The organism is Streptomyces sp. NPDC090127, assembly GCF_044746945.1.
In the GTDB taxonomy this organism is placed as follows: Bacteria; Actinomycetota; Actinomycetes; order Streptomycetales; family Streptomycetaceae; genus Streptomyces.
On sequence record NZ_JBIVDE010000014.1, the window covers coordinates 1 to 56,858 of the forward strand.

At 72.7% G+C, this 56,858-nt stretch carries 46 protein-coding genes and 2 pseudogenes (1 of these 48 running past the window's edge); 21 read left to right on the forward strand and 27 right to left on the reverse strand.

Going from position 1 to position 56,858, the window contains the following annotated elements; all coding sequences use genetic code 11:
* The 11 genes from ACIPPS_RS32145 to ACIPPS_RS32195 all read right to left on the reverse strand — a co-directional run.
* Positions 1-357, reverse strand: a 357-nt coding sequence (locus tag ACIPPS_RS32145; protein WP_401439579.1) for an ABC transporter substrate-binding protein, incomplete at its 3' end; no start/stop codon positions are given.
* A 203-nt stretch (positions 358-560) separates the two neighbouring features.
* Positions 561-1,910 (reverse strand): sulfate adenylyltransferase subunit 1, encoded by a 1,350-nt coding sequence (locus ACIPPS_RS32150; RefSeq protein WP_401439581.1) that lies wholly within the window; start codon positions 1,908-1,910, stop codon positions 561-563.
* Between the two features lie 2 nt (positions 1,911-1,912).
* On the reverse strand, positions 1,913-2,851 hold the full coding sequence (cysD, locus tag ACIPPS_RS32155) for a sulfate adenylyltransferase subunit CysD (protein WP_401439584.1): 939 nt from the start codon (positions 2,849-2,851) through the stop codon (positions 1,913-1,915).
* Entirely contained in the window at positions 2,848-3,429 is a 582-nt protein-coding gene (cysC, locus tag ACIPPS_RS32160) for an adenylyl-sulfate kinase (protein WP_401439587.1), read from the reverse strand. The genes cysD and cysC overlap by 4 nt, the downstream gene beginning before the upstream one ends.
* Positions 3,411-4,121 (reverse strand): phosphoadenylyl-sulfate reductase, encoded by a 711-nt coding sequence (locus ACIPPS_RS32165; RefSeq protein ID WP_401439589.1) that lies wholly within the window; start codon positions 4,119-4,121, stop codon positions 3,411-3,413. Before ACIPPS_RS32165 ends, cysC begins: the two co-directional genes overlap by 19 nt.
* On the reverse strand, positions 4,118-4,297 hold the full coding sequence (locus tag ACIPPS_RS32170; RefSeq protein ID WP_401439591.1) for a hypothetical protein: 180 nt from the start codon (positions 4,295-4,297) through the stop codon (positions 4,118-4,120). Before ACIPPS_RS32170 ends, ACIPPS_RS32165 begins: the two co-directional genes overlap by 4 nt.
* Positions 4,298-4,328: 31 nt before the next feature.
* Entirely contained in the window at positions 4,329-6,026 is a 1,698-nt protein-coding gene (locus ACIPPS_RS32175) for a nitrite/sulfite reductase (protein ID WP_401439593.1), read from the reverse strand.
* 126 nt (positions 6,027-6,152) lie between these two features.
* Positions 6,153-6,236, reverse strand: coding sequence for a putative leader peptide (locus ACIPPS_RS32180; RefSeq protein WP_352077884.1), 84 nt, complete (start codon positions 6,234-6,236; stop codon positions 6,153-6,155).
* A 151-nt stretch (positions 6,237-6,387) separates the two neighbouring features.
* The gene (locus tag ACIPPS_RS32185) at positions 6,388-6,957 is read right to left on the reverse strand and encodes a GNAT family N-acetyltransferase (RefSeq protein WP_401439595.1); all 570 of its coding nucleotides are present in this window, start codon (positions 6,955-6,957) and stop codon (positions 6,388-6,390) included.
* A gap of 321 nt (positions 6,958-7,278) precedes the next feature.
* The gene (locus tag ACIPPS_RS32190) at positions 7,279-8,685 is read right to left on the reverse strand and encodes a GAF domain-containing protein (protein WP_401439597.1); all 1,407 of its coding nucleotides are present in this window, start codon (positions 8,683-8,685) and stop codon (positions 7,279-7,281) included.
* Between the two features lie 256 nt (positions 8,686-8,941).
* Entirely contained in the window at positions 8,942-10,618 is a 1,677-nt protein-coding gene (locus ACIPPS_RS32195) for an acyl-CoA dehydrogenase family protein (RefSeq protein WP_401439600.1), read from the reverse strand.
* Positions 10,619-10,635: 17 nt separating this feature from the next.
* Here ACIPPS_RS32195 and ACIPPS_RS32200 point away from each other — a divergent pair, with 17 nt between their 5' ends.
* Positions 10,636-11,751 carry a YihY/virulence factor BrkB family protein gene (locus tag ACIPPS_RS32200; RefSeq protein WP_401439602.1) on the forward strand — a complete coding sequence of 372 codons (1,116 nt, stop codon included), beginning with the start codon at positions 10,636-10,638 and terminating at the stop codon, positions 11,749-11,751.
* Between the two features lie 17 nt (positions 11,752-11,768).
* Complete coding sequence (locus ACIPPS_RS32205; protein WP_401439605.1) at positions 11,769-12,530, forward strand: helix-turn-helix domain-containing protein; 762 nt, start codon at positions 11,769-11,771, stop codon at positions 12,528-12,530.
* On the opposite strand, the gene ACIPPS_RS32210 is transcribed toward ACIPPS_RS32205, so the two are convergent.
* The 3 genes from ACIPPS_RS32210 to ACIPPS_RS32220 all read right to left on the reverse strand — a co-directional run bounded on the left by ACIPPS_RS32210 (position 12,467) and on the right by ACIPPS_RS32220 (position 15,188).
* Positions 12,467-12,877 (reverse strand): VOC family protein, encoded by a 411-nt coding sequence (locus ACIPPS_RS32210; protein ID WP_401439608.1) that lies wholly within the window; start codon positions 12,875-12,877, stop codon positions 12,467-12,469. The genes ACIPPS_RS32205 and ACIPPS_RS32210 overlap by 64 nt on opposite strands.
* Positions 12,878-12,981: 104 nt before the next feature.
* Positions 12,982-14,484 carry a flotillin family protein gene (locus ACIPPS_RS32215; RefSeq protein WP_401439611.1) on the reverse strand — a complete coding sequence of 501 codons (1,503 nt, stop codon included), beginning with the start codon at positions 14,482-14,484 and terminating at the stop codon, positions 12,982-12,984.
* A 197-nt stretch (positions 14,485-14,681) separates the two neighbouring features.
* The gene (locus tag ACIPPS_RS32220; RefSeq protein WP_401439614.1) at positions 14,682-15,188 is read right to left on the reverse strand and encodes a hypothetical protein; all 507 of its coding nucleotides are present in this window, start codon (positions 15,186-15,188) and stop codon (positions 14,682-14,684) included.
* Positions 15,189-15,420: 232 nt separating this feature from the next.
* On the opposite strand from ACIPPS_RS32220, the gene ACIPPS_RS32225 reads away from it, so the two are divergent.
* From ACIPPS_RS32225 to ACIPPS_RS32235, 3 genes are all read left to right on the forward strand, one after another.
* On the forward strand, positions 15,421-16,479 hold the full coding sequence (locus ACIPPS_RS32225) for a PucR family transcriptional regulator (RefSeq protein ID WP_401439616.1): 1,059 nt from the start codon (positions 15,421-15,423) through the stop codon (positions 16,477-16,479).
* 283 nt (positions 16,480-16,762) lie between these two features.
* On the forward strand, positions 16,763-17,887 hold the full coding sequence (rsgA, locus tag ACIPPS_RS32230) for a ribosome small subunit-dependent GTPase A (protein ID WP_401439618.1): 1,125 nt from the start codon (positions 16,763-16,765) through the stop codon (positions 17,885-17,887).
* A 270-nt stretch (positions 17,888-18,157) separates the two neighbouring features.
* Complete coding sequence (locus tag ACIPPS_RS32235; protein ID WP_401439621.1) at positions 18,158-19,570, forward strand: bifunctional transcriptional activator/DNA repair enzyme AdaA; 1,413 nt, start codon at positions 18,158-18,160, stop codon at positions 19,568-19,570.
* Positions 19,571-19,607: 37 nt separating this feature from the next.
* Here the strand turns inward: ACIPPS_RS32235 and ACIPPS_RS32240 are convergent, their stop codons facing one another.
* The 3 genes from ACIPPS_RS32240 to ACIPPS_RS32250 all read right to left on the reverse strand — a co-directional run bounded on the left by ACIPPS_RS32240 (position 19,608) and on the right by ACIPPS_RS32250 (position 21,837).
* Positions 19,608-20,024: a PPOX class F420-dependent oxidoreductase gene (locus ACIPPS_RS32240; RefSeq protein WP_401439624.1), complete on the reverse strand. Its 417-nt coding sequence runs from the start codon at positions 20,022-20,024 to the stop codon at positions 19,608-19,610.
* 258 nt (positions 20,025-20,282) lie between these two features.
* Positions 20,283-20,765 (reverse strand): DUF456 domain-containing protein, encoded by a 483-nt coding sequence (locus ACIPPS_RS32245; RefSeq protein WP_401439627.1) that lies wholly within the window; start codon positions 20,763-20,765, stop codon positions 20,283-20,285.
* An 88-nt stretch (positions 20,766-20,853) separates the two neighbouring features.
* Positions 20,854-21,837, reverse strand: a complete 984-nt coding sequence (locus tag ACIPPS_RS32250) for a helix-turn-helix domain-containing protein (protein ID WP_401439630.1) — start codon at positions 21,835-21,837, stop codon at positions 20,854-20,856.
* Positions 21,838-22,070: 233 nt separating this feature from the next.
* Between ACIPPS_RS32250 and ACIPPS_RS32255 the strand changes: the two genes are divergently transcribed.
* From ACIPPS_RS32255 to ACIPPS_RS32270, 4 genes are all read left to right on the forward strand, one after another.
* Entirely contained in the window at positions 22,071-25,835 is a 3,765-nt protein-coding gene (locus ACIPPS_RS32255) for a S8 family serine peptidase (RefSeq protein WP_401439632.1), read from the forward strand.
* A 108-nt stretch (positions 25,836-25,943) separates the two neighbouring features.
* Positions 25,944-27,542, forward strand: a complete 1,599-nt coding sequence (locus ACIPPS_RS32260; protein ID WP_401439635.1) for a protein phosphatase 2C domain-containing protein — start codon at positions 25,944-25,946, stop codon at positions 27,540-27,542.
* Positions 27,543-27,569: 27 nt separating this feature from the next.
* On the forward strand, positions 27,570-29,312 hold the full coding sequence (locus tag ACIPPS_RS32265) for a pyruvate dehydrogenase (protein WP_401439637.1): 1,743 nt from the start codon (positions 27,570-27,572) through the stop codon (positions 29,310-29,312).
* A gap of 61 nt (positions 29,313-29,373) precedes the next feature.
* Positions 29,374-29,841, forward strand: coding sequence for an ATP-binding protein (locus ACIPPS_RS32270; protein WP_401439640.1), 468 nt, complete (start codon positions 29,374-29,376; stop codon positions 29,839-29,841).
* A gap of 86 nt (positions 29,842-29,927) precedes the next feature.
* Here ACIPPS_RS32270 and ACIPPS_RS32275 read toward each other — a convergent pair whose 3' ends face one another.
* Both ACIPPS_RS32275 and ACIPPS_RS32280 read right to left on the reverse strand, forming a co-directional pair.
* On the reverse strand, positions 29,928-31,028 hold the full coding sequence (locus ACIPPS_RS32275; RefSeq protein WP_401439642.1) for a DUF2637 domain-containing protein: 1,101 nt from the start codon (positions 31,026-31,028) through the stop codon (positions 29,928-29,930).
* A 215-nt stretch (positions 31,029-31,243) separates the two neighbouring features.
* The gene (locus tag ACIPPS_RS32280) at positions 31,244-32,101 is read right to left on the reverse strand and encodes a (2Fe-2S)-binding protein (protein WP_401439644.1); all 858 of its coding nucleotides are present in this window, start codon (positions 32,099-32,101) and stop codon (positions 31,244-31,246) included.
* A 148-nt stretch (positions 32,102-32,249) separates the two neighbouring features.
* Between ACIPPS_RS32280 and ACIPPS_RS32285 the strand changes: the two genes are divergently transcribed.
* The gene (locus ACIPPS_RS32285; protein WP_401439647.1) at positions 32,250-33,185 is read left to right on the forward strand and encodes a GntR family transcriptional regulator; all 936 of its coding nucleotides are present in this window, start codon (positions 32,250-32,252) and stop codon (positions 33,183-33,185) included.
* A gap of 95 nt (positions 33,186-33,280) precedes the next feature.
* Positions 33,281-35,014: a hypothetical protein gene (locus tag ACIPPS_RS32290; RefSeq protein ID WP_401439649.1), complete on the forward strand. Its 1,734-nt coding sequence runs from the start codon at positions 33,281-33,283 to the stop codon at positions 35,012-35,014.
* 90 nt (positions 35,015-35,104) lie between these two features.
* On the opposite strand, the gene ACIPPS_RS32295 is transcribed toward ACIPPS_RS32290, so the two are convergent.
* Both ACIPPS_RS32295 and ACIPPS_RS32300 read right to left on the reverse strand, forming a co-directional pair.
* Complete coding sequence (locus ACIPPS_RS32295; RefSeq protein WP_401439684.1) at positions 35,105-35,893, reverse strand: hypothetical protein; 789 nt, start codon at positions 35,891-35,893, stop codon at positions 35,105-35,107.
* Positions 35,894-36,350: 457 nt separating this feature from the next.
* The gene (locus ACIPPS_RS32300; RefSeq protein ID WP_401439651.1) at positions 36,351-38,042 is read right to left on the reverse strand and encodes a PucR family transcriptional regulator; all 1,692 of its coding nucleotides are present in this window, start codon (positions 38,040-38,042) and stop codon (positions 36,351-36,353) included.
* Between the two features lie 384 nt (positions 38,043-38,426).
* Here ACIPPS_RS32300 and ACIPPS_RS32305 point away from each other — a divergent pair, with 384 nt between their 5' ends.
* From ACIPPS_RS32305 to ACIPPS_RS32330, 6 genes are all read left to right on the forward strand, one after another.
* On the forward strand, positions 38,427-39,317 hold the full coding sequence (locus ACIPPS_RS32305) for an FAD binding domain-containing protein (protein ID WP_401439654.1): 891 nt from the start codon (positions 38,427-38,429) through the stop codon (positions 39,315-39,317).
* Positions 39,318-39,319: 2 nt separating this feature from the next.
* On the forward strand, positions 39,320-39,913 hold the full coding sequence (locus ACIPPS_RS32310) for a (2Fe-2S)-binding protein (RefSeq protein ID WP_401439656.1): 594 nt from the start codon (positions 39,320-39,322) through the stop codon (positions 39,911-39,913).
* Between the two features lie 2 nt (positions 39,914-39,915).
* Entirely contained in the window at positions 39,916-42,318 is a 2,403-nt protein-coding gene (pucD, locus tag ACIPPS_RS32315; protein ID WP_401439658.1) for a xanthine dehydrogenase subunit D, read from the forward strand.
* Positions 42,319-42,597: 279 nt separating this feature from the next.
* On the forward strand, positions 42,598-44,073 hold the full coding sequence (locus ACIPPS_RS32320; protein ID WP_401439660.1) for an NCS2 family permease: 1,476 nt from the start codon (positions 42,598-42,600) through the stop codon (positions 44,071-44,073).
* A 43-nt stretch (positions 44,074-44,116) separates the two neighbouring features.
* Positions 44,117-45,253, forward strand: coding sequence for an XdhC family protein (locus tag ACIPPS_RS32325; protein ID WP_401439662.1), 1,137 nt, complete (start codon positions 44,117-44,119; stop codon positions 45,251-45,253).
* Between the two features lie 105 nt (positions 45,254-45,358).
* Positions 45,359-46,573 (forward strand): GNAT family N-acetyltransferase, encoded by a 1,215-nt coding sequence (locus tag ACIPPS_RS32330; protein WP_401439664.1) that lies wholly within the window; start codon positions 45,359-45,361, stop codon positions 46,571-46,573.
* Positions 46,574-46,609: 36 nt separating this feature from the next.
* On the opposite strand, the gene ACIPPS_RS32335 is transcribed toward ACIPPS_RS32330, so the two are convergent.
* Positions 46,610-47,215, reverse strand: coding sequence for a TetR/AcrR family transcriptional regulator (locus ACIPPS_RS32335; RefSeq protein ID WP_401439666.1), 606 nt, complete (start codon positions 47,213-47,215; stop codon positions 46,610-46,612).
* Between the two features lie 130 nt (positions 47,216-47,345).
* On the opposite strand from ACIPPS_RS32335, the gene ACIPPS_RS32340 reads away from it, so the two are divergent.
* From ACIPPS_RS32340 to ACIPPS_RS32355, 4 genes are all read left to right on the forward strand, one after another.
* Entirely contained in the window at positions 47,346-48,500 is a 1,155-nt protein-coding gene (locus ACIPPS_RS32340; RefSeq protein WP_401439668.1) for an acyl-CoA dehydrogenase family protein, read from the forward strand.
* A gap of 43 nt (positions 48,501-48,543) precedes the next feature.
* Complete coding sequence (locus ACIPPS_RS32345; protein ID WP_401439671.1) at positions 48,544-49,305, forward strand: SDR family NAD(P)-dependent oxidoreductase; 762 nt, start codon at positions 48,544-48,546, stop codon at positions 49,303-49,305.
* An 87-nt stretch (positions 49,306-49,392) separates the two neighbouring features.
* Positions 49,393-50,106 carry a TetR family transcriptional regulator gene (locus tag ACIPPS_RS32350; protein ID WP_401439673.1) on the forward strand — a complete coding sequence of 238 codons (714 nt, stop codon included), beginning with the start codon at positions 49,393-49,395 and terminating at the stop codon, positions 50,104-50,106.
* Between the two features lie 142 nt (positions 50,107-50,248).
* Positions 50,249-50,647, forward strand: a complete 399-nt coding sequence (locus ACIPPS_RS32355; RefSeq protein WP_401439675.1) for a hypothetical protein — start codon at positions 50,249-50,251, stop codon at positions 50,645-50,647.
* 83 nt (positions 50,648-50,730) lie between these two features.
* On the opposite strand, the gene ACIPPS_RS32360 is transcribed toward ACIPPS_RS32355, so the two are convergent.
* The 5 genes and pseudogenes from ACIPPS_RS32360 to ACIPPS_RS32380 form a co-directional block, all read right to left on the reverse strand.
* Positions 50,731-51,687, reverse strand: coding sequence for an electron transfer flavoprotein subunit alpha/FixB family protein (locus ACIPPS_RS32360; RefSeq protein WP_401439678.1), 957 nt, complete (start codon positions 51,685-51,687; stop codon positions 50,731-50,733).
* Positions 51,688-51,720: 33 nt separating this feature from the next.
* Complete coding sequence (locus tag ACIPPS_RS32365) at positions 51,721-52,506, reverse strand: electron transfer flavoprotein subunit beta/FixA family protein (protein ID WP_401439681.1); 786 nt, start codon at positions 52,504-52,506, stop codon at positions 51,721-51,723.
* A gap of 28 nt (positions 52,507-52,534) precedes the next feature.
* Positions 52,535-53,686, reverse strand: a complete 1,152-nt coding sequence (locus ACIPPS_RS32370; protein ID WP_401439687.1) for an acyl-CoA dehydrogenase family protein — start codon at positions 53,684-53,686, stop codon at positions 52,535-52,537.
* 106 nt (positions 53,687-53,792) lie between these two features.
* Positions 53,793-56,539 (reverse strand): annotated as a pseudogene (locus tag ACIPPS_RS32375) (molybdopterin-dependent oxidoreductase).
* Positions 56,536-56,858 (reverse strand): annotated as a pseudogene (locus ACIPPS_RS32380) (FAD binding domain-containing protein); it runs 522 nt beyond the window's last position. Before ACIPPS_RS32380 ends, ACIPPS_RS32375 begins: the two co-directional pseudogenes overlap by 4 nt.

Consider the following 56,858-nt stretch of genomic DNA (forward strand, 5'->3'; position numbering starts at 1 on the left):
GGTGTAGCCGTTGATCGCGGGGGAGGGGCCGATGAAGCCGATGTCGATCGAGTCGGCGTTCAGCGCCTCGATCTCGGACGGCCCCGCGTTGAAGGACGCCACCCGCAGCTCGGTCCCGCCCAACTCCTTCTGCAGGATGCCCTCTTCGTCGCCCACGAGCGCCGTGGCGTGGGTCAGGTTCGGGAAGTAGCCCACCCGGACCGTGTCCGCCGAGAGCTTCGCACCCGCCGCGGCCACCTTCTTCTCGTCACTCTTCGCCTGGGACCCGTACCCGCAGGAGGCGAGCGCGCCGATCAGCAGCGGCACGACCGCGGCAGCGGCGAGGGAGCGGCGCGGAGTGGTACGGAAGGCAGGCACGGAGGTGGTTCCCCTCAGGGTCTTCGAAGACTTCTTCGGCTATGTCGTTCGTGGTACGGGTGGAGCGGCGGTGCGCCGTGTACGCGGCGCTGCGACATCAGCACGCACATCGGACGACACCCCCGCTGCCCGCGCCGAGGGCGCCGGAACCCACGCGGCCGCCCTCCTTGGCGAAGGTGCCGTAGACGTCGTCGTACGTCATGTCAGAAGTCCCAGCCCTCGTCGTCCGCCGCTTCCGCGCCGGCGGTCACGGCCTTCGCGTCGGCGAAGGACTCGCCCGCCATGCCGGCCGCGAGGGTGGTGCCGTCCGCCGGGTCGATCAGCAGGAACGATCCGGTACGACGGGAGTCGGCGTACGCGTCGAGCGCGAGCGGCTCGGCGGTACGGACCTTCACCCGGCCGATGTCGTTGGCGACCAGCTGCCCCGGCTCGGGGTGCTGGGAGAGGTCGTCCAGGGTCAACCGGGACGGGATCTCCTTGACGATCGCCTTGACCGTGCGGGTGGTGTGCTTGAGCAGCACCCGCTGGCCCACCGTCAGCGGCTGGTCCGCCACATGGCAGACCGTCGCCTCGACGTCCTGGCTGGTGGCCGGGGCGTCACCGCTCGGGGCGAGGAGGTCGCCGCGCGAGATGTCGATGTCGTCGGCCAGCCGGATCGTCACCGACTGCGGCGCCCACGCGATGTCCACGGGCTCGCCCAGGGCGTCGATCGCGGTGATCGTGGAGGTCTTCCCCGAGGGCAGGACCGTGATCTCCTCGCCGACCCGGAAGGCACCGGCCGCGATCTGACCCGCGTAACCCCGGTAGTCCGGGTGCTCGGCGGTCTGCGGACGGATCACGTACTGCACGGGGAACCGCGCGTGACAGGCCGTCAGGTCGTGGCTGACCGGGACGGTCTCCAGGTGCTCCAGGACCGTCGGGCCGCCGTACCAGTCCATGTTGGCCGACGGTTCCACCACGTTGTCGCCGGCCAGCGCCGAGATCGGGATCGCGGTGATCTCCGGGACGCCCAGCTCGGACGCGTACGTCGTGAACTCCTCGGCGATCGCCGCGAAGACGGGCTCCGCGTACTCGACGAGGTCCATCTTGTTGACCGCCAGGACCACGTGCGGCACCCGCAGCAGCGCCGCGACGGCCGCGTGCCGGCGGGTCTGCTCGACGACGCCGTTACGGGCGTCGACCAGGACGACGGCAAGCTCGGCGGTCGACGCGCCGGTGACCATGTTCCGGGTGTACTGCACGTGCCCCGGGGTGTCGGCCAGGATGAACCGGCGGCGCGGGGTCGCGAAGTAGCGGTACGCCACGTCGATCGTGATGCCCTGCTCCCGCTCGGCCCGCAGGCCGTCGGTCAGCAGCGCCAGGTCGGGCGCCTCCTGACCACGCTTGAGGGACGCGGCCTCCACGGCCTCCAGCTGGTCGGTGAGGACCGACTTGGAGTCGTGCAGCAGCCGGCCCACCAGGGTGGACTTGCCGTCGTCGACGGATCCGGCGGTCGCGAAACGCAGCAGGGTGGTCGCCGAGACGTCGGCGAACTGCTCGGTGGTGCTCGTCATGGCTAGAAGTACCCTTCGCGCTTGCGGTCTTCCATCGCGGCCTCGGACATCTTGTCGTCGGCGCGGGTGGCGCCCCGCTCGGTGAGCCGGGAGGCGGCGATCTCGGCGATGACGGCGTCCAGCGTGGTGGCGTCGGAGTCGACGGCGCCCGTGCAGGACATGTCACCGACGGTGCGGTAGCGGATGAGCCGCTTCTCGACCGTCTCGGCGTCCTTGGGACCGCCCCACTCGCCGGCCGTCAGCCACATGCCGTTGCGGGCGAAGACCTCGCGCTCGTGGGCGAAGTAGATCTCCGGCAGCTCGATGGACTCGCGGGCGATGTACTGCCAGACGTCGAGCTCGGTCCAGTTGGACAGCGGGAAGACGCGGACGTGCTCGCCGGCCGCGTGGCGGCCGTTGTAGAGCTGCCACAGCTCCGGACGCTGACGGCGCGGGTCCCACTGCGAGAACTCGTCACGCAGCGAGAACACCCGCTCCTTGGCGCGGGCCTTCTCCTCGTCGCGCCGTCCGCCGCCGAAGACCGCGTCGAAACGGTGCTGCTGGATCGCCTCGGTCAGCGGCACCGTCTGGAGCGGGTTGCGCGTCCCGTCGGGACGCTCGCGCAGCTTTCCGGCGTCGATGTACTCCTGCACGGAGGCGACGTGCAGCCGCAGCCCGTGCTGGGCGACGACGCGGTCGCGGTACTCGATGACCTCGGGGAAGTTGTGCCCGGTGTCGACGTGCAGCAGCGTGAACGGCACCGGCGCCGGCGCGAACGCCTTGAGCGCCAGGTGCAGCATGACGATGGAGTCCTTGCCGCCGGAGAAGAGGATCACCGGCCGCTCGAACTCACCCGCCACCTCACGGAAGATGTGGACGGCCTCGGACTCCAGCGAGTCCAGGTGCGACAGCGCGAACGGGCTGTCGGTCTCCTCATGAACATGGGCAACGGTGGTGGTCACGCCAGGCCCCTCTCGGTGAGCAGCGCGTACAGCTGCGCCGCGGACTCCTGCACGGTCTGGTTCTGGGACTCGATCCGCAGATCCGGGTTGCGCGGCTCGTCGTACGGGTCGTCGACCCCGGTCAGGCCGCTGAGCTCGCCCGCGGCCTGCTTGGCGTAGAGCCCCTTCACATCGCGTACGGAGCACACGTCCACCGGAGTGGCCACGTGCACCTCGACGTAGGGGGTGCCCTCGGACTGGTGGCGCTTGCGGACGGCCTCGCGGCTGTCCTCGTACGGGGCGATGACCGGGACCAGCACCTTCACGCCGTTCGAGGCGAGCAGCTCGGCGACGAAGCCGATCCGCTGCACGTTGGTGTGCCGGTCCTCGCGGCTGAAGCCGAGGCCCGCGGAGAGGAACTCGCGGATCTCGTCGCCGTCGAGCACCTCGACCCGGTGGCCCGCGCCGCGCAGCGTGCCGGCGAGCTCGTACGCGATGGTGGTCTTGCCGGCGCTGGGCAGGCCCGTGAGCCAGATGGTGGCACCGGTCACGTGATTCTCCTGGTCTTCCTGAGTGTCCGTCATCCGTGCAGCCCGCATTCGGTCTTGCCCCGGCCCGCCCAGCGGCCGGACCGGGCGTCCTCGCCCTCCGCGACACGGCGGGTGCAGGGTGCGCAGCCGACGGAGGCGTAACCGTCCATGAGGAGTGGGTTGGTGAGCACGCCGTGCTGGGCGACGTAGGCGTCGACGTCGTCCTGCGTCCAGCGGGCGATGGGGGAGATCTTGACCTTCCGCCGCTTCTCGTCCCAGCCGACGACCGGGGTGTTCGCCCGGGTCGGGGACTCGTCGCGGCGCAGGCCCGTCGCCCACGCGCGGTACGCGGTCAGGCCCTCGGCGAGCGGCTTGACCTTGCGCAGCGCGCAGCACAGGTCGGGGTCGCGGTCGTGCAGCTTCGGGCCGTACTCCGCGTCCTGCTCGGCGACCGACTGACGCGGCGTCAGGGTGATGACGTTGACGTCCATCACGGCCTCGACGGCGTCGCGGGTGCCGATGGTCTCGGGGAAGTGGTAGCCGGTGTCGAGGAAGACCACGTCCACGCCGGGCAGGGCGCGGGAGGCGAGGTGGGCGACCACCGCGTCCTCCATCGAGGAGGTGACGCAGAACTGCTTGCCGAAGGTGTCGGCCGCCCACTGGAGGATCTCCAGTGCGGAGGCGTCCTCCAGCTCGCGGCCCGCCTGCTCGGCGAGCGCCTTCAGGTCGGTGTCCCCGGTGACGGTCTGAGTCGTCGTCATATCTCTTCCCCTCCAGCTGAGTCACTCGAAGTGCCCGGGGCGAGGAGCCCCAGGAACTTCAGCTGGAAGGCTCGACTGCATGCCCGGCATTCCCAGGCGCCGTGTCCCTGTTCGTGCGGGAACAGGTCCTCGTCGCCGCAGTACGGGCAGTAGAACGGCGCGGCACGCTCGCTCATGGCCCCTCCCCTCGCTGCCGCTCGCTGACGCTCACGACAGTGCCTCCTCCGACGCGCGCGCCGCCCAGGTGGCGAAGCGCTCGCCGTCCTCGCGCTGCTCCTGGAAGCGCGTGAGGACCCGCTCGACGTAGTCCGGCAGCTCGGTCGACGTGACCTTCAGACCGCGGACCTTGCGGCCGAACCCGGCCTCCAGGCCGAGCGCGCCACCCAGGTGGACCTGGTAGCCCTCGACGCGGTTGCCGTCGTCGTCCAGGACCAGCTGGCCCTTCAGGCCGATGTCGGCGACCTGGATCCGGGCGCAGGCGTTGGGGCAGCCGTTGATGTTGATGGTGATCGGCTCGTCGAACTCGGGGATGCGGCGCTCGAGTTCGTCGATGAGGGAGGCACCGCGCGCCTTGGTCTCGACGATCGCCAGCTTGCAGAACTCGATGCCGGTGCAGGCCATCGTGCCGCGCCGGAACGGCGAGGGGTTGACCCGCAGGTCCAGGGACTCCAGAGCGGAGACGATCGACTCGACCTGCCCCTCCTCGATGTCCAGGACGATCATCTTCTGCTCGGCGGTGGTACGGACCCGGCCCGAACCGTGCGCCTCGGCGATCTCCGCGATCTTGGTGAGCGTGGTGCCGTCGACCCGGCCGACCCGCGGGGCGAAGCCGACGTAGAAACGGCCGTCCTTCTGCCGGTGGACGCCCACGTGGTCGCGCCACTGGCCGGCCGGCTGCGCGGGGGCGGGGCCGTCGGTCAGCTTGCGCTTGAGGTACTCGTCCTCCAGGACCTGACGGAACTTCTCCGGGCCCCAGTCGGCGACGAGGAACTTCAGCCGGGCGCGGGTGCGCAGCCGGCGGTAGCCGTAGTCGCGGAAGATCGAGATGACGCCCTCGTAGACGTCCGGGACCTCGTCGAGGGAGACCCAGGTGCCCAGGCGGACGCCCAGCTTGGGGTTGGTGGAGAGACCGCCGCCGACCCAGACGTCGAAGCCGGGGCCGTGCTCCGGGTGGTCCACGCCGACGAAGGCGATGTCGTTGATCTCGTGCGCCACGTCGAGCAGCGGCGAGCCGGAGACGGCCGACTTGAACTTGCGGGGCAGGTTGGAGAAGTCCTTGTTGCCCACGATCCGGCGGTAGATCTCCTCGATGGCGGGGGTGCCGTCGATGATCTCGTCCTCGGCGATCCCGGCGACCGGCGAGCCGAGGATGACACGGGGGGTGTCACCGCAGGCCTCGGTGGTCGACAGGCCGACGGCCTCGAGCCGGTTCCAGATCTCGGGCACGTCCTCGATCCGGATCCAGTGGTACTGGACGTTCTGGCGGTCCGTGATGTCGGCGGTGCCGCGCGCGAACTCCTGCGAGATCTCGCCGACGACCCGCAGCTGCTCGGTCGTCAGCCGCCCGCCGTCGATGCGGACCCGGAGCATGAAGTACTCCGCGTCCAGCTCCTCCGGCTCCAGGACACCGGTCTTGGTGCCGTCGAGGCCCTCCTTGCGCTGGGTGTAGAGACCCCACCAGCGCATGCGGCCCCGAAGGTCGTTGGGGTCGATCGAGTCGAACCCACGCTTGGAGTAGATCGTCTCAATGCGTGTCCGCACATTGAGACCGTCGTCGTCCTTCTTGAACTGCTCATTGCCGTTCAGCGGGGTGAAGTGCCCCACGGCCCACTGGCCCTCGCCACGGTGACGGCTCACCTTGCGGCGGGGCGTTGCGGGTGCGGGGTTTTCCGGGGTGGCGGCCATGGCGTTTTGTCCTTCGGGACTGCGGGAGGGCGGCTCTGACCTGCACACTCGTACGTGGGTCAGGGGATGGCGCGACGGTGCGCAGCAGGGTCGGTCTGAAAGGTGCTCGCGGCGGTGCTGGTTCTCTCAGCGCGCCGAACACATGGCGCTGGACATGCGGCCGAGGTCGACGTGCCGCCGACTCACCAAGGCAATTCCAGTTCCAGACATGACGGAAGCGTGTCACGGGACTTTGGACCCAGTCCAGCTTCGTCCGCTATGTGGACATGACTGTCTCGTCTGGCGAGACGGTGTGGCGTGGGTCACGTCCCGGGTCCTCCCGTGGGCCCGGGACGTGGGGAGACGGGGGCGCCGCCGGGGCTCAGGCGTGTGCGCCGGGCCAGGGGCCGGGGGTCTCGGACTCCTCGACCTCCTCCACCTTGGTGTCGAAGAGCCGGAAGCCCCGGCGCAGGTAGTTGTCCATGGCGTGCGGCCCGTCCAGCGAGCACGTGTGGAGCCAGACCCGGCGGGTCGCCTCGCGCTCCGGCCAGCGCTCGGCCAGGTCCCAGGCGCGCTGGACACCGTACGAGAGCAGGTGCCCACCGATCCGGCGGCCCCGGAAGGCGGGGACCAGGCCGAAGTAGACGATCTCCACGACACCGTCGTCCTGCGGGTCCAGCTCCACGTACCCGGCCGGCGTCCCCTTGTCGTACGCCACCCAGATCTCGGCCGCGGGCTTCTCGACGATCTCCTGCCACTGCTTGTACGTGAGCGACAGCCGGTCGTTCCACCGGATGTCGCCACCGACCGCCGTATAGAGGAAGCGGCTGTACTCGGGCGAGGGCACCTCGGCGCGCCGGATCGTGACGTCGTCCCCCTCCGGCGGGGTCGAGGCGCGGAGATCGGACGGCGAGGTCTGTTCGAGGGACCAGGTGGTGAGAGTGATGCGCATGACCTCATCGCACCATGCGGACGGCCGGAATCCCAGGGAGGCCCTGCTCACAGCGCCAGACAGGCGGCTCCGTGAGCCGCCTGTCCGCATGGTGGACAGCCGATCCGCCGACGAGAGCCGCCGAGGCTCCCGAGCTCCTGAGCTCCTGAGCCTCGGGCTCCCGAGCCCTGAGCCGCCGGAACTGCCGGAGCCCCGAGCCGCCAGCACCCGAGCCGCCGAGCCTCAGAGCCGCCGAGCCTCAGAACCGCCGAGCCTCAGAGCCGGCGAGCCCCGAGCCCGAAGCCCCGAGCCTTGGATCCGCCGAACCTTCCGTGCCTGGCGCTACGCGTGGCCCAGTGCGCCCTCCGCGTGGCCCGGGAGGTCCTCCGCCGGGGTCGGCCGGTTCCCCCGGTGGGTCGCCCGGCCCTGCGCGCGGCCCGGTCGGGCGGACCGTACCGCCGGAGCCGTCGAATGGGGCAGCAGCTCGGCCGGGTCGTCCGGGCCCACGATCTCGACCTCCACCTCCTCGCTGAACCGGTAGGGGCGGTGGGCGAGCACGCCCGCCAGGTTCCGGCGGATCCGCGACATCTCCGCCCGTACCGTCACCGTCCTCGTCCGGTCGCCGAACACGTCCTCGGCCAGCTCCGCCGCCGTCCGCCCGTCCCGGTGCAGCGCCAGGACGTACAGCAGCTCGGCGTGACGCGGGCTCAGCTCCTGGGCCCAGCTGCCCGCCGCCCCGGACACCGCCACCGACGAGCGGCGCGGCCGGCTCAGGTCGAGCACCACGCGGCTGGCGGCCTCAGCGCCCGGCGCCGACGCGGCCCCCGACCCACCCTCGTCCTCGATCCTCAGCAGCCAGCCGCCCGGCAGCGGCTCCACGGCGCACATCCCCAGCGACGGCAGCCACACCCGGCCGGCCCGGAAGGACTTCGGCAGCGCGATCCGGTCCACCGGGGCGAGCCCGGTGACCGCCGCCGTCCAGCCGTGCGCGTCCACCGCGACCGCGCGCCCGCCCACCCGGCACAGGATCGGCGCGGCCACCGAGCGCAGCCGCTCGATCGACCGCAGATGGCGGTCGCGCATCTCCGCCTCGGCGAGCTGGGCCACCGAGCCGACGAGCGCGAGCGTCGACGGATGGAAGCTGGACGCCGGCCCGCTCACGTCGACGATCCCCAACAGCCTCTGGTCGCGTGGGTCGTGCACGGGGGCCGCCGCGCAGGTCCAGCTGTGCAGGGTCTGCACGTAGTGCTCGGCCGAGTGCACCTGGACGGCGCGCCCCATCGCCAGCGCCGTCCCCACCGCGTTCGTCCCGGTGGTGTGCTCGCTCCAGGCCGCGCCCTCCTCCAGACAGATGCCGTTGGCCTGTCGCAGCACCGAGAGGTTGCCCTCGCGCCACAGCACCCGGCCCTGCTCGTCCGTGACCACCAGGATCTGCATCGAGGCGTCCGCGATCCCGGCGAGCATCGTGCTCAGCGTGCGCATCACCTCGCCGAGGACGGTCGTCCGGCGCCGTTCCTCCAGCTCGTCGCGCTGGAGCAGGACGCTGCTCGTGCCCTGGTCCGGGTCGAGGCCGAGCCGGAACATCCGCTGCCAGGAGGCGCCGATGACCGACCGGGGAGCGATCGGCGGGGTGCGGCCGGCCAGCGTCTCCTCGCGTACCTGGTGCAGCAGCCGGGTCGCCTGGGCGGCATCCATGGCGGCGAGCCGGTTCATGTCGAGCCGCGTGTCGTTCAGCTGAGTGTGCTTCATCGGTTCTCCCAGCCACCCTCACTGCCGCATCGGTGCTGTATCGGTTCTGCAGACATCCGGGGTCTGGTGCCCATCGTGCCGTCCGGTGCCCTCCGATGAGAGCCGGTTCGGGTAATCCTGCAACCCTTTGCAACTCTGGTAGCAACCGCTCTCGTGCACGAGGGTGGTGCGAGCGGAGGGTGGTGCCGTGTCGGCGCAGCACCACCCACCGCTTCCCCCCGGAGTCCGGTCGGTACGTGCCCGGACGGGCCCCCGCTCAGACCTCCGCACGCGCCCGCTCCACCACCGCCGCCAGGTCCAGCGTCGACGGCAGCGTCCCGAACGCCGTGCCCCAGTCGCCGCCCAGCCGCGAGGCGCAGAACGCGTCCGCCACCTCCGCCGGCGCCCACCGCACCAGCAGCGAACCCTGCAGCACCAGGGCCATCCGCTCCACGAGCCGCCGCGCCCGCCCCTCGATGCCGTCCAGGTCGGCCAGTTCGGTCAGCATCCCCCGGATCGCCCGGTCCAGCCGGTGGTCCGCGCCGCGCGCCGCGCCGACCTCCGTCAGGAACGCGTTCAGCGCCATCGGCTCCGTCCGCAACGCCCGCACCACGTCCAGCGCCTGGACGTTCCCGGAGCCCTCCCAGATCGAGTTGAGCGGCGACTCGCGCAGCAGCCGGGGCATCCCGGACTCCTCCACGTAACCATTGCCGCCCAGACACTCCAGGGCCTCCGCCACCGTCGGCGTGCACCGCTTCGTCAGCCAGTACTTCGCCACCGGCACCGCGATCCGCGCGAACGCCCGCTCGGCCTCGGAATCCGTGTCGTACGCCGCCGCCAGCCGCATCGCGAGGACCGTCGCCGCCTCCGACTCCAGCGCCAGGTCCGCCAGCACGTTGCGCATCAGTGGCTTCTCGATCAGCACCCCGCCGAAGGCGCGGCGGTACGCGCAGTGGTGCACGGCCTGCGCCACCGCCTGCCGCATCAGCGCCGCCGAGCCCAGCGCACAGTCGAGGCGCGTCGCCGCCACCATCCCGATGATCGTGCGGACCCCGCGCCCCTCCTCGCCGACCCTGCGCGCCCAGGTCGTCCCGTCGAACTCGACCTCGGCGGAGGCGTTCGACCGGTTGCCGAGCTTGTCCTTGAGCCGCTGGATCGCGAACGCGTTCCGCGTCCCGTCCGGCAGCACCCGCGGCACCAGGAAGCAGGTCAGGCTCCCCTGTCCCGAGGCGGGACCCGACGCGGGACCCGCGGAGGGGGACGCCTGAGCGAGGACCAGGAAGCCGTCCGACATCGGGGCCGAACAGAACCACTTGTGCCCGCTCAGCACGTACGCGCCGTCCTCCTCCAGCGCTCGCGCCTCGGTCGTGTTCGCCCGTACGTCGCTGCCGCCCTGCTTCTCCGTCATCCCCATCCCGAAGAGCACCCCGGCCTTCTCCGCCGGCGGCCGCAGCCCCTGCTCGTACACCCGGGAGGTCAGCAGCGGCTCCCACACGGCGGCCAGCTCCGGGTCGGCGCGCAGCGCCGGGACCGCGGCGTGCGTCATCGACAACGGGCAGCCGTGCCCCGCCTCGATCTGCGTCGTGAGGAAGAAAGCGGCCGCCCGCCGGACATGACCACCGGGCCGGCCCCACGCGCCCGTGAGACCGTCGCCCACCGCCCGGCCCAGGAGCCGGTGCCAGGCGGGATGGAAGTCGACCTCGTCGATCCGGTTCCCGTACCGGTCGTGCGTCCGCAGCCGCGGCGGGTGCACGTTCGCCAGCTCCCCCCACTCCCGGGCCTGCTCCGAACCGGCGGACCTGCCGAAGTCCGCCAGCTCCTCGCGGGCCCCGGCCAGGAGCTCCGGGGCGAGATGACGTTCCACCGCCTCCGTGAGCGCCCGGTCCGCGGAGAAGACGTCGTACCCCACCAGGGGCGGAGGCTGGTTGGTCACGGTGTGGGTGCTGGCTGCCATGCCGATACGGTAAGGAGGTGCAGGCAGCAAACGAAACACCCGAGCCCCGGCCCGGGAACCGACTCCACCGGGCGCGAGTCCTCTACCGCAACGTCTCGAAGCGGAAGATGGTCTGGCTGCTCCTGAAAGACACCGTCAACTCGTGCATCGAGTACCGCATCCTCGGACTCGCCGCCGAGGCCGCCTTCTTCACCCTGCTGTCCCTGCCCCCGCTGCTCCTCGGACTGATCGCCCTCCTCGGCTACGCCGACGACTGGACCAACACCGACACGGTCGCCAGCATCGAGCAGAACATCCTCAACGCCGCCCGGACGGTCCTCTCCGACCGGGGCGTCCGCCAGATCGCCGAACCGCTCCTGGACGACGTCACCCAGGGCACCCGCCCCGAACTCGTCTCGCTCGGCTTCGCCATCGCGCTCTGGTCCGGCTCGCGCGCCGTGAACGTCTTCATCGACACCATCACCGTGATGTACGGGCTCGACGGTCACCGAGGCATCGTCAAGACACGGCTGCTGGCCTTCCTGCTCTACATCGTGGCGCTGCTCATCGGCGCGGTCGTGCTGCCGCTCGCCGTGGTCGGCCCCGACCGGGTGGTGGAGCTGATCCCCTGGGGCACGGAGGTCGTCTCCGTCCTCTACTGGCCGGTCGTCATCCTGCTCTCCATCGCCTTCCTCACCACGCTGTACCACGTGTCCGTGCCGGTCAGGTCACCCTGGATCGAGGACATCCCGGGCTCGCTGGTGGCCCTCGGCATGTGGGTGCTCGGCAGCTTCCTGCTGCGGATCTACCTCACCAGCCAGGTCGAGGGACCGACCATCTACGGCTCCCTCGCCGCGCCCATCGCGGTCCTCCTGTGGATCGGCATCTCCGCCTTCGCCGTGCTCGTCGGCGCGGCGGTGAACGCGGCGATCGACCGGGTCTGGCCCTCGGTCGCCACCGCCGCCGCCCGCGAGGCCTCCGACCGCGCCCGCGTCGCCCAGGCCGCCGACCTCGTCGCCCGGCTGCGCGCGGAGGCCGACGACGTGGACGAGGACGACCCGGACATGCCGTCCGAGTTCCCCGAACGCTGGTCCCGCTTCCTGCCCCCGGACGACGTCAAGTCGCGACTGCACTCCGGCTGGGAGAAGGACTAGGAACTACCCTCGGAAGGGTGTACGAGGAACGCCCCGCCCTGCTGGACGGCGCGGTCGTCTGGACCCTCACGCCACGGTCCGGGGCCGCGTCCTGGCACGAGGGCGCCGCCGAGGACCCGGTGCCGGTACTGCCCGACGGGTGCATGGACCTGCTCTGGCACGAGGGTCGGCTGCTGGTCGCGGGACCCGACACCGTCGCGTACCTGCCCGCGGGCGGCCCCGAGCGGTACGCCGGCATCCGCTTCGCACCCGGTGACGCCCCGGCCCTGCTCGGCGTACCGGCGAGCGACCTGCGCGACCGCCGCGTCGAGCTGGGCGCGCTCTGGGGCGAGGCACGGGCCCGGCGGCTCGCCGAGCGGGTGTCCGCCGCGCCGGACCCGGCCGCCGCGCTGGAGGCCCTCGCGGTCCGCCGGGCGGCGGACGCTCCGGACCCCGACCCGCTGGTCCGCACGGTCGCCCGGCGTCTGGCCGCCGGCCGGCCCGTCGCCGAGACCGCCGACGCCGTCGGCCTGGGGGCGCGACAGCTGCACCGGCGGTCGCTGGACGCGTTCGGCTACGGCCCCAAGACGCTGGCCCGGATCCTGCGGCTCCAGCGGGCCCTCGCCCTGGTCAGGGCGGGCGTCCCGTACGCGGAGGCGGCGCTGGGCGCGGGCTGCGCCGACCAGGCGCACCTGGCCCGGGAGACCAGGGCGCTGGCCGGTACGACGCTGTCCGCCTACGCCTCCGCCTGGGCGAAGAGGGAGACCCCGCAGCCGTCCGGGTCGAGCACGACGGCGTAGCGCTGTCCCCACACCGCGTCCCAGGGCTTCAGATGGCCCCGGTACCCGGCCGCGAGGAGCGCCTCGTACGTCGCGTCCACCTCCCCGGGCGCCGCGCAGAGGAACGCGAGGCCGATCCGCTCCCCGCCCCGGGGCCGGGTCCACCCGGGATCGAAGGACCGGATGACCTCCTCGGTGTCCCACGCGATCCGCATCCCGCCCGGCAGCGTGGCCTCCACGTGCGGCTGGGTGTCGGCGTCGGCGGGAAGGTCGAGACCGAGGCGCCGGTAGAAGGCGAGCGAGGCGGCCATGTCGGAGACGACGAGGCCGATGACGTCGAGTCGTGGTGTCGTGCGTGCGGTACTCATGCGACCACGGTAGGCAGGCGCCGGCCCCCGGGTCTTGTACGAATCGGACTCCGTACGCGGACCCGAGGGGCCGGCGCCGTGCTCGCCGTGGAGCGGGGCGGGGCTTACGGCTGCGAGGGCGCCGTGCTCGCCGTCCGCGCCGGCGACGGGACCGCCTCGGCCGAGCCGGCCGCCGTCCGGTCCTCGTCGGCCACCGTGATCTCGATGGCCCCGTCGTCCGCCGGGCGCGTGGCCGACGACTGCTTCGCGGTGAAGCCCTGGAGCAGCTGGGCGAGGTCGACTCCCGTGGTGGAGGAGAGGAGCTCCAGGCCCTGGGCGACGTTGTCGGTGACCGTACGGGAGAGCCGGCTCGCGCCGTCGGTGGAGATGACGGTCATCTTGTCGATGGCCGACAGCGGTTCGGCCGCCTTCGCGACGACCTGCGGCAGGACCTCGACGAGCATCTGCAGGACGGCGGCGTCGCCGTACTGCGCGAAGGAGTCGGCCTTCTGCCGCATCGCGTCGGCCTCCGCGGTGCCCCGGGCGGCGATCGCGGCGGCCTGCGCCTCGCCCTCGATGCGTACGGCGTCGGCGAGGGCCGCGCGGTGGGCCTTCTCGCCCTCGCCGGTCAGGCGGGCGCGCTGCGCGTCGGCCTCGGCCTCCTTGACCAGGGCGATCCTGCGGGCCTCGGCCTCCTGCTCGGCCTGGTAGCGGGCGGCGTCGGCGGGCTTGCGGACCTGGGTGTCGAGCTGCCGGTCGGTCAGCGCGGCCTGCCGTTCGGCGACCTTCTCCTGCTCGGCGAGGATCTGCTGCTGGCGGTCGGCCTCGGCGAGCGGACCCGCGGCGTTCGCCTGGGCGGCGGCCTCGTCGGTCTGCGCCTTGATCTCCGCCTGCTTGAGGTAGAGGGTCCGCTGCGCGATCGCGATCTCCTCCTCCGCCTTGAGCCGCGCCTGCTCGGCCGCCCGGCGCGCGACGGCCTCCGCGATGTCCGCCTCCTGCTTGGCGCGGGCCGCCTCGGGCCGGCCGAGGTCCTCCAGGTAGGAGCCCTCGGTGGTGATGTCCTGGATCTGGAAGGCGTCCAGGACCAGCCCCTGGCCGGAGAGGCTGGCCTCGGCCTCCTCGGCGACCTGCCCGGCGAAGGCGGCCCGGTCGCGGATGATGTCCTCCACCGACATCCGGCCGACGATCGAGCGCAGCGCGCCGGACAGCACCTCCTGCGTGAAGCCGACGATCCCGTTCTGCTGCATCAGGAACCGCTGGGCGGCGGCCCGGATCGAGTCCTCGGTCCCGCCGACCTTGACGATCGCGACGCCCTCCAGGTTCGCCTTCACACCGCGCAGTGTGACCGCGCCCCGCACGGCGACCGGGATGTGCCGGCTGGACAGGTCGAGGGTGAACTTCTGCTGCACGAACGGCACGACGAAGACGCCGCCGCCCACGACGACCTTCTGCCCGCTGTTGTCGGTGAACACCCGCCCGGTGGCCGGGTCGGTGGACTGCTTGCCGCGCCGGCCGGTGATGATGAACGCCTCGCTGGGGCCGGCGACCTTGTAGCGAGTGATGACGACGAGGGCGAGCAGGACGACGAGTACGCCGATGCCCACCACAGCCGTGAGTACAGGTCCCATGACCGACTCCCCTTGATGTGATGCGGAACGAGACAGAACGGGATGTGGGGGGCGTGCTCGGCGCTCAGCGTTCGGAGCGCGGGGCGCAGGGCACAGAGCACAGAGCTCAGGGCACAGAGCACAGGGCACAGAGCTTCGGGCACGGGGCACGGGGCACAGAACTCAGGGCACGGGGCGCGGAGTTCTGAGCTCAGCGTTCAGCGCTCGACCCGGCGGACGGCGACCGACGTCGGGGAGAGCACCGACTCCACCCAGACCTCCGCGCCGCGCGGTACGGGCGCGGTCGCCCTGGCCGCGTACTTCACGCGCTGCCCGGCGAGGAAGAGCAGCACCTCGCCGTAGCCGTCGGCCGGGATCGCGGTGACCACCGAGCCCGAACTGCCCGTGAGGTCCTCGCCACGCGGTGCGGCCGCGTCGTCGTCGCGCATGAGCACCCGGCTGAACCGCCAGGTGAGCCAGGCCACGACGCCCCCCGCCACCACACCCGCACCGGTGGCGACTCCCGCCCCCGTGCCGGTGACCTCCCAGGTGAGCGCGCCCGTGAAACCGAGCGCGGACACGAACCCGGCGATCACCGGCAACGACAGAAAACCGTCCAGTCCGCCCCCGACACCGTCGAGGACCCCCTCCAACACCCCGTCAAGGGCCAGGGACAGGACGAGCAGCACGAGACCGAGGATGCCGAGAACCAGAAACCAGGCCATGTCCCCCACCCTCCTCGTACCGCGCTGTTCCGCCGTCACCGGGATGTTTTCACAGAGGCGCCCATCGGTTCATTGCCGAAGGTCGGCAATCTTTACGTAGACTTGATGCCGCCCTCACATCCCCCCGCTCTCCGGGCGCGTGCGCAGGCGTCCGACCACGGCACTCCTGCCGTTGCCGGGGGACGCGGGCCGTCAGAAAGGCGTCAAGGGACGCCACGAGCGGGGGAGTCGCATGAGCGAGCCGACGACGGGCGCGTACGTGGCGGGGTACGCCGAGATTCTGCTGGGCGCCTGCGCGACCGGTCGTCGACTGACCCGCGCCGAACTGGAGTCGCGGCGCGAGCAGGGTGAGCGGGCCGCCGAGGCGGGGCTCGGCCTGCGGCAGCTGGTACGGGAGCACCTGGCCGCCGCCCAGGGCGTCCTGGCCCAGCTCTCGCCGGGCGACACGCGACCCCTGCTCGGGGTGGTCGAGCAGGTGGTGGACGCGTTCGCCGAGGGCTACGAGCGGGCCCAGCACCAGGCGGTACGCCAGGAGGAGGCCGCGCGCCGCGAGTTCATCGACGACCTGCTGTACGGGCGCAGCGACCTGGGCCGGCTCGCCGAGCGCGCCGAGCGGTTCGGTCTGCGCCTCTCGCAGGCCCACGCGGTGGCCGTGGCGCAGGGCCGGGAGCCGTACGGGGACGGCTTCCGGGTGGCCCGGGGGATAGAGGAGGCGATGCTCGCCCGGTTCGGCAACCGGAGGATCCTCCTCGCCACCAAGGACGGTCGGCTGATCTGCGTCGCGCCCGGCGACCAGCCCGACGTCCTGGCGTTCTTCGCCCAGCAGGCGCACGCGCTCACCGACGGCGGCCAGGTCGCGATCGGCCGCTCGCACCAGGGCGCCGGGGGAGTCGTCCACTCCTACGAGGAGGCGCTCAACGCCCTCGACCTGGCCGAGCGGATGGGGCTCGACGGACCGGTGCTGCACGCCTCGGACCTGCTGGTCTACCCGGTCCTCAGCCGGGACCGGCAGGCGATGGCCGACCTGGTGGAGAGCGTCCTCGGCCCGCTGTGCCAGGCCCGGGGCGGCGCCCAGCCGCTGCTGGACACGCTCACCGCCTACTTCGACAGCGGCTGCGTGGCCACGGAGGCCGCGCGCCGACTCGCCCTGAGCGTGCGGGCCCTGACGTACCGACTGGAACGCATCCACACCCTCACCCGCGTCGACCCCGCCGACCCGGGCCACCGCTACACCCTCCAGACCGCGGTGATCGGCGCCCGCCTGCTGGGCTGGCCCACGGCCGAGAGCTGAACGACGGCCGGGACGCGGAAAATGGCTCGCGCGACCGAATCGGGCGGGACTATCGTGGGGGCGTTCCCGCAGGGCTGTGCCCCGTGCGGGTGTCGACGGAGGCGTGCACGCAGGTGTCGCCGCAGGTGAAGCAGGAGGTGTGACCGATGGCTGTCATGACGACGGGCGCTGCCCTCATCCAGAAGCTCATCAACTCCACCCCTGTGGTCTCCGGCTGACCTTCCTTCACTCTCTCGCGCCCACGCGGCGCGTGCCGGGGCCACCCTTGTCGAAGGGTCACCCCTTGTCCTCCTCTCTTCAGGCTTCGACCTCGCACGCCCTCAGCCCGTACGGCTGGGACCAGGGCTGGGAGGCCGCGTTCGCGCCCTACGCCGAGCAGGGGCTCCTGCCCGGCCGCGTGCTGCGCGTCGACCGGGGTCAGTGCGACCTGGTCACCCCCGTCGGCACCCTCCGGGCCGACACCGAGTTCGTCGTACCCCGCGACCCGCTGAAGGTCGTCTGCACGGGCGACTGGGCCGCCGTCGACCCGGACGGCGACCCCCGGTACGTACGGACCCTGCTCCCGCGCCGCACGGCGTTCGCGCGGTCCACGTCGTCCAAGCGGTCCGAGGGGCAGATCCTCGCCGCCAACGTCGACCACGCGATCATCACCGTCTCGCTCGCCGTCGAGCTCGACCTGGGCCGCGTCGAGCGCTTCCTGGCCCTGGCCTGGGAGTCGGGCGCCCAGCCGCTCGTCGTGCTGAGCAAGGCCGACCTGGTACCCGACCCGGTCGGTCTCTCCTACCTCGTCGAGGACGTCGCGACCGTGGCGCCGGGCGTGCAGGTGCTGCCCGTCAGCGCGGCGACCGGCGAGGGGCTCGACGTCCTCGGCGCGCTCGTGGCCGGCGGGACGAGCGTGCTGCTCGGGGTCTCCGGCGCCGGGAAGTCCACGCTCGCCAACACGCTCCTCGGCGAGGAGGTGATGGACGTCCAGGCGGCCCGTGACGTGGACGGCAAGGGCCGCCACACCACGACCACGCGCAACCTGCTCGTGCTGCCCGGCGGCGGCGTTCTCATCGACACGCCCGGCCTGCGCGGCGTGGGGCTCTGGGACGCCGAGACCGGCGTCGGCCAGGCCTTCTCGGAGATCGCGAGCCTGGCCGAGGAGTGCCGCTTCCACGACTGCGCCCACGAGTCGGAGCCCGGCTGCGCCGTGGCGGCGGCGGTCGAGGACGGCTCCCTCGCGGTGCGCCGGCTGGACAGCTACCGCAAGCTCCTCCGCGAGAACCAGCGGATCGTCGCCAAGACCGACGCCCGGCTGCGCACCGAGATCCTCAAGGGCTGGAAGCGCAAGGGCGCGGAGGGCCGCGCGGCGATGGAGGCCAAGCGCGGCGGCGCGGGGGGCCGCGCGCGGCACTCGGGCTGGTAACGGGGCGCGGGCGGTGGGCTCCGCGCGGACCCCGGCGGGGCGGCGCGGTGCCGCCCCGTACGGGAGCCTCCGGGCCCTGTACGGAGCCTGGCCCCGTCCCGTACGGGTCCCCCGTCCCGTACGGATTCGCGTCCCGTACGGGTCCCCCGTCCCGTACGGGCTTCGCGTCCCCTACGGGGCCCCGCCGTCCCGTACGGGAGCCCCGGAGGCGCGAGTGTGGTGTCCGAAAACCGCCAGACCGGGCGCCGGGGCTCCCGCACACTGGAGGGCGTGAGGGAACACGAGGACACCGGGCAGGACAGTGGCGAGGACCGCCGGTACGAAGCGGTCAGCAGCCGGGACGCGCGTTTCGACGGGGCGTTCTTCTTCGCCGTCGAGACGACCGGCATCTACTGCCGGCCCAGCTGCCCCGCCGTCACGCCCAAGCGGAAGAACGTGACGTTCTTCCCGACCGCCGCCGCGGCCCAGGGCCACGGCTTCCGCGCCTGCCGGCGCTGCCGCCCGGACGCCGTGCCCGGCTCCGCCGAGTGGAACGTCCGCGCCGACGTCGTCGGCCGCGCCATGCGGATGATCGGGGACGGCGTCGTCGACCGCGAGGGCGTGCCCGGCCTCGCCGGGCGGCTCGGCTACAGCGCCCGCCAGGTGCAGCGCCAGCTCACCGCCGAGCTGGGCGCGGGGCCCGTCGCCCTCGCCCGTGCGCAGCGGGCCCACACCGCGCGGCTGCTGCTGCAGACGACCGGGCTGCCGATCACCGAGATCGCCTTCGCTTCAGGGTTCGCGAGCGTGCGCCAGTTCAACGACACGATCCGCCGCATCTACGCCCGTACCCCCAGCGCGTTGCGCACCGAGTCCGGTACCGGCGCCGGGCCCCGTACCGCGCTCGCCGCCGGGGTGCCGCTGCGGCTCGCCCACCGCGGGCCGTACGCCGCCCGCGAGGTCTTCGACCTGCTCGCCGGCGAGGCCCTGCCCGGCGTCGAGGAGGTGCTCGGCGGCCCCGGCACCCGCACCTACCGCCGCACGCTCCGCCTCCCGTACGGGACCGGTCTCGTCTCCGTCGACGAGCGCTCCGCCGGGCCCTGGCTGGAGGCCCGGATCCACCTCACCGACCTGCGTGACCTGACCACCGCCGTCCAGCGGCTGCGCCGCCTCCTGGACCTGGACGCCGACCCGTACGCCGTCGCCGAACGCCTCGGCGCCGACCCCGACGCCGAGCTCGCCGAGCGGGTCGCCGCCCGCCCCGGCATCCGGTCGCCGGGCGCCGCCGACCCGGAGGAGTTCGCGCTGCGGACCGTGGCGGGACCCGACGAGGCCGCCCGTCTCGTGCCGGCCCACGGCACGCCCCTGGACACCGCCTGCTCCACGCTCACCCACCTGTTCCCCGAGCCCGCCGCGCTCACCGCCCACCCCGAGCTCGGCCCGCTCGCCGCCGCGCTCGCCACCGGGGCCGTACGCCTCGACCCGGGCGCCGACCGCGACGAGGCCGACCGCGCCCTGTCCGCCGTCCCCGGGGTCAGCGCCGCCCACGCCGCCCTCATCCGGATGCGGGCCCTCGGCGACCCCGACGTGGACCCGGACGTGGACCCCGACGCCGACCCCGGGGGCGCCGTCCGCTCCGAGACCTGGCGGCCCTGGCGCTCGTACGCATACCGCTACCTGGAGCGCGTGCCCGTACCGGCACCATGACCCCGTGATCATCCGCATCGACCCGCGGACACCGGCTTCATCCGGTACCAGATCGATCTTCCGCGGTAGCGGCGGCGGTCTCCGCCAGGCCCCAGCTGTGGACCCTGCGGGGGTGGATCCGGATGACCTCCTCGCTGAAGTGCGGGCCGAGCTCGTGCGGCCCCACCAGGAGCTCGGCCACGCCCCGGATCTCCACTCCGCGCACCCGCCACGGCCGTACGCTCGCCAGATCGTCGACGACCAGGGCGACCTTCGGGTTGGCCCCCAGGTTGCGCCACTTCTTCGACCGGCCCATGGCGAGCCCGCCGACCAGGACGGTGCCGTCCGGCTGCGGGAAGAAACCGACCGGGTTGGCCTGGGGCTGGCCCGTGGGGTCGACCGTGGCCATCCGGGCCAGCCGCTGCGTCCGGAGGTAGGCGAGTTCGGCCTCGCTGAAGCCCTCGAAATCCCTCATACCGCCAGCATCCCGCCCGGGTCCCGCCGCGCGCATCGGCGCTCCGGCCGAGGCCGGGCGGGCTGTGGTCCTAGGACCACAGCCTCACCTCGGCCTCACCTCGGCCCCACCTCGGCCTCACCTCGGCCTCACCTCGGCCCGATCGAAGCCCCGATCCAGCCCCCATCGCGACCTCGGGCCTGCCCCGATCGAAGCCCCCGACCAGCCCCGTATCGGCCCCCGTATCAGCCCCGGACCGCCCCCCCGTATCAGCCCGGATCACCCCCAGATCAGCGCCCCCACCCACGCGCCGACGATCAGCAGGCAGGCGAAGAGTTCGACCAGGATGCTCGTCCCGGCCGCCCGCATCACCGTGCGCGTGGACGCCCTGGCCTGACCGTGACCGCCGAGGCGGAGCCGCTCGGAGAGGTAGATCCCGCCGACGAAGCCGGGGATCGCGCCGAGCACGGGGACCAGGATGAAGCCGAGGAAGGCGCCGACCCCGGCGTACGTCACCATCCGCCGCGTGATGCCGACGCCCCGGATCCGGCGCTGCGGCAGCAGCCATACGACCACCTGGGTGAGCAGGAGCAGCGCCGTCGAGGCGACGAGCAGGAGCCAGGCGAGCCCGCTCTGCTCGTGCAGCGACCACCAGAGCATGGCCGCCCACACCAGCCACGGTCCCGGCACGCCGGGAGCCAGTACCCCGAACAGGCCGAGCAGCATCACCATCGCGACGAGCAACAGCTGCCACACACCCATCTGCCCAGCGTGCAGGACCCATGATCTCCTCGCAGGTCGCGGCGTACGTACGGGTACGTCCAGGGCTCCCCGCGCGCCCCGCCGGGCCCTACCGCCGCGCCACCCACCCCTTCTCGTACGCGTGCCAGCCCAGCTGGAGACGCGTCGTCACTCCCGAGAGCTCCATCAGGCCCTTCACCCGGCGCTGCACCGTGCGCAGGCCCAGGTCCAGCTGTTTCGCCACGCTCGCGTCCGTCATGCCGGCCAGGAGCAGGGAGAGGACCTCCAGGTCCGTCGCGTCAGGACCCGGCGCCCGGGTCTCCGTGACCTGCGCCCCCGCGCCGAGCCGTAGCGGCAGCGCGTCGCGCCAGACCGCCTCGAACAGGCCCATCAGGGACTCCAGCAGCCCGCTCGCGTGCACCACCAGCGCCGCCGGCTCGGCGCCGCGACCCGTCAGCGGAACCATGGCCAGCGTCCGGTCGGCGACCACCAGCTTCGTCGGCACCCGGTCCGCCACCCGGATCTCCTCGTCCCGGCCGAGCGCCGCCGACAGCTCGACGATCCCCGACGGCAGCGACAGGACCTCCCGCTCGACCACCACCCGGTAGCGCACGCCACGCCCGGCGGCCTGCTCCTCGGCGTCGTTCTCCATGCCGGTCACCGCGATCGGCTTCCCCGTGACCAGCGCGCAGACCTCCTCCGTCGCGCCCAGCTGGAGCTGGAGGAAGCGGTGGGTCACCGCGCTCGCCCCCGTCACCACCTCCACCAGGTCGTGCACGGCGGGCTCCGCCGCCTCCGCCCGGTACTCCTCCGCCAGCAGCGCCGCCGCCAGCTCCGCCTGCTCCAGCTCGTGCCGCTGCTGCGTGAGCAGCGCGCCCAGCGCCACCCCCGGCGGCGCCGCGACCCACCGTCCGGTCCGCGCCGAGGACTGCGCGGCGAGCCCCTGCGACTCCAGGCGCCGCAGCGCCCGCTCGGTGTCCGACTCCGGCAGGGCGAGGCGGTGGGCCAGATCCATCACCTCGGCCGCCCCCAGCGCGACCAGCGCGCGGTACGCGGACTCCTGTCGTTCGTCGAGACCTATCGCTCCCAGCACTGCTGCCCCACCCCTCACCGGACGTCCTGGGACGTCCCGGACATTCCCCGGACGTTGATCGGACGCGTTCGTTCCGTTGGTGCCCTGGCGGGAATCGGCCACGGCGCATTCCCGCCGCGCACATCATCCCTGCACCACCCTCACCTCTGCCAATGTGGCGCCACCGCAGCACCGACACTCTCCGGACTTGGGGCATTCGCCTGCCCGTGCGCCGGAATCAGATGGGGAGAGCGATGCGCCCGATTTCGCGTACGGCCAGGGGAGCGGCGACCGCCGTCGTCCTGGCCGTCACCGCGGTCGCGCCGTCCACGGCCGCGATGCCGCAGGACGACCCGACCGGCAATCGACCGCTCGTCGGCAGCGAGGCCGCCCGGGCCGACCGCGCCGGGGAACAGACCGCCACCGTCACGCTGGTCACCGGTGACCGGGTCCTCGTCCGCCGCGACGCGGCCGGTAACCCGGCCGCCACCGCGCTGCCCCGCGAGGACGGGACGGTGCCCTTCGTCCAGACCCGCCGCTCCGGCCACGAGCTGTACGTCTACCCCGAGACAGCCACCGCCGCGCTCGCCGCCGGCCGCGTCGACGAGGAGCTCTTCAACGTCACCGGTCTGATCAGGCAGGGCTACGACGACGCCGGCACCACCACCCTGCCCCTCATCGCGGTCTACGGCTCCGACCTCGCCCGTACCGTCCCCGCCACCCCGCGCGGCGCCCGGCGCGGTCAGGTCCTCGAAGCCGTCGACGGAGTCGCGCTCAAGGCCGACAAGAAGCAGGCCGCCGTCTTCTGGGCCGACGTGAACAGCCCGACCGCGCGGTCCGCCTCCGGGCTCACGAAGCTCTGGCTCGACCGCAAGGTCGAGGCCACCCTGGAGCGTTCGACCCGGCAGGTGCACGCACCCGAGGCGTGGGCCGCGGGATTCGACGGCACCGGCACCAAGGTCGCCGTCCTCGACACCGGCGCCGACACCCAGCACCCCGACCTCAAGGGGCGGATCGTCGCATCGGAGAACTTCACCGACTCCGACACCGCCGAGGACCGCGGGGGCCACGGCACCCACACGCTCTCCACCGTCGGCGGCTCCGGAGCGGCGAGCGGCGGCAAGAAGAAGGGTGTCGCGCCCGGCGCCGCCCTCCTCAACGGCAAGGTCCTCAACGACCAGGGCTCCGGCGCCGCCTCCTGGATCATCGCCGGCATGGAGTGGGCCGTCGCGCAGGGCGCCGACGTCGTCTCCATGAGCCTCGGCAGCTCCGAACCCACCGACTGCACCGACCCGATGAGCGTCGCCGCGCAGGAACTCGCCCAGAACAAGGGCACGTTGTTCGTCGTCGCGGCCGGCAACGCCGGGCCGACGCTCAACACCGTCTCCTCGCCCGGCTGCGCCGCCGACGTCCTGACCGTGGGCGCCACCGACCGTGACGACTCCACCGCCTCATTCTCCAGCCGCGGTCCGACGATCGTCCAGCACACCCTGAAGCCGGAGATCGCCGCGCCCGGCGTCGACATATCCGCCGCCGCCGTCGGTGGCCGGGGCGTGTACGCCTACCAGTCCATGTCCGGTACGTCGATGGCCACCCCGCACGTCGCGGGCGCCGCCGCCGTCGTCAAGCAGCGCCACCCCGACTGGACGGCCCGGCAGATCAAGGCCGCGCTCGTCTCCTCCGCCGAGAGCGCCGTCCCCGGCGACGTCCGCGAGGTCGGCGGCGGCCGGCTCGACGTCAAGGCCGCGGTCGACCAGACCGTCCTCGGCGCCGCCGCCGTCCAGGGCGGCACCTTCAACTGGCCCCAGGACCGCGGCGACCGCACCTCGGTCGCCGTCCCGTACACCAACACCTCCGCCAAGGCCGTCACCCTGACCCTCGGCGTCGAGAAGGTCACCGGCAACGACGGCTCCCGCGTCCGGTCCTCCGTCGCCCGGCTCGACAGGCGCACGGTCACCGTCCCCGCCGGCGCGACCGTCGAGGTCCCGCTCGAACTGGACCCGACCGCCCGGCTGGCGCGCGCCCAGTACGGCGACGTCACCGGACGGATCGTCGCCACCGGCCGCGACGGCCTGGAGGTCTCGACGCCGTTCTCCCTCTACGTCCAGCCCGAAACCGTCACCCTGCGGGTCAAGTTGATCGACCGTCAGGGCAGGCCCGCCGCAGGCCCGTCGTCGCTGGACCTCATCGGCACCGACACCGCGAGCGGCGAGCGCCGCTTCAACGAGGGCGCCACGGACCAGGTCTTCCAGGTGCGGCCCGGCAGCTACTTCCTCAGCTCCTTCGTCACCACCCCCGACGCGGGCGAGGGCGCCACCCTGACCGACACGCTCAGCTACCTGGCCCGCCCGCAGCTGGAGGTGACCAGGGACGCCACCGTCGTCCTCGACGCCCGCACGGCGCACCAGCTGTCGGTGCGGACCGACAGGCCCGGCGAGCAGCGTGGCACCACCCTGGCGTTCTCCCGCTCGTGGGACACCTGGCTGCACGCCGGAACGGCGGCGGGCACCCGCACCATCCGCGGCTACTACGCCTCGGTCGAAGGCCGCGCCGACGACGGCGACTTCGAGTTCGGCAGCTACTGGCGCACCACCGCCCCGCAGATCGCCTCGCTGAAGACCACCGACGGCACGGTCCTGCACCCGGTCACCGGCTCCCTCGGCTCCGACAACCTCGACGGCACCGGCTCCGCCCGGCTCGTCGACGCGGGCACCGGAACCCCCGCGGAGCTGACGGCCGCGGGCGTCGAGGGCCGGATCGCCCTGGTCCGGATACCCGACACCTCCACCAACGTGTCGGCCGTCGCCCGGGACGCCAAGGCCGCCGGCGCGGTCGCCGTCCTCGTGCACCGCACCTCGACCGCCCGCTGGTACCCCACGGCAGGCTTCACGGGCGCCGGATTCCCGGTCCTCGCCGTCCCCGCGACCGAGGCGGCGACGCTCCTCGCCAAGCTCTCCGCGGGCGCGGTCACCCTCGCCTGGAAGGCCACCGCCAAGAGCCCGTACCTCTACAACCTCGCGTTCCCCGAAGCGGGCCAGATCCGCGACGACAAGACCTACCGGGTCCGTGACACACAGCTGGGCCGTACGGAGTCCACCTACGGTTCCATGGGCGTCGCCACCGACTTCATCGACAACGCCGCCGCCCATCGGCCGGACAGTACGTCCGTCTCCTTCGGCGCCATCGAGCCGGTCCCGGCGCCGGGCACCCGGACCGAGTACTACACGGCCGGGGACACCCGGTGGGACCAGATGCTGTCGTCCAGCTTCCCGTTCGGCGAGTTCATGATCGGGACCGAGCGGGCGTACACGGCGGGGGAGAGGCGTACCGAACGCTGGTACGACGGCGTCGTCGCCCCCACCGCCCCGCGCGACACGGCCGGAATGCCGCTCCTCGTCGCCGAACGCCAGGGCGACCTCATCGGCTTCGCCGACTCCCTGTGGGGCGACAGCACCCACTACTCCCAGCCCGGATCCTTCGGGGACATCGGCAACCTCCGGTTGAGCAGGGACGGCGAGCTGCTCGGGGAGACCGGATGGCCGTCCGGGGTGTTCGAAGTCCCGTCCGAGCGCGGCACGTACACGCTCGAACAGAACATCACGAAGATCGGCAGCAAGGTGTGGAACCGCTCCACATCCGTCAACTCGGTCTGGGAATTCACCTCCGAGCTCGACGAGAGCGTCTACTCTCAAGGCATCCCGATTCTCTTCCCCCGGTACGACCTGCCGGAGGACGGACTGAAGACCCTCGCCGCGACCGACGGCCAGAAGATCGGCCTCACCGCGACGGGTCACGCGGGTTACCCGCCCGCCGCGCTCACCTCTGCCAGGCTCTCGTACTCCTACGACGGCGGTACGACCTGGACGGAGGCGCAGGTCTCCCAGCGGGGCGGCACCTGGACCGCGACCGTGCACCACGCGGGCGCGTCCGGCCGGCCGGTCACGTTGAAGACCGAACTGACGGATGCCCAGGGCAACTCCGTCACCCAGACCGTGGTCCGCGCTTACGACGTGCGCTGATCACGCCGGTCCGCCGGGCGTCCTTCCCGTGGGGGGTGGGGTCGCCCGGCGGACCTCTTTTTCGTCGTGTCCCGTTTTCTGACGGCCTGTGCGGTGGACAATATGGGCATGACTCAGCAGGGGGACAACTGGTGGGACAAGCTCTACGACGAGTCGGCGCCGGACACGGTCCCGACGACCACGGGCGACACGCTCGACGACCGCTTCGACTCGGCATCCCGAGCGACGACGGACGCGCCGCTCCCGACGACGGGCACCAGACCTCCCGGGGCACCGGGCGGCACGGCGCCCCCGACGGGTGAGGCGCCCCCGTCGCGCGTCGCGCCTCCGGCGCAGCCGCGCGCGCCCCGGGCTCCCTGGGAGCCCCTCGACGACCCCGGTCCGGCAACCGGCAGCCTCGGCCTCGACGCCGACGCCGACGCCGACTCCGGCCTCGACCTCGATCTCGCCCTGGACCCCGGCGCCCGCCCCTCCGACCCGGGCGCCCGCCCCTCCGACCCGGGGGCCCGCCCCTCCGACCCCGGCGCCCCCCGCCCCACCGCGTCCGGTACGGCACCGCGCTCGTTCCCGGCGCCACCGCCCCACCCGCCCGCCCCGCCCGTCGGCGACCCGCCTCCGCCCCCGCCGCCCGTACCCCCGGGCGCGGACGCCGACGCGGACGCCACGCTCGTGGGCGACCTGCCCGGGCCGCTGCCCCGTCCCCGTACCGCGCACGTCGGCAACCGGCCGCCCACCTACGACGCCGAGCCGACCGCGCTGCCGACGGCCCTGCCCGGGCAGCTCGGCGAGTTGGTGGCCGACACCGTCCTCGACGGCGCGCGCTACGGCTCGTACACCCTGCGCGCCGTCTCGCAGCGCGGCGACTCCGCCCGCTACCGCGGCGAACCCCGTAGGGACGCCCTGCTCACCGCCCGGTTCGGCCAGGAGGAGGCCGCGCTCGTCCTCGTCGCCGTGGCGACCGGGGCCCGCGCCGCCGAGGGCGCGCACCTCGCGGCGGCCGACGCCTGCCGCTGGATCGCGGAGGCCGTCGGCCGCAGCCACGCCCGGCTCTCCGAGGACATCCGCTCCGGCCGCCGGGGCGACCTGAAGTCGGGGCTGCAGCGCCTCACGGACCGTACGTACGGCAAGCTGCGCGCCCGCGCCGCGGAACGGGGCGTCGAGCCGGGGGAGTACACCGCCGGCCTGCGCTGTCTGCTGCTCTGCGCCGACCCCGACTGCCGCACCCGGGTCTTCTTCGGCGTCGGCCCCGGCGGCCTCTTCCGGCTCCGCGACGGCGCCTGGCAGGACATCGAGCCGCTGCTGCCCGAGCCCGCCGCGCTCACCGGCGCCCCGGTGGTCGGCTTCGGCTCCCCGCCGGCCGAGACGGCCGAGGGTGACCGCCGGACCATGAGGCTCGGTGTGCTCGGGGCGGCGCCCGGCGCGCCCTTCGCGGAGGACCCTGCCCGGGCCCCCGGCCGCCCGGAGACCGCGCCGCCCGCCGAACCGTTCCGCTTCCGCGCCTCCGTCGCCCGACCCGGCGACACCCTGCTCCTCGCCTCGAAGGGTCTCGCCGAGCCGATGCGGGGCGAGCCCGCCCTCGCCAAGGAGCTGGCCGAGCGCTGGGCGTCCGCCGAGCCGCCCGGGCTCGCCGCCTACCTCGCCGACACCCAGCTGAGGGTGAAGGGGTACGCCGACGACCGTACAGCGGTGGCCGTCTGGGAGGCGTAACGGTCCGCCCCATGGGTTGATGGATCCATGGCCAAACAGAACGTCGCTGAACAGTTCGTCGACATCCTCGTCCGGGCCGGCGTCCGCCGTCTGTACGGCGTGGTGGGCGACAGCCTGAACCCCGTCGTCGACGCCATCCGCCGTACGCCCGACATCGACTGGGTCCAGGTCCGGCACGAGGAGGTCGCCGCCTTCGCCGCCGGCGCCGAGGCGCAGATCACCGGAAAGCTCGCCGCCTGCGCCGGCTCCTGCGGGCCGGGCAACCTGCACCTGATCAACGGCCTGTACGACGCCCACCGCTCGATGGCCCCGGTCCTCGCGCTGGCCTCGCAGATCCCCTCCAGCGAGATCGGCCTCGGCTACTTCCAGGAGACGCACCCGGACCGGCTCTTCACCGAGTGCAGCCACTACAGCGAGCTGATCTCCAGCCCGAAGCAGATGCCGCGCCTGCTCCAGACGGCCATTCAGCACGCCGTCGGGCAGAGCGGCGTCAGCGTCGTGGCCCTTCCGGGCGACATCGCCTCGGAGCCCGCGCCCGAAGGAGCCCTGCAGACCGCCCTCGTGACGTCCCGGCCCACCGTCCGTCCGGGTGACGCCGAGATCGACGCCCTGGCGCGGATGGTCGACGAGGCCGATCGGGTGACGCTGTTCTGCGGCAGCGGCACCGCCGGCGCGCACGCCGAGGTGATGCAGTTCGCCGAGCGCGTGAACGCGCCGATCGGCCACGCGCTGCGCGGCAAGGAGTGGATCCAGTACGACAACCCGTACGACGTCGGGATGAGCGGGCTGCTCGGCTACGGAGCGGCCTACGAGGCCACCCACGAGTGCGATCTGCTGATCCTGCTCGGCACGGACTTCCCGTACAACGCCTTCCTGCCGAACGACGTCAAGATCGTCCAGGTGGACATCCGGCCCGAGCACCTGGGACGGCGCTCCAAGCTGGACCTGGCGGTCTGGGGCGACGTGCGGGAGACGTTGCGCTGCCTCACGCCGCGGGTCCGGGCGAAGTCGGACCGGCGGTTCCTCGACAAGATGCTGAAGAAGCACGCCGACGCGCTCGAAGGGGTCGTCAAGGCGTACACCCGCAAGGTCGAGAAGCACGTGCCGATCCACCCGGAGTACGTCGCCTCCGTCCTGGACGAACTCGCCGACGACGACGCGGTGTTCACCGTCGACACGGGCATGTGCAACGTGTGGGCCGCGCGGTACATCACGCCCAACGGCCGTCGCCGCATCATCGGTTCGTTCTCGCACGGCTCGATGGCGAACGCCCTGCCGCAGGCCATCGGAGCCCAGTTCACCGACCGCGGCCGCCAGGTGATCTCGATGTCCGGCGACGGCGGATTCTCCATGCTGATGGGCGACTTCCTCACCCTGGTCCAGTACGACCTGCCGGTGAAGATCGTCCTTTTCGACAACTCCGCTCTCGGCATGGTCGAGTTGGAGATGCTGGTGGCGGGCCTCCCCTCGTACGGCACGAACAACCACAACCCCGACTTCGCCGCCGTCGCCCGCGCGGCCGGTGCCTACGGCGTGCGCGTCGAGAAGCCCAAGCAACTCGCGGGCGCCCTCAAGGACGCCTTCAAGCACAAGGGACCGGCCCTGGTCGACATCGTCACCGACCCCAACGCCCTCTCGATCCCACCGAAGATCAGCCGCGAGATGGTGTCCGGGTTCGCGCTCTCCGCGAGCAAGATCGTCCTGGACGGCGGGGTCGGCCGCATGCTCCAGATGGCCCGCTCGAACCTGCGCAACGTGCCGAGGCCATGAATGCGAGCCCACCGGTGGGGCATGCATCCCCGTGAACCTGTTCGAGGAGATGTGTACCGACATGTGGGTGGGGGATATGGCCGGGGAGGCACGACAGCCGACTCAGTTGCTCAGAAAGGTGGGATGCGCGGAGCTCACCGCGGTGCCGGAGGTACGGCACGCGTTGCGCAGGATGCTGCGGGCCTGGGGCGAGCCGGGCGCCTCCGACGTCGCGGAGCTGCTCACCAGTGAACTCGTCACGAACGCGCTGATCCATACCGACCACGGCGCGGTGGTGACCGCGACCGTGGTGCCCGACAGCCTGCGCGTGGAAGTACGCGACTTCGTCTCCGGCCTCTCCGGCCCCGCCGCTCCGTCGGCGCCGTGCGTACCGTTCGCCGACGGCGGTACGCACGGGCACCGTCCGCAGCGCGACGACACCCACGGCCGGGGCCTCGTCCTGGTCCAGGAACTGGCCGACTCCTGGGGAGTCGAGGACCACGGCGTGGGCAAGGTGGTGTGGTTCGAACTGAACGGCGGGGCCGCGTGAGCGCCCCTCGGGCTCCCACGCGGCCCCGCCGATCCTTCCGGCCGACGTCCCCGCGCCCCGGGGACCGCCCCGGGCGCACATCACGGTCAGCCGAACTGCTGTTCCAGGTCCTTCAGTTTGCGCTCCAGCGAGTCGAGCCGGGGCAGCGTCTGGGTGTCGTCCTCGGCGGTGAGGTCCACCGTCCGGGGCTCAGCCCCCTTGACGGCCTGGAGGGAGGGCCGGTGTCGAAGCGGCAGTTGTCCGGGGTCGGCTATGGCGGGCTCCGCGACGGCGGCCCCCACGGACGACGTCGCGGAGCCCGCGCCTGAGTTCAGGGACGGGGTCGCCCCGCTCTGGCCGGAGTTCAGGGACGGCACGTCGACCTGACGGCCACCCCCGCCCCCGCGACCGAGTCCGAAGGCCCGGTGCTGCCGGTTGAGCGCCTTGATCCTCGCCCGGTCCAGCTTCTCCTGCTCGCGTCTGCGGTGCCGGTTCTGCTCCTTCTCGCGCCGGTCCTCCCGGACCTCGTCGACCGCCTCGTCCAGGGTCCGTACGCCTTCCAGCAGCATCAGCGACCACGCGGCGAAGGTCTCCCGGGGCGCCCGCAGCCACCGTACGATCCGGATCTGCGGCAGCGGACGCGGTACGAGGCCCTGCTCGCGCAGCGCCGCCCGGCGGGTCTGCTTGAGCGCCCGGTCGAAGAGGACCGCGGCCGAGAGGGACATCCCCGCGAAGAACTGCGGCGCGCCCGCGTGGTCCAGGCCCCGGGGCGCGTGCACCCAGTTGAACCAGGCGGCCGCGCCCGCGAACGTCCAGACGAGGAGCCGCGAGCCGAGGGCCGCGTCGCCATGGCTCGCCTCGCGGACCGCGAGGACCGAGCAGAACATGGCCGCGCCGTCGAGGCCGAAGGGGACCAGGTACTCCCAGCCCCCGGTGAGATTCAGGTTCTGCCGGCCGAAGCCGACGAGACCGTGGAAGGAGAGCGCGGCGGCGACGGCCGCGCAGCAGAAGAGCAGAACGTACGAGGCGGTCGCGTAGACCGCTTCCTTGCGTCGGCGGCGTTCCTCACTGCGTTCCCAGGAGTCCTCGGCCGCGGCCTGGTCACCGGCGCGCTTGCCGCGCGCGAGCACCGCCACCGCCGTCAGGACTCCGGCCACCATGACGCCACCCGGAAGCAGCCAGTCCAGCGATATGTCGGTCAGTCTCATGCGGTGTCCCTTGCATCGCAGTAGGGCGTTTCGGGCGCCCATACTGGCCGACCCCGAGGGGCCCCCACGTGGTTTCCCGGCAAGAGCACGCCATCGGGGTGGGACGGCATGCGAATAGGTGCGATCCGGTCGAACGCCGGGGCGGGGCAAGGGAGTTGTGTTCGATTCACGCCACTCGTACGAGTGGCGTAATCGGGCGGGGTCGAGGTGGACCGTCAGGCCGTCGCGGTGAGTCGGCGGACCCGGTCGGCGTCGCACGTCCGCGGACACGTCAGGCAGGTGTCCTCGGGGCGCAGCGTGTAGAAGAAGCAGCACGTGGCCCGGTCCCGGGTGGCACGCGGCGTGCCGTCGGGCTCCTCGGCCCCCGGCAGCGCGCGGAAGCTCGCGGCCCCGGCGTACGGCTTGGCCGTGCCGGGCATCAGCAGCTCCAGTTCTGCCATCCCCCGCTCCTCCTCGCCGAGCAGCGCCGAGATGTACCAGAGCCCCTCGACGATCTCGTCCGTCGCCATGCCCCACAGCGCCCGCTTGCCGCGCCGCATCCGGGGCCCGAAGCCGGCCAGGATGGACTCGAAGTGCTCGGCGAGCGCGTCCCTGACCTCGGCGCGCAGCGCCTCCTCGTCCGGGACGACCCGGGCGCCGGGCAGCTCGGCGGCGGGGTCGCCGGGCAGGCAGGTGAACTCCTCGATCCGCACGGCCATCCGGCCCAGGGCCCGCTGGAAGGCCACGTTGCGGGCGGGCAGGCGCGGGACCCTGCGGTGCAGGAACCAGGGGACCGTGACCAGGAGGCAGGCGGGCCACGCGTACCGGTGCAGGCCGAAGCTGGCGATCACGTCGGGGCGGGCCTGCCGGCCGTAGTCCCGCAGCACCTGCGCGTTGTCCCAGGCCAGGAAGGCGTCGAGGGCGGCGCCGCCGGCCGCGAGCTCGTCCGCCCCGACCCAGCCCGCGCCGCGCGGCAGCTGGTCGCGGCTGCCCAGCTCCTCTATCCGCAGGCTGGGGAACACCTCGCCGAGGCGGGCGTACGAGGCCGCGACGGAGGAGGTGAGGGGGGCGGGAAGCAGGGCGGGGAGGGCCATACGGGACCACCGAATCGCGATCGTTAGCAGGTTAGCCTTACCTTACCCGATGCGTTCGAGGTTTGAACTGCGGCCCCGTCCGCCTATGGTGCACAGGGGGCCTCGGTATCGCGAGCCAGGCCCGGCACGACCCCGCAGGAGGACCCGGGTGGAGCAGGGCAGAGCGCGCGAGCGGGCGACCGGCGCCGCCGCCGACCCCGACACCGGCGCCTGCGCGGGCGAAGCGGCCGACCGGTCGCGTCCGCCGCACGCGCAGCATCCCTCGTACGGCGGTCCCGTACGGGTCCCGGAGCAGACGCGGGGCGAGGAGCCGACGCCCCTACGGGGCGAGGCTGCGGCGCTTGTACGGGGCGGGACCGCGGCGGCCGTCCGGGCCGAGGCAGGGTCGCCCGTACGGGGCGAGCACACGCACAGCGAGCCCCCCGCACCCCGACCTGCGCCGGCGGCGGGATCCCCGCGTCCCGTCCGGCGCCACTCCGTTCGTGGCCAGATCCTCCAGGCACTGCGCACCGCGCTCGTCGGCGGCGAACTGGTTCCCGGCGAGGTGTACTCCGCCCCCGTGCTCGCCGAGCGCTTCGGCGTCTCCGCGACCCCGGTGCGGGAGGCGATGCAGCAGCTGGCCGTCGAGGGGGCCGTGGAGGTCGTCCCGAACCGGGGATTCCGGGTCACCGAGCGCACTCCGCGTGAACTGGCCGAGCTGGCCGAGGTCCGCGCGCTCATCGAGGTCCCGGTCATGCTCCGGCTCGCCCGCACGGTCCCGGCCGCCCGCTGGGCCGAGCTCAAGCCGCTCGCCGAGGCCACCGCGACGGCCGCCGCCCGCGGCGACCGGGCCCACTACGCCGAGGCGGACCGCGCCTTCCACCGCGCCGTCCTCTCCCTCGCGGGCAACGAACAGCTCCTCGCCGTCGCCGACGACCTGCACCGGCGCTCCCAATGGCCCCTGGTGAGCGGCCCGGTGATCCGGCACGGCGACCTCGTGGCGGACGCGGCGGAACACACCGCCCTCCTGGACGCGCTGATCGCCCAGGACGTCACCGTCGTACAGTCACTTGTCAGGGAGCATTTCACCGGATCGGCGGACTGACGACTAAGGTCGTTGCCGTCGTCCGTCCGCACAGCGCCGCCCGTGAGGTGTCCCATGCCGTCCGCGACCCCCTCCTCGGCGTGGGGAAGGTGCCCGTGACCGGATCCGTCCGCGGAGACCGCCCAGCCTCCGGTACGGAGGCCGAGGCGGCGGCCCTGCTCGGCTGGCTCACCGACCCCGAGGCGCCCCGGCTCTGCCTGGTCGTCGGCGGCCCCCGCCGGGGCAAGTCCGCGCTGCTCGCCTGGCTCGCCGCCCACGGTACGCGCGCGGGCGCGCGCAGGAGGCGCGCGGCGCGCGAGCTGATCCCGCTCGCCGGCCAGTGCGCGCTGGGCGCCGCCTGGACGATCGCGAACCGGCTCGGGGTCGTGGCCCGCACGCCCGGCGAGCTCGTCCGGTCCGTCGCCACCACGGAGGCGCGCCGCGCGGCCCTGGTCCTGCCGGACCTGCACGCGGCCGCGGAGCCGGAGGCCATCGCCGAACTGATCGCCGAACTCGTCGCGTCGGGCCGCGTCCGCCTGGTCGTCGAGACCTGCAAGGGCACACCGGCGTACGACCTCCTGGCGGCCTCGGGCCGCGTCACGGTGGTGGAGCTGGACGGGGGGTTGGACGGTGCGGAGGGGCGCGGGCCGGGGGCGGGAACGAGTGCCGGTACGGGAACGAGTGCCGGTACGGGGACGGGTGGCGGCCGGGAGCCGAGTTGGGACGAGGGCGGGGGCGGGGAGTGGGGCGGGGCGACGGGAGCGGAGCCGTACGAGGCGCGGCACGCGGTCGACCTGTCCGACCCGGTCGCGGTCTGCGCGGCGGACCCGCTGCGCGTCACCACCGCGTACGTGACCGGACCCGGCGACGACCGCGGCGGCCTGCGGTCGGCGTGGCTGCGCACCGGGCAGTCGCTCTGCCGTGACCAGGGACCGGCCGACCGGGCGGTGGTCCTGCTCGCCGCACTCGGGGACGGGGCGGACCCGCGGCTCCGTCCGGTGCTGCGCGCTCTCGCGGCCGACGCGCCCTGGCGGGTGCGGTGGAGCCGCGTACGGGGCGACGTGGCCCCGCCGTGGCCGGGTCCGGTGACGGCCCTGGGGGTGTCGGACGACCGCCTGTTGGTGGCCGGTACGACGGATGCCGTCCAGCTTCTCGGCGCGGGCGACGCGACGACCCTGGGCGCGCCGCTGCGGAGCCCCTCGGGCGGCCGGATCAAGGCCCTGGCGCCGGCGCCGGACGGCACGCTCCTGCTCCTGGACGAACGAGGCCGGCTGCTGCCCGTGCCCGGGCCCGAACCGCGGGCGCCGTACCTGGAACGGCTCACGGCGGCCGTGGCGACGACCCTCACCCGGCATCCGGGCACGGCGCTCGCGGCGATCGGCGGCTCGGTGGTGGTGGGCGACCGGCTCGGCTCGGTCCACGCCTTCGGCCTGACGGGCATCCACCAGGCCGCCCTGCACAGCGGGCGGGTCACCACCGTGACCGCGGTCGAGACGGCGACCGGGCCCTTCCTCTGCAGCGGCGGCCACGACGGCACGGTGCGCCGCTGGATCCCGGGCCGGGACCCGGACCCCACCCCGATCGCCGAACGCCGCGTCCCGGTGGTCTCGTCGCACGCCACGGAGACCCCGGACGGCCCGCTGCTGGCGATCGCCTGGGCGGACGGCCTGGTGGAGCTGCACGACCTGGAATCCCGCAGCCGCCTCCCCTTCCGCCCGGGCCCCCTGGTCCGCGCGGTGGCGGTCACCCCGGACGGGGCGGTGATGGTGGGGACGGACGAGGCCCTGCTCTGCCTGGAGCGCGTACCCGGCTGGGTACGCCCACGCCGTCGGGGTCCGACGGCCGGGTGAGGGCGGGCGCCGGAGGCCGCCTGGCCGAACGGCCCGCCGCGCGGTGCGCGGACGGGCCGTTCGGTCTTCTCCGAGCGGAGTGACTGGTCGTCAGATCGCCGGTCTGGGCGTCAGTTGGGCCGCGAGCCAGGTCGGGACGCCCCCCAGGAGGCGGAAGAGACGGGTCGCCTCCGCACGGAGGCGACCCGCCTCCGGTTCGGTCTCCGTGGTGGCGAGGGCTGTGAGGGCCGGGGCCGTACCGACCAGATAGCCCAACTCCTCGCGGATGCGCAGGGACTCGGCGAAACCGTGCCGCGCCTCGGCCAACTCGCCCTCTCTCAGGGCGAGTCCGGCGAGATGGCGCCAGGTGGACGAGAGCAGCAGGTCGTCCCCCTGGGCCGTCGCGCCCGCGTGTGCGCGTCGGTAGGCGGCCCGGGCCGCGTCAGGGGAGTCGCCGATGTTCTGCGCGACAAGACCGCGCCGGTAGTCCAACAGCGGCCGCCCGTGCGCCGACGGGCTGATCAGCGCCGCCGCCCGACCGAGCGCCGCGGTCGCCTCGTCCGCCCGGTCGCGTACGCCGAGCAGCGTCGACGCGTAGGCGAGATAGCCGCGTTCGCACGCGGCAGCCCCCCGCTCCTCGTCCGTCTGGGCCACGGCCTCGGCCGCCCGCAGCGCCTCCTCCGCGTCCGCCCACCCCTGTTCGGTGTACAGACACCGCTCGATCAGGAGGGCGGCCCGCTCCAACGCGGCCGCCGGCTCCGTCGCGCGGGGGGTGAGCAGAGCTGCCGCGTCGGTCCAGCAACCTCGTGAGCGCAGACGCCATATGGCCGTCTCCACCGGGGTCGCCCCGCCGTAGCCAAGGGCCGGATCGTCGCCACCCGTTGTTCCGGAACCAGACATGGCGGTGTCCGCCACATTGCCCTCCCCGAGCGCGCCATTGAGCTATTGGGTCAGCCCGCATCTCAGCACGAACGCGTGGCGCTGGCCAAGGGGTCAGGTGAAAGATTTCACAAGTGCGGAATCTTGACCGGTATGCGGACGCGTGCGTTCACGGTCCGGTCGGGGCCGGCCGACGGCCGATCCGGCCCGCCCGCGCCCCGTCTCCGGCTCCGCGAGGGGGAGACGGCGGCCGTCGTGCGGGGGTGCCGGGACCTCAGGCGCCGTCAGGAGTCGTGTTCCCTCGAAGAGATGAACGGCGGCCGCTGCCCGCTGACGCACCCGGAAGGGGACGCGCCCCCGTCGTGCCCCCGTCGAGGATTCCGCGCCCGGCCATGGGGCCGTGCGGGTGGCCCCCGTCGAGGATTCCGGTGGCCTGCCATTGGGCCGTGCGAGTGATCCTCGGGCGGGGGCGCCCCGGCTACGACATGCGGAGCGCCAGGAAGAAGTCCAGCTTGTCCTCCAGACGCGACAGGTCCCTGCCGGTCAGTTGCTCGATCCGGCCCACCCGGTAGCGCAGGGTGTTCACATGCAGGTGGAGACGGGTCGCGCAGCGCGTCCAGGAGCCGTCGCAGTCGAGGAAGGCCTCCAGCGTGGGGATCAGCTCGGCCCGGTGGCGGCGGTCGTAGTCGCGCAGCGGGTCCAGCAGGCGGGCCGTGAAGGCGCGCCTGACGTCGTCCGGGACGAAGGGGAGCAGCAGCACGTGCGAGGCCAGCTCGTGGTGGCCGGCGGCGCAGACGCGGCCCGGGCGGGCGGCCGCGACCCGGCGGGCGTGCCGGGCCTCCTCCAGGGCGCCGCGCAGGCCCTCCGCCGAGTGCACGGCCGCGCTGACGCCCAGCGTGAGGCGGCCGTCGTCGGCGAGACCGGACGACAGCGGGTCGCGTACGGCCGCCAGCAGGGCGTCCGCGTGCAGGCCCAGGGCCGTCGTGCCCTCGTCCTCGCTGTCGGGCAGCGGTCCGGCGGGCAGCGGCACGAGCGCGATGGCCTCGTCCCCGTGGTGCGCGACGGCGATCCGGTCGGCCGAGTCGGCGCCCACGGTCGCCGGGTCGACGAGGATCTCCTCCAGGAGCGCCTGGGCGACCGGGCCCGTGTCCACCGTGCCCGCCCCGCCCTCCTGATCCCACTCGACGCGGGCGACGACGACCTGCCAGTGCGGGGCCGTGCCCAGGCCGGGCAGCAGGACCGGGGCCGCGACCCGCAGACGGGCGGCGATCTCGGCCGGGGCGGCGCCCGTCTGGACCAGCTCCAGGACCTCCTGCGCGAGCCGGCGCCGCACCGTACGCGCCGCGTCCCGGCGGTCCCGCTCGACGGCGATCAGCTGCGTGACGCCCTGGAGCAGGTCGAGCCGGGCGGCCGGCCAGTCGCCCGCGTCGGCCTCGACGGCCAGCAGCCAGTCGGACAGCACGGTCTCCCGCACGTCCCGCGCGGCGGGGGCCGCGCCGCGGCCGGTGTTGCGGATCGGGAAGAGGGAGTACGTCGTTCCGGAGGCGCTCAACCGGTGCGGTCCGCGCCGTCCGGTGCGGGTCGCGGCCAGGTGCTCGCCGGCCAGGGTCGAGGCGAGCCCGGCCTCGAGCGGCTCACCGGCCCCGGCGATCTGGCGCCCGGTGGGGGAGAGCACCCAGGCCCGGAGGTCCAGGTCGGAGCCCAGGAGGTCGAGGACGACCTCGGGCCCGCCACCGGCCGGACCGGAGGTCATCAGCCTCCTGTGGCGATCGACGACGGCCGCCAGGTCGCCCGCCCGCTCGCCGGACACCTGTCGAACAACGTGCTCGGTGATCGTTGCGAACGCAACGGATTCGTTGACTGCGAAGAGTGGCAGCCGATGGCGCGAACACGCCTGTACGAGATCGTCGGGGATGTCCCCCAGCTCCGCCTCGCCGGCGGCGAGCGCCGCCACCCCGGCGGAGGCCAGGATCCGGACGAAGGGCTCCGCCTCGTCGGGCTCCCGCAGCCAGGCGAGGCCGGTGAGGACCAGCTCACCGCCGGACAGATATCGGCTGGGGTCCTTGAGGTCCGTGGTCATCACGCCGCGAACGGTGCGATCCAGCTCGTCCTCACCACCGAGCAGGCGCAGCCCCAGCGCGTCGGTTTCCAGCAGTGCGCGCAGCCGCATCTCGTTGCCGCCGTTCCTTCTCGTCCGTCACTCGTCTGTCACTCTCGGGGGTTCTCGCCCGCCGTGCTCCCCGGGGGCGACGGAAAGACCGACGGTCCCGAAGACTGTCGCGTTGTCGCCGGTGGCGCGGTGCCACGGTTTCCAGGGGAAAACGGCGAGGTTACTGAGCACCGCCGTTCGTTCGAATCTACAAGACGAACAAGGTCACCAGCCAACTCCTTCATGTTTTCGGTGACTGCACCCGGGCGGGCAGGGCTTGTGTACTAGGCCACACATCGCGTTAACAGCACGTGAACATGATTTCGAAGTCGAGGGCCGGCCGTCCCCCCGGGCCCGTACGACCGACCGACCCCCGACCACTAGAAGCACAAGAAGAGAGCCACCATGGACTTCCTTCGCCCCGCCAGCTGGGAGGAGGCGCTCGCCGCCAAGGCCGAGCACCCCACGGCCGTGCCCATCGCGGGAGGCACCGACATCATGGTCGAGATCAACTTCGACCATCGGCGTCCCGCGTACCTCCTGGACCTGAACCGCATCGAGTTGCTGCGCGAGTGGGAGGTCGGCGAGGAGAACGTCCGCCTCGGCGCCTCCGTCCCGTACACCCAGATCATGGAGAACCTGCGGGCCGAGCTGCCGGGCCTCGCGCTCGCCTCGCACACCGTGGCCTCCCCGCAGATCCGCAACCGCGGTGGCGTCGGTGGCAACCTGGGCACCGCGTCCCCCGCCGGAGACGCGCACCCGGCCCTGCTCGCCGCGGGTGCCGAGGTCGAGGTCGAGTCGGTGCGCGGCAACCGGTTCATCCCGATCGACGAGTTCTACACGGGCGTGAAGCGCAACGCGCTGCAGCCCGACGAGCTCATCAAGACCGTCCACATCAAGAAGGCGGACGGCCCCCAGCAGTACTCCAAGGTCGGCACGCGCAACGCGATGGTCATCGCCGTCTGCGCCTTCGGCCTGGCGCTCCACCCGGAGACCCGCACGGTCCGCACCGGCATCGGTTCGGCCGCGCCCACCCCGATCCGCGCCAAGGAGGCCGAGGCCTTCCTGAACGCGGCTCTGGAGGAGGGCGGCTTCTGGGAGAGCGGCAAGATCATCACTCCGTCGATCGCGAAGCAGTTCGCCGACCTCTGCTCGGGCGCCGCGAACCCGATCGACGACGTCCGTGGCACCGCCAAGTACCGCCGCCACGCCGTCGGCATCATGGCCCGCCGCCAGCTCGGCTGGACCTGGGAGCAGTACCGCGGCACCGGCCGCACGCTTGAGGGAGCTGCATAACCATGCGCGTCAATTTCACGGTCAACGGTCGTCCGCAGGAAGCCGACGACGTCTGGGAGGGCGAGTCCCTTCTCTACGTCCTGCGTGAGCGGATGGGCCTGCCCGGCTCCAAGAACGCCTGCGAGCAGGGCGAGTGCGGTTCCTGCACGGTCCGTCTCGACGGCGTGCCGGTCTGTTCCTGCCTGGTCGCCGCCGGACAGGTCGAGGGCCGCGAGGTCGTCACCGTCGAGGGTCTGGCCGACTACGCCCAGCACCGCGAGGACGCCCACCCCGGCGGTGCCTGTGGCACCGGCGGCTGCGGCACCACGCTCGACTCCGCCAAGAAGTGGCAGGCCAAGCCGGCCGACTCGCAGACCGGTGAGGGTGGCGAACTCTCGCCGATCCAGCAGGCGTTCATCGACGCCGGCGCCGTCCAGTGCGGCTTCTGCACCCCGGGTCTGCTGATCGCCGCCGACGAGCTCCTGGAGCGCCAGAGCGACCCGTCCGACCAGGACATCCGTGAGGCCCTCTCCGGCAACCTCTGCCGCTGCACGGGCTACGAGAAGATCCTCGACGCGGTCCGCCTGGCGGCCGCCCGTCAGGGAGAGGCGGTCTGACCATGGCTCAGAACACGCGCACCGTTCCGGCGGGCACGCCGACCAACGTCACCCAGAAGCACACCAAGGGCGGCATCGGCGAGTCCACCCTCCGCCCCGACGGTACCCTCAAGGTCACCGGTGAGTTCGCGTACTCCTCGGACATGTGGCACGAGGACATGCTCTGGGGCCAGACGCTCCGCTCGACCGTCGCGCACGCCGAGATCGTCTCCATCGACATCTCCGAGGCGCTCGCGATGTCCGGCGTGTACGCCGTGCTCACGTACGACGACCTGCCGACCGAGATGAAGAACTACGGCCTGGAGATCCAGGACACGCCCGTCCTGGCGCACGGCAAGGTCCGTCACCACGGTGAGCCGGTGGCCCTGATCGCCGCCGACCACCCGGAGACCGCGCGCCGCGCGGCCGCCAAGGTCAAGATCGAGTACCGCGAGCTGCCGCTCGTCACCGACGAGGCCTCCGCCCTCGCCGACGACGCGCCGCTGATCCACGAGGGCCGCGACGACCACCACATCGGTCACGTCCCGCACCCGAACATCGTGCACCGCCAGCCGATCATCCGCGGCAACGTGGAGGAGGCCCGCAAGCGCGCCGACGTCATCGTCGAGGGCGAGTACGTCTTCGGCATGCAGGACCAGGCCTTCCTCGGTCCGGAGTCCGGTCTCGCCGTGCCGTCCGAGGACGGCGGTGTCGACCTCTACGTCGCCACCCAGTGGCTGCACTCGGACCTCAAGCAGATCGCCCCGGTCCTCGGCCTGCCCGAGGAGAAGGTCCGCATGACGCTCTCCGGCGTCGGCGGTGCCTTCGGTGGCCGCGAGGACCTGTCGATGCAGATCCACGCCTGCCTCCTGGCGCTCCGCACCGGCAAGCCGGTCAAGATCGTCTACAACCGCTTCGAGTCCTTCTTCGGCCATGTGCACCGCCACCCGGCGAAGCTCTGGTACGAGCACGGCGCCACCAAGGACGGCAAGCTCACGCACCTCAAGGCCCGGATCGTGCTCGACGGCGGCGCCTACGCCTCGGCCTCCCCGGCCGTCGTCGGCAACGCCTCCTCGCTCGGCGCCGGCCCGTACGTGGTCGACGACGTCGAGATCGAGGCCGTCGCGCTCTACACCAACAACCCGCCCTGTGGCGCGATGCGCGGCTTCGGCGCGGTCCAGGCGTGCTTCGCGTACGAGGCGCAGATGGACAAGCTGGCGGCGAAGCTGGGCATGGACCCGGTGGAGCTGCGCCAGATCAACGCCATGGAGCAGGGCACGATCATGCCGACCGGCCAGGTCGTGGACTCGCCGGCCCCGGTCGCCGAGCTGCTGCGCCGGGTCAAGGCCCGCCCCCTGCCGCCGGAGCAGCAGTGGCTCGCGGCCGGCGAGGACGCGGATGTCCGCGCCCTGCCGGGTGGCCTCTCCAACACCACCCACGGCGAGGGCGTCGTCCGCGGTGTCGGCTACGCCGTCGGCATCAAGAACGTCGGCTTCTCCGAGGGCTTCGACGACTACTCCACCGCCCGCGTGCGCCTGGAGGTCATCAACGGCGAGCCCGTCGCGATGGTCCACACGGCCATGGCGGAGGTCGGCCAGGGCGGTGTCACCGTCCACGCCCAGATCGCCCGCACGGAACTGGGCGTCACCCAGGTGACCATCCACCCGGCCGACACCCAGGTCGGCTCCGCCGGCTCGACGTCCGCCTCCCGGCAGACGTACATGACCGGTGGCGCGGTGAAGAACACCTGCGAGAAGGTGCGCGAGTCCGTCCTGGAGATCGGCCGCCGCAAGTTCGGCTCGTACCACCCGGCGTGGGCCACCGCGGAGCTGCTCCTCGAAGGCGGCAAGGTCGTCACCGACGGCGGCGAGGTCCTCGCGGACCTGGCCGACGTCCTGGAGGGCGAGACCGTCGACCAGGAGCACGAGTTCCGGCACCGCCCGACCGTCCCGTTCGACCTGATCACCGGCCAGGGCGACGGCCACGTCCAGTACACCTTCGCCGCGCACCGCGCGGTGGTGGAGGTGGACACCGAGCTCGGCCTCGTGAAGGTCATCGAGCTCGCGACCGCCCAGGACGTCGGCAAGGCGCTCAACATGCTCTCCGTCGTCGGCCAGATCCAGGGTGGTACCACCCAGGGCCTGGGCGTCGCGGTGATGGAAGAGATCATCGTGGACCCGAAGACCGCGAAGGTGCGCAACCCCTCCTTCACGGACTACCTGATCCCGACGATCCTCGACACGCCGACCATCCCGGTCGACGTACTCGAACTGGCCGACCCCAACGCGCCGTACGGCCTGCGGGGTCTCGGCGAGGCCCCGACCCTTTCGTCCACCCCGGCCGTCCTCGCGGCGATCCGGAACGCGACGGGCCTGGAGCTCAACAAGACGCCGGTCCGCCCTGAGGCGCTCACCGGCACCCTGTAGGACTCTCCGGGCGGTGCGCGCCTCCCCGGAACGTCACACTTCCGCAGCCCGCACCGCCCGGAGCAGCCCACTCGCTCGTGGGACCCAGCAGGACCAGCAGCACCCGCGGTACCCAGCAGGACCAGCTTGAACAGCAGGACCAGTTCGACGTGATTCACCCCGTTCGTCTCGGGCCGTCCCCCGGGTCGTGCAGCCCACGCATTATCCCAAATCCCGCAGCTTCTCTGACCTTCGGAAAGTCTTATGCGGGTGCCCCTTTGAACCTTGGGAGTAGGCCCCATGACCCAGTCGTCAGTGGAGCCCAAGACCGCCTCGGAGGACGCGGGCTCCGGCTCGAACGTCCCCGCCGGCCGCTCTTGGCTCGACCGGTACTTTCACATCTCGGAGAGAGGATCCTCCGTCGCGACGGAGATCCGCGGCGGCGTCACCACCTTCATGGCGATGGCGTACATTCTCCTGCTCAACCCTCTGATCCTCGGCGGCAAGGATGTGGACGGCAACGTCCTCAGCCAGCCCGCCCTCATCACGGCGACCGCCCTGGCCGCCGCGGTGACCACCCTGCTGATGGGCTTCTGGGGCAAGGTCCCGCTCGCCCTCGCCGCGGGACTCAGTGTCTCCGGTGTGCTCTCCTCGCAGGTCATCTCCGTGATGACCTGGCCGCAGGCGATGGCCATGTGTGTGGCCTACGGTGTGGTGATCTGCCTCCTGGTGGTCACCGGCCTGCGTGAGATGATCATGAACGCGATCCCGCTTGCCCTCAAGCACGCGATCACGATCGGTATCGGCCTCTTCATCGCCATCATCGGCTTCGTCAAGGCCGGCTTCGTCCACGAGAACCCCTCGCCCGGCGGCGGCCCGGTCACCCTCGGCCCGCTCGGCGAGCTCCAGGGCTGGCCCGTCCTGATCTTCGCGGTCACCCTGCTGCTGATCTTCGCCCTTCAGGCCCGCAACATCCCCGGCGCCATCCTGATCGGCATCGTCGCGGGCACCGTCATAGCCCTGATCGTCAACGCCGTCGCAGACATCCCGGCCAAGGGCGCGGGCGCCTGGTTCTCCGGCGCCCCCGAGCTCAAGGGCAGTGCCGTCTCCGCCCCCGACTTCTCGCTGATCGGCGAGGTGTCCTTCACCGGCTGGGGCGACGTCGGCTACATCACGATCACCATGATCGTCTTCACCCTGGTCCTGGCCGGCTTCTTCGACGCCATGGCCACCATCATCGGTGTCGGCTCCGAGGCCAACCTCGCGGACGACAAGGGCCGTATGCCGGGTCTCTCCAAGGCCCTGTTCATCGACGGCGCCGGCGGTGTCATCGGTGGTGTCGGCGGCGGCTCCGGCCAGACCGTCTTCGTCGAGTCCGCCACCGGCGTCGGTGAGGGTGCCCGTACGGGTCTGTCCTCCGTCGTCACCGGCGCCTTCTTCGCGGCCTGTCTCTTCTTCACCCCGCTCACCGCGATCGTGCCCGCCGAGGTCGCCTCCGCGGCCCTGGTCGTCATCGGCGCGATGATGATGCAGAACGCCAAGCACGTCGACTGGAGCGACCGCTCCGTGGCGATCCCGGTGTTCCTCACCGTGGTCCTGATGCCGTTCACCTACACCATCACCACGGGTGTCGCGGCCGGCGTCATCTCCTACGTCGTCATCAAGGTGGCGCAGGGCAAGGCACGCGAGGTGGGGGCCTTCATGTGGGGCCTGACCGCGATCTTCGTCGTGTACTTCGCGATCCATCCGATCGAGAGCTGGCTGGGCGTCGGCTGACGCCCTACCGTCGCCCTCCACACACACATCTGAGGAGTTCGAGATGCTGGACATCGCCGAAGAGCTGCACCGGTGGGTCGAGCAGGGACGCGAGTTCGCCGTCGCCACCGTCGTGGCGGTCGGCGGGAGCGCGCCCCGGCAGCCGGGTGCCGCGCTCGCCGTCGACAGCGACGGCACGGCGATCGGATCGGTCTCCGGCGGTTGTGTGGAGGGCGCGGTCTACGAACTGTGCCAACAGGCCCTCGAAGACGGCACCACCGTCGTCGAGCGCTTCGGCTACAGCGACGAGGACGCCTTCGCCGTGGGCCTGACCTGCGGCGGAGTCATCGACATCCTCGTCACCCCGGTACGCGGCGGGGTCTACCCCGCCGCCCTGGCCGCCGCCGTCTCGGGGGAGGCGGCGGCCCTCGCCAGGATCGTCGACGGGCCCGCCGACCTGATGGGCCGGGCCCTCCTGGTCCGCCCGGACGGATCGTACGAAGGCCGCCTCGGCGGCCACCCCGAGCTGGACCGCACGGCGGCCGGCGAGGCGTGCGCGATGCTCGACGCGGGCCGCACCGGCACCGTCGAGATCGGCGAGGACGGCAGCCGCTGCGGACAGCCGCTCACCCTCCTGGTCGAATCGTCCGTCCCCGCCCCGCGCATGATCGTCTTCGGCGCCATCGACTTCGCCTCCGCGCTCGTCCGGGTCGGCAAGTTCCTCGGCTACCACGTCACCGTCTGCGACGCCCGGCCCGTCTTCGCGACCCCGGCCCGCTTCCCCGAGGCCGACGAGATCGTCGTCGAATGGCCGCACCGCTACCTGGCGTCGACCGAGGTCGACAGCCGCACCGTCCTGTGCGTGCTCACCCACGACGCCAAGTTCGACGTCCCGCTCCTCGAAGCGGCCCTGAAGCTGCCCGTCGCCTACGTCGGCGCGATGGGCTCCCGCCGCACCCACGAGGACCGCAACAAGCGGCTCCGCGAGGTCGGCGTCACCGAACTCGAACTCGCCCGGCTGCGGTCGCCGATAGGCCTCGACCTGGGCGCCCGCACCCCGGAGGAGACGGCCCTCTCGATCGCGGCCGAGATCGTCGCCAACCGCCGCGGCGGCACCGGCGTCTCGCTCACCGGCGCGCACACCCCGATCCACCACGAGGGCCCGCGTTCCCCCGACGGGCGGATAGGTTCCGTCGCGTAGGGCCAGTCCTTCGGGTCGTGCCGGGCAGGGCCTGTTTCAGGTCGTGCCGGGCAGGGCCTGTTTCAGGTCGCACCGGCCGGCGGGCCCCCGGTTAGGGTCCGGATCATGGACATCCGTGACGTACCCGAAGCGCATCTCGACCGTGCCCTCGACCTCTCGTACCTCGTCTTCCACGAGCGCCCCGAGGAGGAGCAGCGCGCGCACCACCGCGCGATGCTGCGGCCCTGCGAACGGATCGGCGCGTACGAGGGGGAGCGGCTGGTCGGCTTCGTCGCGGCGTTCCCCTTCACCCTCTCCGTCCCCGGCGGCGAGCTGCCCTGCCCCGGCCTCACCCTCGTCTCCGTCGCCCCCACCCACCGTCGGCGCGGCGTGCTCTCCGCCCTGATCGCCGAGGCGTTCCGGCGGTACGCCGAGCGGGGCGCGCCGCTCGCCGCGCTCTGGGCGTCGGAGGACGCCATCTACGGCCGGTTCGGATTCGGGGCCGCCACCCAGGGCGTGACCGTCGAGATCGACTCCCGGCGGCCGCTCGCCCTGCGGATCGCCCCCGACGAGCGCCCGCTGCGGCTGATCGACCCGGCGGAGGCCCCCGCCGTCGTCGGGCCCTACTTCGAGGCCACCCGGGCGCTCCGGGCGGGCCGGATCCCCCGCGACGAGCTGCGCTGGACCGGGGAGTGGCTGCGCGACGAGGACGAGGAGGACGACGAGCTCTCGCCGGCCCGCGTCGTCGCGCTCGGCGACCCCCTCGCCGGGTACGCCGTCTACCGCACCAAGGGCGAGAACGAGGAGACCCGCACCCCGGGAGCGGTCCGCGTCGACGAGGTGGAGGCCGACAGTCCGGCCGTCGCCGCCGCGCTCTGGCGCTACCTCGCCTCCATCGACCTGACCGGCACCGTCCGCGCCTGGGGCAGGCCGCTCGACGACCCGCTGCTGCTCTTCGCCGCCGACCGCGACCAGGTGCGGGTGACCGGGCAGTTCCCCGCGCTGTGGGTACGGCTGATCGATGTCCGCGCGGCGCTCACGGCCCGTGCCTGGGCCGCTCCCGTCGACCTCGTCCTGGAGGTGCACGACAGCCGGATGCCCGACAACTCCGGTCGCTTCAGGCTCACTTCGGGCCCGCAGGGGGCGCGGTACGAACCGACCGGCGACCCGGTCGACCTCTCCTTCGGCGTACGGGACCTGGGCGCCTGCTACCTCGGCGGCACGAAGGCCGTCGACCTGGTCGCCGCCGGCCTCGTCGAGGAGCACACCCCGGGCGCCGCGTCCGCGCTGGACGACGCCCTGCGCACGCCCCGGCTGCCGCACAGCTGCGACGAGTTCTGAGGGCTCGTACCCCGAGAGCCGACGGCACGGACGGGGTCAGTTCTTGCGCAGGCCGTTCAGGAGCAGCTCCGCCAGCCGGCCGTACGCCTGCGCGTCCGCGAGTCCGGTGGCCGCCGCGACCTGGCGCCGCTGGATGCGGACCATGACCGAGGCGATGACGTCCGCCGCGAAGGACACGTGCACCTCGCGGAAGACGCCCGCACTCACGCCCTCCTCGATCAGCTGCTGCACCCGCCCGGCCGCCGCCCGGGTGTTGCGCTCGTAGACCTCGGCGGCCGGCTCGAAGGCGGCCACGTCGTCGAAGAACCGCGGCGAGACCGGTGCCAGTTCGGCCGCGACCGCGCGCAGATAGGCGGCCAGTCGCTCGGCCGGGTCCTGCTCCGCCGCCAGGACCGCCTCGACCCGGGTGGTCGCGCGGCGGAAGAAGTGGACCACGGCGGCCCGGACGAGCTGCTCCTTGCTGTCCGCCAGGCCGTAGAGCGTGCGCTTGGAGCAGCGCAGCCGGGCGGCGAGATCGTCCAGGGTCAGCTGGGCGAAGCCCTCGCCGACCAGGAGGGCCACCAGCTCCTCGAACAGGGCGGACCGCCGGGCCGCGCCGCGGCCCGTCAGCTTGGGGGCGCCGGCGGCGGGAGTCTCGATCACGTGAACAGTATGCCGGTCGGCCCCTTCCGGGGGTTACGGCAGAGCCCTTCTGCGCTACGCTCAACGGTACTGCCGTACCGCCCGCAGTACCGTTTCATCGGTGCCGGGGCTGAGTGTCAATGGAGTCGCCATGGATGTCGACCGCCTGCTTCCCACCCCCGAGGCAGCGGACCTCATCGCCCTCACGCGGGAGATCGCCGACAAGGAGCTCTCTCCCCGCGTGGACGAGCACGAGGCCGCCGAGACGTATCCCGAAGGCCTGTTCGCCACCCTCGGCCGGGCCGGACTGCTCGGCCTCGCCTACCCCGAGGAGTTCGGCGGCGGGGGCCAGCCGTACGAGGTGTACCTCCAGGTCCTGGAGGAGCTGGCGGCCCGCTGGGCGGCGGTCGCGGTCGCCACCAGCGTGCACACCCTCGCCTGCCACCCCCTGCACTCCTTCGGCACCCCGGAGCAGAAGGAGCGCTGGCTCCCCGCGATGCTCGCCGGCGAGACCATCGGCGGCTACAGCCTCTCCGAGCCCCAGGCCGGCTCCGACGCGGCGGCCCTGTCCTGCAAGGCCGAGCGCGTGGACGACGGCCCGAACGGCGCCGCGTACCGGGTGACCGGCACCAAGGCCTGGATCACCCACGGCGGCAGGGCCGGCTTCTACTCCCTCTTCGCCCGCACCGCCCCCGGCAGCCACGGCATCTCCTGCTTCCTCGCCCCCGGCGGGACCGAGGGCCTCAGCTTCGGCAAGCCCGAGCGGAAGATGGGCCTCCAGGCCGTCCCCACCACCTCCGCCCACTGGGACGGCGCGCTCCTGGACGCCGACCGGCTCGTCGGCGAGGAGGGCCAGGGGCTCCAGATCGCCTTCAGCGCGCTCGACTGCGGCCGCCTCGGCATCGCGGCCTGCGCCACCGGCCTCGCCCAGGCCGCGCTCGACGCCGCCGTCGACTACGCCAACGAGCGCAGCACCTTCGGCCGCAGGATCGTCGACCACCAGGGGCTCGGCTTCCTCCTGGCCGACATGGCCGCCGCCGTCGACTCGGCCCGCGCCACCTACCTCGACGCCGCCCGCCGCCGCGACCTCGGCCGCCCGTTCAGCCGCCAGGCCAGCGTGGCCAAGCTGACCGCCACCGACGCGGCCATGAAGGTGACCACGGACGCCGTCCAGGTCCTCGGCGGGTACGGATACACCCGAGACTTCCCGGTCGAGCGCTACATGCGCGAGGCCAAGATCATGCAGATCTTCGAGGGAACGAACCAGATCCAGCGGCTGGTCATCAGCCGCCAGCTCGCCCGCTGATCCGCCCGCGCACCGATACCCGCTGTCGTCTTCGAGGAGTTCCATGGACATCGCCGGCTCCGCCGCACTCGTCACCGGCGCCGCTTCCGGCCTCGGCGCCGCAACCGCCGCCGCACTCGCCGCCCGCGGCGCCACCGTCTACGGCCTGGACCTGGACAAGGCGGTCGCGGCCGCCGGGCCGCTGCCCGAGGGCGTCACCCTGCTCGCGGCCGACGTCACCGAGGAGGCGCCGGTCCGCGAGGCGCTCGCGCGGATCGAGTCCGACGGCGCGGAGCTGCGGCTCGCCGTCAACTGCGCGGGCATCGCCCCCTCCGCCCGCGTCCTGGGCCGCAAGGGCCCGCACGACCTCGACCTGTTCCGTACGGTCCTGAACGTCAACCTGCTCGGGACGTTCAACGTGATGCGGCTGGCCGCCGAGGTCATCGCCGGCCGGCAGCCGGACGAGCACGGCCAGCGGGGGCTCGTCGTCAACACCGCCTCGATCGCAGCCTTCGAGGGCCAGATCGGCCAGATCGCGTACGCCGCCTCCAAGGCGGGCGTCGCCGGGATGACCGTCACCGCCGCCCGTGACCTCGCCCAGTTCGGCATCCGGGTCGTCACCATCGCGCCCGGCATCGTCGACACCCCGATGATGGCCGGATTCAGCGAGGAGATCCGCGCCGGGCTCGCCGCGAGCGTCACCTTCCCGCAGCGCCTGGCCCGCCCCGACGAGTACGCCCGGCTCGTCACGATGGTCGCCGAGCACGACTACCTCAACGGCGAGACGATCCGGATGGACGGCGCCCTGCGGATGGCGGCCCGCTGATCCTCCCGTAGCCGGGAGAGCACTTGGTGCCAGGTTTGCCCGGCACCAAGTGCCGCGCCGGTGGTGTCCGGATGTTAGGTTCGGGCCATGGGAACAGCCTCGACGAACTCCACGAAGCCCGCGATGCGGGACTCTCTCATCGCCGCGGCCTTCCAGCTCTTCCTCGAGCGCGGGTACGAGCAGACCACCGTCGACGACATCGTCACCCTCGCGGGGGTCGGTCGGCGGTCCTTCTTCCGGTACTTCCCGTCGAAGGAGGACGTGGTCTTCCCCGACCACGAGCAGAGCCTCGCCGACATGACCGAGTTCCTCGCCGCGAGCGCCGACACCGACGACCCGCTGGTCAGGATCTGCGACGCGACCCGCCTGGTCATGCGGATGTACGCCGAGAACCCCACCTTCTCCGTCCAGCGCTACCGCCTCACCCGGGAGGTGGCGGGCCTGCGGACGTACGAACTCTCGGTCGTCTGGCGGTACGAGAAGACGCTCGGCGACTATCTGCGGACCCGCTGGGCCGACCGGCGCGACGGCACCCTGCGGGCCAACGTGGTCGCCGCCTCGGTGGTCGCCGCGCACAACCACGCGCTGCGCCACTGGCTGCGCTCCGGCGGCGAGGGCGATCCGCTGGCCGAGGTGGACCGGGCCCTGGACCTCGTCCGCGCCACCTGGAGCGGCGAGCCGGGGGACGGGGCCGGCGGCGCGGGGGAGGACGCCGAGGACGTGGTGGTGGTGATCACCAAGCGGTCCACGCCGATGTGGCGGGTGGTGCGCGAGGTGGAGTCGAGCCTCGGCGAGGGCTAGGAACCCGCTCCGAGGATCGCTGAGGCCTCCGGGGGATCTCAGTATCTTCAATTGAGGGAACTCAGGTCTTTATCTGATGGCACTCAGTGCCATATGTTGGCTCCATGCACGGTTGAGCCGCCGAGTGCAAGGAGAACGCATCGTGTTCCACACCGCGTCCATGGGACTGAGGAACGGGAGCACCGCCGTCCGGACCGAGGAATCGGATGCCGACGCCGAGCTCTACTACCAGCTCTGCCGCTGGTGCCACACCACGACCTTCCAGCGCCTGCTCTGTCCGACCTGCGGGTCGACCGACCTCGCCCCCGAACGCAGCGACGGCGAGGGCGTGATCTCCGTACGCCGCGGGGTGGCGGCGGCCGACAACGACCTGTGGCCGGTGCACATGGCCGAGGGCTTCGTCGTGCGCTGCCGGGTGGACGGCCCGCCGCACGCGGTGCGTCCCGGAGTCCGCGTCAGACTCTCCTCAAGGGCCGCCGTGCCGGGGCACGAGCCGGTCGTCCGGCTCTGCGAGGAGGTCCCCCTCGACGGCTGGATCTGACCGGCTCGCCGTCCACGGCAACGCGAACCGGCCCGGTGGCACTCTGTGCCACCGGGCCGGTTCGTCGTTTCCGCGCCGTATCGCTACCGCGCGCCGATCTCGTCGGTCAGCTGCGGCAGGACCTCGAAGAGGTCGCCGACCACGCCGTAGTCGACCAGGTCGAAGATCGGGGCCTCGGCGTCCTTGTTGACGGCCACGATCGTCTTCGAGGTCTGCATGCCCGCCCGGTGCTGGATCGCGCCGGAGATGCCGGCCGCGATGTACAGCTGCGGCGAGACCTGCTTGCCGGTCTGGCCCACCTGGTTGGCGTGCGGGTACCAGCCGGCGTCGACGGCGGCACGCGAGGCGCCGACCGCCGCACCGAGGGAGTCCGCGAGCTTCTCGACGACCCCGAAGCCCTCGGCCGCACCGACACCGCGGCCGCCGGAGACCACGATCGCGGACTCGGTCAGCTCGGGGCGGCCGGTGGAGACCCGCGGGGTGCGCGAGACGACCGTGGCGGCGTTGCCGGTGAAGGCGACGGTGACGTCCTCGACCGTACCGGCGGCCGGGGCGGCCTCCGGGGCGGCGGAGTTGGGCTTGACGGTGATGACCGGCACGCCGTGCGAGACCCGCGACTTCACCGTGTACGAGGCGGCGAAGACGGACTGGGTGGCGACCGGGCCCTCGTCGCCGGCCTCCAGCTCCACGGCGTCGGTGATCAGACCCGAGCCGAGGCGCAGGGCGACGCGCGCGGCGATCTCCTTGCCCTCGCCCGAGGAGGTGACCAGGACGGCGGCGACGCCCTTGTCCTTCGCGATCTGGGTGAGCGCGTCGACCTTCGGCACGACGAGCTGCTCGCCGAACTCGGCGCCGTCCGCGACGTACACGGTGGCCGCGCCGTACTCGCCGGCGGTGGCGGCGATGGAGGCCGCCGCCTCACCGGCGCCGAGCACGACGGCCGTCGGCTCGCCGATCCGGCGGGCCAGTGTGAGCAGTTCGAGGGCCGGCTTGCGGACCGCACCGTCGGCGTGGTCCACGAGAACCAGGATCTCAGCCATGATTCCTTGCTCCTGAACGGTAGTGACGGTGGGTCAGATGAACTTCTGGGTGGACAGGAAGGCGGCGAGCTGCTTGCCGCCGTCGCCCTCGTCGGTGACGATCGTGCCCTGCGTACGGGCCGGGCGCGCCGTGGCCGCCTCGACGAGGGTCCAGGACCCGGCGAGACCGACCTCGTCGGCGTCGATGCCGAGGTCGTCCAGGTCCACCTCCTCGACCGGCTTCTTCTTGGCGGCCATGATCCCCTTGAAGGAGGGGTAGCGGGCCTCGCCGGACTGGTCGGTGACCGAGACGACGGCGGGCAGCGGGGCCTCGAGGAGCTCGGTGGCGGCGTCGCCGTCCCGGCGGCCCTTGACCGTGCCGTCCTCGACGGAGACCTCGGAGAGCAGGGTGATCTGGGGGAGGCTCAGCCGCTCGGCGAGCAGCGCGGGCAGCACGCCCATCGTGCCGTCGGTCGACGCCATGCCGCAGACGACCAGGTCGAACCCGGTCCGCTCCAGGGCCTTGGCGAGGATGGCGGAGGTGCCGATCACGTCGGTGCCGTGGATGTCGTCGTCGTTGACGTGGACGGCCTTGTCGGCGCCCATCGACAGCGCCTTGCGCAGCGCGTCCTTGGCGTCGTCCGGCCCGACGGTGACGACGGTGACCTCGGCCTCGTCGGCCTCCTCCGCGATCCGCAGCGCCTGCTCGACGGCGTACTCGTCCAGCTCCGACAGCAGGCCGTCGACCTCGTCGCGGTCGACGGTCAGGTCGTCCGCGAAGCCGCGGTCGCCGGTCGCGTCGGGTACGTACTTCACACAGACAGCGATCCTCAGGGTCACGGCCTGGCTCCTTTCAACGGGCGGGAGGTTACGGGAGGTTGCGGGCCATGACGATGCGCTGGACCTGGTTGGTGCCCTCGTAGATCTGAGTGATCTTGGCGTCGCGCATCATGCGCTCGACCGGGTAGTCACGCGTGTAGCCGTAGCCGCCGAGGAGCTGGACGGCGTCGGTGGTGACCTCCATCGCGACGTCGGACGCGAAGCACTTGGCGGCCGCGCCGAAGAAGGTCAGGTCGCCGTCGACGCGCTCGGACTTGGCGGCTGCGGCGTAGGTGAGCTGGCGGGCGGCCTCCAGCTTCATGGCCATGTCGGCGAGCATGAACTGCACGCCCTGGAAGTCGGCGATCGGCTTGCCGAACTGCTTGCGCTCCTTGACGTAGCCCTTGGCGTAGTCGAGGGCGCCCTGCGCGATGCCGAGGGCCTGCGCGGCGATGGTGATGCGGGTGTGGTCCAGGGTCTTCATGGCGGTGGCGAAGCCGGTGCCCTCGGCGCCGATCATCCTGGACGCCGGGATGCGGACGTTGTCGAGGTAGACCTCGCGGGTCGGGGAGCCCTTGATGCCCAGCTTCTTCTCCGGAGCGCCGAAGGACACGCCCTCGTCGGACTTCTCGACGACGAACGCGGAGATGCCCTTGGACCGCTTCTCCGGGTCGGTGACGGCCATGACGGTGTAGAACTCGGACTCGCCGGCGTTGGTGATCCACCGCTTCACGCCGTTGAGCACCCAGGTGTCGCCGTCGCGCACCGCGCGGGTCTTCATCCCGGCCGCGTCGGAGCCGGCGTCCGGCTCGGAGAGGCAGTACGAGAACATGGCCTCACCCTTGGCGAGGGGGCCGAGGTAGGTCTTCTTCAGCTCCTCGGAACCGGAGAGGATCACCGGCAGCGAGCCGAGCTTGTTCACCGCGGGGATCAGCGACGACGAACCGCACGCGCGGGCGACCTCCTCGATCACGATCACCGTCGCCAGCGCGTCCGCGCCCGCACCCCCGTACGTCTCGGGCACGTGGACGGCGTGCAGATCGGCGGCGACCAGCGCCTGGAGCGCCTCGTGCGGGAACCGGGCCTCCTCGTCGACCGCGGCGGCGAACGGCGTGATCTTCGCCTCCGCCAGCGCGCGGACCGTCTCCCGGAGCATCTCGTGCTCCTCCGACAGGCGATACAGGTCGAAGTCCTTGCCCATGATGGTGAGCTCCCCTAAGGCTTGTGGCACTGAGTACCCTCAGCAAAACACACTCAGTGCCACAGGCGCCAGTGCCGGGGGTTGTGGCGCCCCGCACGCGGGTGCCCTATGCGGTCCTTCGGTGGATCGCCCGCCACACACGGTCCCGGGTGACCGGCAGCTCGGTGAAGCGGATGCCGGTCGCGTCCCGCAGGGCGTTGGCGAGGGCGGGGGCGACCGGATTGAAGGGGCTCTCGCTCATGGACTTGGCACCCAGCGGACCGATCGCGTCCGTCGTCTCCGTGAAGTGGACCTCGGTGCGCGGGACGTCGGCGTACTGCGGCAGCCGGTACCGGCGGAACGCGGCCGTGGTGACCTCGCCCCGCTCGTCCACCCGGACGTTCTCGAAGAGCGTCGCGCCCAGCGCCTGGGCGACCCCGCCCTCGACCTGGCCCCGGCACTGCATCGGGTTCATCACCTTGCCCGCGTCGGCGGAGTGGACGCTGCGCAGGATCCGGATCTCACCGCTGCCCGGGTCCACGGCGATCCGGAACCACTGGGCGTTGAACGCGACCGACCGGGGCGACCCGCCCCAGTGGCCGTCCGCCCCCAGCTCCTCGGCCGCGCCGCTCGCGTGCGCGGCCTCGTACAGCTCCTTCAGGGTCACCGCCCGGCCCGCGCAGTCGACGGTCTCGGCGCCGAGCACGCACCGGTGCCTCGCCACGCCCGTGTGCCGCGCCGCGAAGGTCCGCAGCCGTTCGGCGAGCGCGTTCGCCGCCAGCATGACCGCCTTGCCGGCGACGACGGTGCCGGCCGAACCGAAGGCCCCGGTGTCGTGCCGCACGACGTCGGTGTCGGACTGCCGGATCGTGACGCGGTCCTCGGTGGTGTGCAGGGCCCCGGCGGTGATCTGCTGGTGCACCGTGGTCGTGCCGTTGCCGAACTCGGCCGTCCCGACGGCGACGTCGTACGAACCGTCCGGCAGGAGACAGACGCGGGCGTCGGCGTAGTGGCCCCCGGCGGCCCGGTCGCGATCATCGCCATCCCCGTCCCCTGCCCGACGAGCCACCCCTCGGGCGCCTCGCGCTCGCTCGTGTCCTCGGCGAGGGCCGTGCGGACGACCGCCAGGCACTGGTCGAGCCCGTACGAGGCGATGTGCAGGTCCTCCTCCTCGCCGATCGGGCTGTGCATCGCCTCCCCGGGCCCGATGACGTTCTTCTCCCGAAAGGTCAGCGGGTCCATGCCGAGCCGGCGCGCCAGCTCGTCCATCACCGACTCGACGGCGAAGGTGACCTGGCCGAGGCCGTACCCCCGGAAGGCACCCGCCGGGACCACGTTCGTGTACACGGAGTACGCGTCGACCTTCTTGTGCGGGGCGCGGTAGACGGCGAACGACTCGCCCACGCTGTGGAACATGACGGCCGGGCCGTGGTTCCCGTACGCCCCGGTGTTGGACACGACCCGCATCTGGACGGCGGTCAGCGTGCCGTCCGCGCGGGCCCCGGCCTTGACCCGGACGGTGAACGGGTGGCGGGTGGTCGCGCCGTAGAACTGCTCGGCGCGGGTGTACTCCAGCTTCACCGGCCGGCGCAGCTTCAGCGCGGCCAGCGTCACGATGTCCTCGGTCAGCATCTCCTGCTTGCCGCCGAAGCCGCCGCCCACCCGGCCCGCGACGACCCGGACCTCGTCCTCGGGCAGGCCGTACAGGGCGCAGAGGGCGCGGCGGGTCAGGAACGGGGTCTGGGTGGAGGACCGGACGGTGAGCCGCTCGCCCGTGCCGTCCTCCTTGGGTTCGAAGTACGCCACGCAGCCGTGGGTCTCGAGACTGGCGTGCTGCACGCGCTGGGTGCGGAAGGTCTCCTCGTACACCACGTCGGCCTGCGCGAACCCGGCCTCGACGTCGCCGATCTCGCCGTGCACCTCGCCCGCCACGTTCTCGGCCGCCCGCGCGATCCGCGCCTCGGGCCCCTTGTCCCCGTGCAGCGCGGGCGCGCCGGGCTCCATCGCGGCCTCGGGGTCGATGACGTACGGCAGGTGCTCGTACGCCACCTCGATCCGCCGGCAGCCCTCCTCGGCCGCCTGCTCGCTGTCGGCGACGACCGCGGCGACCCGCTGGCCGACGTACCGCACGGTGTCGTCGAGGACGCGGGTGTCGTCGGGATCCTCGGTGGGGTGCTCGTGCCGGGCGGTGGAGTACAGCGTGGCCGGGGCGTCCTCGTGGGTGAGGACGGCGTGGACGCCGGGGACGCGCAGAGCGGCGGAGGTGTCGAGGGAGGCGATCCGGGCGTGCGGGTGCGGCGAGCGCAGCAGCTTCATGTGGAGCAGTCCGGGGACCTCGACGTCGAAGGTGTAGCGGGCGGTGCCGGTGACGACCAGGGGCCCGGCGGGCGCGCCGAGGTTCTTGCCCACCGCCTGCCCCGCACACGGCCGTTCGGTGTGCCGCACCCCGCGGACGGCGTCCTCGATGGCCCGATAGCCCGTGCAGCGGCAGATGTTGCCCTTGAAGGCACGGGGGAGGTCGGTGAGCTGTTCCGCGTCCAGGGCGGCGGTGGTCATCAGGAAACCGGCGGTGCAGAAGCCGCACTGGAATCCCTGTGCGTCGAGGAACTGCCGCTGCACCGGGTGGAGTTCACCGTCCGGTGCGGCGAGACCCTCCACCGTCGTGACCCTCTTGCCCTCGGCCCGGACGGCCGGGTAGAGACAGCTGTGCACGGGCTCCCCGTCGACGTGCACGGTGCAGGCTCCGCAGTCGCCCGCGTCGCAGCCCTTCTTCACCCCGAACCAGCCGCGCTCGCGGAGATAGGTGCGCAGACACTGGCCGGGGCGGGGCTCGGCGTCGAAGGTCCGCCGGTTGATCTCGATCTCGTACGTCATCGGTCCCCCTCCGGGAGCTGCGTCGCGGGTGCCGCGTGCAGGTCCCGGCGGACCTCCTCGGCGAGACGGAAGCCCATGTGCCGCCGCCACTCGGGCAGTCCGTGGATGTCGTCGAACCAGTCGTCCGCGCCGACGGCGGCCGCGATCGTCCCGCGCAGCTGCTCCCGGTCCGGCGGCAGCGGGAACCAGAGCCGGAACGGCCGTACGGTCGCCGCGCTGATCGTCACCGCCAGCGAGCCGTCCACGGCGTCGAGCGCGCCGATCACCAGGGCGCCCGAACGGCCGAGGCCGTAGAGCGAGGCCTGCCGGAAGGCCGTAC

What these genes read in the sequence shown, in the direction of transcription:
- ACIPPS_RS32150 (WP_401439581.1), bottom strand. Translation starts at nt 1,910, where the DNA reads ATGACGAGCACCACCGAGCAGTTCGCCGACGTCTCGGCGACCACCCTG.
- cysC (WP_401439587.1), bottom strand. Translation starts at nt 3,429, where the DNA reads ATGCGGGCTGCACGGATGACGGACACTCAGGAAGACCAGGAGAATCAC.
- ACIPPS_RS32165 (WP_401439589.1), bottom strand. Translation starts at nt 4,121, where the DNA reads ATGACGACGACTCAGACCGTCACCGGGGACACCGACCTGAAGGCGCTC.
- ACIPPS_RS32170 (WP_401439591.1), bottom strand. Translation starts at nt 4,297, where the DNA reads ATGAGCGAGCGTGCCGCGCCGTTCTACTGCCCGTACTGCGGCGACGAG.
- ACIPPS_RS32175 (WP_401439593.1), bottom strand. Translation starts at nt 6,026, where the DNA reads ATGGCCGCCACCCCGGAAAACCCCGCACCCGCAACGCCCCGCCGCAAG.
- ACIPPS_RS32180 (WP_352077884.1), bottom strand. Translation starts at nt 6,236, where the DNA reads ATGTCTGGAACTGGAATTGCCTTGGTGAGTCGGCGGCACGTCGACCTC.
- ACIPPS_RS32185 (WP_401439595.1), bottom strand. Translation starts at nt 6,957, where the DNA reads ATGCGCATCACTCTCACCACCTGGTCCCTCGAACAGACCTCGCCGTCC.
- ACIPPS_RS32190 (WP_401439597.1), bottom strand. Translation starts at nt 8,685, where the DNA reads ATGAAGCACACTCAGCTGAACGACACGCGGCTCGACATGAACCGGCTC.
- ACIPPS_RS32195 (WP_401439600.1), bottom strand. Translation starts at nt 10,618, where the DNA reads ATGGCAGCCAGCACCCACACCGTGACCAACCAGCCTCCGCCCCTGGTG.
- ACIPPS_RS32210 (WP_401439608.1), bottom strand. Translation starts at nt 12,877, where the DNA reads ATGAGTACCGCACGCACGACACCACGACTCGACGTCATCGGCCTCGTC.
- ACIPPS_RS32215 (WP_401439611.1), bottom strand. Translation starts at nt 14,484, where the DNA reads ATGGGACCTGTACTCACGGCTGTGGTGGGCATCGGCGTACTCGTCGTC.
- ACIPPS_RS32220 (WP_401439614.1), bottom strand. Translation starts at nt 15,188, where the DNA reads ATGGCCTGGTTTCTGGTTCTCGGCATCCTCGGTCTCGTGCTGCTCGTC.
- ACIPPS_RS32225 (WP_401439616.1), top strand. Translation starts at nt 15,421, where the DNA reads ATGAGCGAGCCGACGACGGGCGCGTACGTGGCGGGGTACGCCGAGATT.
- ACIPPS_RS32240 (WP_401439624.1), bottom strand. Translation starts at nt 20,024, where the DNA reads ATGAGGGATTTCGAGGGCTTCAGCGAGGCCGAACTCGCCTACCTCCGG.
- ACIPPS_RS32245 (WP_401439627.1), bottom strand. Translation starts at nt 20,765, where the DNA reads ATGGGTGTGTGGCAGCTGTTGCTCGTCGCGATGGTGATGCTGCTCGGC.
- ACIPPS_RS32255 (WP_401439632.1), top strand. Translation starts at nt 22,071, where the DNA reads ATGCGCCCGATTTCGCGTACGGCCAGGGGAGCGGCGACCGCCGTCGTC.
- ACIPPS_RS32260 (WP_401439635.1), top strand. Translation starts at nt 25,944, where the DNA reads ATGACTCAGCAGGGGGACAACTGGTGGGACAAGCTCTACGACGAGTCG.
- ACIPPS_RS32265 (WP_401439637.1), top strand. Translation starts at nt 27,570, where the DNA reads ATGGCCAAACAGAACGTCGCTGAACAGTTCGTCGACATCCTCGTCCGG.
- ACIPPS_RS32270 (WP_401439640.1), top strand. Translation starts at nt 29,374, where the DNA reads ATGTGGGTGGGGGATATGGCCGGGGAGGCACGACAGCCGACTCAGTTG.
- ACIPPS_RS32275 (WP_401439642.1), bottom strand. Translation starts at nt 31,028, where the DNA reads ATGAGACTGACCGACATATCGCTGGACTGGCTGCTTCCGGGTGGCGTC.
- ACIPPS_RS32280 (WP_401439644.1), bottom strand. Translation starts at nt 32,101, where the DNA reads ATGGCCCTCCCCGCCCTGCTTCCCGCCCCCCTCACCTCCTCCGTCGCG.
- ACIPPS_RS32295 (WP_401439684.1), bottom strand. Translation starts at nt 35,893, where the DNA reads ATGTCTGGTTCCGGAACAACGGGTGGCGACGATCCGGCCCTTGGCTAC.
- ACIPPS_RS32300 (WP_401439651.1), bottom strand. Translation starts at nt 38,042, where the DNA reads ATGCGGCTGCGCGCACTGCTGGAAACCGACGCGCTGGGGCTGCGCCTG.
- ACIPPS_RS32305 (WP_401439654.1), top strand. Translation starts at nt 38,427, where the DNA reads ATGGACTTCCTTCGCCCCGCCAGCTGGGAGGAGGCGCTCGCCGCCAAG.
- ACIPPS_RS32310 (WP_401439656.1), top strand. Translation starts at nt 39,320, where the DNA reads ATGCGCGTCAATTTCACGGTCAACGGTCGTCCGCAGGAAGCCGACGAC.
- pucD (WP_401439658.1), top strand. Translation starts at nt 39,916, where the DNA reads ATGGCTCAGAACACGCGCACCGTTCCGGCGGGCACGCCGACCAACGTC.
- ACIPPS_RS32320 (WP_401439660.1), top strand. Translation starts at nt 42,598, where the DNA reads ATGACCCAGTCGTCAGTGGAGCCCAAGACCGCCTCGGAGGACGCGGGC.
- ACIPPS_RS32325 (WP_401439662.1), top strand. Translation starts at nt 44,117, where the DNA reads ATGCTGGACATCGCCGAAGAGCTGCACCGGTGGGTCGAGCAGGGACGC.
- ACIPPS_RS32330 (WP_401439664.1), top strand. Translation starts at nt 45,359, where the DNA reads ATGGACATCCGTGACGTACCCGAAGCGCATCTCGACCGTGCCCTCGAC.
- ACIPPS_RS32340 (WP_401439668.1), top strand. Translation starts at nt 47,346, where the DNA reads ATGGATGTCGACCGCCTGCTTCCCACCCCCGAGGCAGCGGACCTCATC.
- ACIPPS_RS32345 (WP_401439671.1), top strand. Translation starts at nt 48,544, where the DNA reads ATGGACATCGCCGGCTCCGCCGCACTCGTCACCGGCGCCGCTTCCGGC.
- ACIPPS_RS32350 (WP_401439673.1), top strand. Translation starts at nt 49,393, where the DNA reads ATGGGAACAGCCTCGACGAACTCCACGAAGCCCGCGATGCGGGACTCT.
- ACIPPS_RS32360 (WP_401439678.1), bottom strand. Translation starts at nt 51,687, where the DNA reads ATGGCTGAGATCCTGGTTCTCGTGGACCACGCCGACGGTGCGGTCCGC.
- ACIPPS_RS32370 (WP_401439687.1), bottom strand. Translation starts at nt 53,686, where the DNA reads ATGGGCAAGGACTTCGACCTGTATCGCCTGTCGGAGGAGCACGAGATG.